Raw genomic sequence first — 56,145 nt, forward strand, 5'->3', positions numbered from 1 at the left:
AGCACGACCTTGCCAAGGTCGGGGTCGCGAGTTCGAGTCTCGTTTCCCGCTCCAAGTTTAAGCAGTGTGGCTCTCGGGCGGCACTGAGTGAAACCAGGGCATGATCTTCGGATCTAACCTCTGGGCACTGAAATACACACCATGTGTTTCAGTTGTGTGTCCCCTTCGTCTAGTGGCCTAGGACACCGCCCTTTCACGGCGGTAACAGGGGTTCGAGTCCCCTAGGGGACGCCATTTGCGGGAATAGCTCAGTTGGTAGAGCACGACCTTGCCAAGGTCGGGGTCGCGAGTTCGAGTCTCGTTTCCCGCTCCATATTCAACAAAAACGCCGATCAGCAATGATCGGCGTTTTTGTTTGTGCGCGTTTTATCGTGCATTCGCCGCTTTGGCCAAGCGCAATGTGGCCTCGCGGATTTCTTCCTGGTTCAGCGATGCGAAGCCCAGGCGCAGCGCATTTTCCGCCTGGTCCATCGGTGAGAACTGTCGGCCGCTGCGGACGACCAGCCCGTGGTCCAATGCGCTTGCTACCATCCGGTCGACGTTTATCTGAGCGTCGAACCGCACCCATAGCGCCAGCCCGCCTTCTGGCTCCCGTACACTGATCCGCTCGCCGAACGCCTCATGCAGGCACGTCTGCAAGGTTTCACGGCGGGCGCGGTATTCCTTCGACACCCGGCGCAGATGTTTCTTGAGTTCGCCGTCGTTGATCAGGTCTGCGAGCATGGTTTGCGCGACTGCATCGGCATCGCCCAGCATCAATGCGGCGTTGCTGTGCAGGGCGTCGACCACCTGCGCGGGAGCCACCACATAACTGCAGCGAAACGTCGAGCCGAGGGCCTTGGATAAGGAGCCGATATAGATCACATGGCGCTGGGCGCGATCGCTTGCCAGGGGCAAGTAGGGCCGCCCATTGAAGTGATACTCGTGGTCGTAATCTTCTTCGATGATGCAGAAGTCGTGCAGCGCCGCCAATGCCAGCAACTGTTGCCGCCGTGCTGCGTGCAGGCTCACGGTGGTGGGGAACTGGTGGTGCGGCGTGAGATAGATCATCCGTACCTGATGTTCGCGGCACAGGCGGTCGATCTGGTCCGTGCGACAGCCTTCTTCGTCGATGTCCACCGTGACCAGTTGCGCGCCCAGCTTGCGGAAGATTTCCCACGCCGGTGGGTAACTCAGGCGCTCCACCAGGACCACGTCGCCGGGTCTGAGCAACAGGCTAGCGGTCAGGTACAGCGACATCTGGGTGCCTTGGGTCAGGCAGATGTTTTCGGCGCTGACCGTCAACCCACGGTTGTTGCGCAGCATCTCGGCCAGGGCGCAGCGCAAATGGTAGCCGGTGCCCTCGCTGCCGTAGCGCAGGGTGTTGGACGCGAAGCTGTTGCGTAGGGCGTTGCGGTAATAGCGGTGCAACACGGCTTGGGGCAGCAAGCGGTGGTCGCTGGTGCCGTTATCGAAAAACAGCGCGTCATGCCGATGATTCAGCGCGGTCACCTGGGCGTTCTGGGTGAAATACGCAGCGGTGGTCTGCGCCAGGATGGGCGGAGCGAAGGACGCTTGCGCGCGACTCGGCAGTTGTTTTGACGTCAACTGCGCATTGACGAACGTTCCGCGCCGCGGCTCGCTGACCAGCCAACCCTTGGTCAAGGCCTCTTCGTAGGCCAGGATCACGGTCTTGCGGTTGACGTCGAGCAACTGCGCCATCTCCCGTGTGCCCGGTAGCAAGGTGCCGGGCGCCAATCGTCCTTCCACGATTGCGGCCACCAGGCCTTCGGCAATCTTGCGGTAGGACGCCTGCCTGGCAGTGTCGTCCAGCTTGAGCAGCGGGCGCCATTTTCGCATCTGGACCATCTGAAGTATCCAAAACTGGAGGTTTTAATGGGCCTAGTCTAACGCAACAATCAAGCCTCACTCACCCCGAGGTTGTTATGAATACACGCCATATCGTCGAACTGTCCCCCTCGGGGAAAACCTTTGAGGCCGGTGACGAACTGTTGCTGGATGCGATGCTCGCCAACGGTTTGTCGGTGCCGTTTTCCTGCCGACGCGGGGCCTGTGGCTCATGCAAGGTGGTGGTCGCAGAAGGGACATACCGGGCCAAATACCTGGCGCCGGATGCACCCGCGCCGTGTTATCCGTTGGCAGCCAATGAGATGCTGTTGTGCCAGAGCCACGCCTGCGGCGACATGCGCCTGGAAATCCCCGGATGGTCGCTGGACACGCCCGTGCGGGTGGTCGAGGCGCAGGTCGTGAGCAAGCGCGCACTGAGCCCCGACATCATTGAACTGGTGATGATGCCGGACAGGCCGCTGGTGGTGCGGGCGGGCCAGTACCTCAAGTTCTGCCTGGTCGATGGCGACTCGCGGTGCTTCTCGATCGCTAACCTGCCGGCCGAAGACGATGGGCGCCTGGTGTTTCAGATTCGTCAGGTAAGCGGTGGGCTGTTTTCCGAGACGCTCCTCAGCGACCTCGATGCCGGTGATCTGTTGCAATTGGAAGGGCCGTTTGGTGCCTGTACCTGGCAGGAAACGGATGACAGCCCTGTCGTCCTGTTCGCCACCGGCACCGGTTATGCGGGCATCAAGCCGATCCTGCTGACAGCGTTGGCGCGCAACGTCGAGGTCACGCTGTACTGGGGAGGGGCGCAACCTGCGGATTTTTATGACCGTGCATTCCTGGCTGACGCGAGCGCCGCGCACCCGGGTTTTTGCTGGCATCCGGTGCTGGCGTCGCAGGGTAGGGTGCAGGAGGTTGCGTTGAGTCACGGGCATGCCTGGGAGCAAGCGCAGGTGTACGCGTGCGGTAACGCCGCAATGATCCGCCAGGCCCGCGAGCAGTGTCTCGACGCGGGCTTGCCGGCGCACCGGTTTGTTGCCGAAGCCTTTGTGCCCAGTGGTTGCTCAGGCGCGCAAACGCCCTTGCCCGCGTTTGACCCGATCTGGGAAAAAGTCGGCCCCCGCTACTCGTTTGACGGCATGCTGGCGGCACGTGACCAATCCATCCGTGCCCTGGCGGCGATTGCGAGCCGCCTCAAGGTTGGCATGACCACCGGCGAAGCCCTCGACATGGCCGCCGAACAGCTGCAGGCCATGGGCGCATCCCACACCTGGCATCCGACCTATATCCGCTTTGGCGACGACACGGTCCGGCCCCCCCGCGAAGGGATTGACCGCCAGCGCAGGCTGCGCACCTCCGATATCGCCGTGGTCGACCTGGGCCCGGTGTGGGACGGCTATGAAGGCGATTATGGCGATACCTTTGTGTTCGGTGATTCGCCGTTGCACCTGGCATGCCGCGCGGCACTGCACGAGGTCTTCGACGAGACCCGCGAAGCCTGGTTGCGCGGCCTCACCGGGCGCGAACTCTATGACTTTGCCGAGCAAAGCGCGGTGTCAAAAGGCTGGAGGCTGGCGCGCAATCTCGCGGGGCATCGCCTTGCGGATTTTCCTCACGCATTGTTCGAGTGCAAGGACCTGGCCGATCTGGAGATCCCACCGAGCGAAATGGCCTGGGTGCTGGAAATCCAGCTGTGCCATCCCACGGAACCGGTCGGTGGTTTTTTCGAGGATATATTGATGCTGCAAGCGTGAAGAGCCCGCCTTTGCGGCGGGCTGCTTTACATCAGCGCTTGGCTCAGAGCTTCGGCAGTTGGCCGATACGGCCCATCATTTCAGTCACGATCTGCAGGTCCAGCAGGAACTGGTCGACGGTCTTGAATTCGTTGTCGGTGTGCCCGGTGTACTTCACTTCCGGACGCGCCAGGCCGAATTGCACGCCGTTGGGCAGTTCATGCACGGAGGTCGCGCCGGCCGATGTGCCGAACGTGTGATCCATGCCCAGGTTTTCGCTGGCCACCGCCAACAGCGCTTTGACCCACTCACCTTCAGGGTTGCGGTACATCGGTTCGGCCACCGAGTAGGTGAAGTCCACCTTGACCTTGGTTTTCTTGTCCCAGGCGCTCAGCTTGTCGGCGATCTCGGCCTTGAGTTTTTCCGGCGACTTGCCCTTCGGCACGCGCAGGTTCACCGCCAGCTTGAAGGCTTTGTCATCCAGGCCGACAAAGGTCAGCGAAGTGGTCAGCGGGCCCATGAACTCATCGGAGAAGCCCACGCCCAGCTTGCCGCCCAAGTAGTCCAGGCCCCAGTTGTCGGATGCATAACGGGCGGCGTCAGTGATGTGGTTGTGCTTGAGGGCGATCTTGCCATCGACGCTGTGAATCAGCTCCAGCATGCGCGCCACTGGGTTGACCCCGGATTCCGGCTCGGACGAGTGCGCGGACACGCCGGTGACGGTCAGTTTGACGTCTTTGCCATCGATCTTGGTGGCCACTTCAAAATCACCACCGTTGCGCTTGGCGTATTCGGTGCCGGCCTTCTGCAGGCTGGCGGCCAATTCGGCAGGCTTGTCGCTGACGAACGTTGCCACCGAGGCCGACGGAATCTGGTTGGTGGCCATGCCACCGGTCATCGCGATGATTTCCGCGCCTTTGCCTTCACCCTTGCGACGCGGGAAGGTAGCCATCACCGTGCCGTAGCCTTTCTCGGCAATCACCACCGGGTAGCCGCCGTCCAGCGCCAGGTTGTACTGCGGTGTCGGGTTCTTTTCGAAGTAATACGGAATCGCGTCGCCGGAAGTTTCTTCGGTGGTGTCCACCAGCAGCTTGAAATTGCGCGCCAGCGGCAGTTTTTCTTCCTTGATCACCTTCATGGCATACATCGCTACCACGATGCCGTTCTTGTCATCCTCGGTGCCACGTCCGTACATGCGGTCGCCGATCAGCGTGACCTTGAACGGATCGAGCTTGGTGCCGTCTTTCAGCACCCAATTTTCCGGCGTCACCGGCACCACATCGGCGTGGGCGTGGATGCCGACCACTTCATCACCGCTGCCTTCCAGGGATATTTCGTACACACGGTTGTCGATGTTGCGAAAGTTCAGGTTAAAGGCCTTGGCCAGGTCCTGGATCTTGCCGGCAATCTTGATGAATTCCGGGTTCTTGTATTGCGGCAGACCGTCGACATTAAAGGTCGGGATTTCCACCAGCTCGCGCAGGGTTTCGGTGGCGGCCTTGCCGTATTTCACACGGGTGTAGATGCCGAGCAGGCGATTGATTTCGTTCTGCTGGTCGGCGCTCAGGGTTTTATTGTCGAGGAAGGCATTGATCGCCGGGCCCACGTCGCTGGTTTTGCCCATATCGCCCTTGGCCAGTGTGCCGAGGAAACCGCGAAAATCGGTGACGGACGTTTCGCTGAAACTCTTGAGAATCGCCGTGCTCTGGTCTGGAGTGATGTTAGCGAACGCGGGGCTGGATAGGGCCGAGAGGCTCGCGGCGAACAGGGTGGCAGCCGCCAATTGCTTGAGTGGGAAGTGCATGGAAAGACGCATTCCTTTGCAGGTAGTGAGTGGGAAGTTTCTGATCAATCTGTCAGAAACATTTCCACACACTACCACTACTCAGGTGCCACTGGTCAATGCTGGCCAGGGTGGGGCTCGGGGTACTCCTCGGTCACGTTCAAGGCTCTAGCGTAGGGCCCATCCCACAATTGCGCATGCAATTCCCCGACACGCTTGGCCATCGCTTCGCTGCGCATCACCACTTCCAGGTTGCGCGAATTATCCAGATACCCGCCCAACCAGTTGCTGGTGCCGATCCAGGCAACCTGGCCGTCGATCTCCATGGTCTTGCTGTGGATCACCCGCGCATACGGGATAAAGCCTTGCTTGGCTTGCGGCAGGGTGACGATCTTGACTTGGACGTTGGGCAACACCGCCAGGCTTTTGAGGTAGGGCAGTTCCAGCGCGTCGGTGTTCCAGTTGGACACCATCAGCTTGATCGACACCCCACGTGCCGCTGCCGCGCGCACGGCGTTGTCGATCACCGCGTAGTACGGACGCGTCTTGTCGGGTCCGTAGGACAGTGGCGCGTAGTCCAACAGTTGCACGCGCACCTCGTGCTTCGCTTCGTTCAGCAGGCGTGGCAGTTCCAACTGTGAGTCGCCCACGCCCGGTGGGTTGTAGCGTTGCGGGCTGGCGACCAGGTAGTTGCCGGTGCGCGGTGGTGCATTGCGTGTGACAGGCAGCGGCACCGGTTGGTTGTCGGTCAAGGCCTGCTGGGCTTTCCAGTCCTGCTCGAAGATCGCTTGCACCTGGCTTACCACGGTCGGGTCGGTGATGCGCAGCCCGGTTTCGTGGATGTGTTCCAGTGAACGCCAATCGAAATTCTGGCTGCCCACGAAGGCCTGCTTGCCGTCCACTACCAAGTATTTGGCGTGGATGATGCCGCCGCTCACGCGCGCGTAGGGCAACACACGAAAGGTCAGGTTGGGGATCGCCCGCAAGCGTTCCAGAGTGGAGGCTTCCGACAACTTGATGCCTTTTTCTTCCAGCAGAAAGCGAATCTTCACACCGCGTTTACCGGCGGCTTCCAGGCGTTCAATCACGCGGTCCATCACCGAGCCCGGATGATCGACGGCGTAGAATTGGCCGATATCGATGCTGCTTTTTGCACCGTCGAACAGTTCGCTCCATACCGGGCCCGGTTGACGCAAGTCGTCGGTACCGAGGGCGGTGTCCACCGGCACGGTGTGCACCAGTTCAAACCCCGGAATCGAAAAGTCCGCCTGGACCAGCGGACTCATGAGCAAGCCTGCCAGGCCTGCAATGCGCAATTTCAAGGAAACGGACATAGGGATTCCCATCGGAAAAGAAAAGCGGGCGCATTGCGCGCCCGCTGTTACGGTTACGCCGTGCGGCTGTGCAGCGGCGTCGGCACCAGGTGCGGCACTTCACTCTGCACGCGGGCGCCGGTGGCGGCGCGGATCAGCAGGATTTTCAGCTGATCGTTGATGCGTTCCAGGCTGTCCTGGAAGAAGTTGTGGAACACCACGCAGAACAGCGCGATGGCGATCCCCAGGCCGGTGGCGAACAAGGCCGTCCCGATACCACCGGAAATCTGCCCTGGATCAGACACACCCGCCGTGGCCAGCGCCTTGAAGGTGTCGATAATGCCGAGGATGGTGCCCAGCAAACCCAACAGCGGGGCGGCGGTGGTGATGGTTTCGATGATCCACAGGCTGCGGGCCAGTGGCGCACGAGTGGTCAGGTATTGGGTTTCGATCACGTCATCCAGGTCCTTGCGCGAACCTTGCGAGGCTTTCTGTGCCAGGACCGGCAACACCATGCTCAGCGGCAGGCTGTCACGGCGGATCAGGCTTTCCGGCAGGTCGCGCTCGCTGTGCACATTGGCGCCCAGCACCTCGGTCAGCGCACGGGCTTGCCTGCGTACATAGGCGAAGTAAATCCCGCGTTCGATGGTGATAAAGATCGCGATGGCCATCGCGGCATACATCACATAAAAGGTGATGTCGTGGAGCAGGTTCATGTCCATGTTCACTTACCTCGCAATTAGAAGTTGGCTTCCAGGGAAACCGTCACGGTGCGTTCCAGGCCTACGATGTAGGCAGGGTCGCCGTCGCGGAAACCGCTGTAGCTGGCCGCGTTGGTCTTGGTGGTGTAGACGCCGTCCAGGTATTTCTTGTCGAACAGGTTGTCGACGTTCAGGCGCAGGGTCGCGTCCTTGACCACCTTTTTGTCCACCGGCAGGTAAATACCCGCGCCGGCGTTGAACACGGTGCGGCCGGAGATGGCTTCGTCGTTGGTCAGGTCGCCGTAGAGCTTGCTGGTGTACTTGCCGCCGAAGGTGCCGTAGAAACGACCGTCGTCGTAGCCGATGTTGGCGGCCAGCATGTTTTTCGGCACGTTGGCGAACTGCTTGCCGCTGGTGGGCAACACGATGGCTTTGCCGGCGTTGTAGACGGTCAGGTCGTCTTGCTGCTCGGCCTTGGTGTAGGTGTAGGAGGTGTAGTAGTTGAAGTGATTCGGCAACAGGCCGCTCCACTCCAGCTCCAGGCCGCTGTTGTTGACGGAGCCGGCGTTGATGTCGGCGAAGTCGCCGTTGATGTCGCGCGACGACACCTGGCGATCCTTGAACTGCATGTAGAACAAAGTGGCGGCTACGGTCATGTCTTCATCGGTGTAACGCCAGCCCAACTCATGGTTCCAGCTGGTTTCCGGCTTGGAGTCGATGGAGCCGACGCCTTTGTCGTACAGCACGTAGTTCTGCGGGATGCGCATGTTGCGCGACAGGCTGTAGAACAACTGGTCGCGTTCGTCCAACTGGTATTTCAGGCCGGCGTTGGGCAGCAACTTGTTGTAGGTCTGGTTACGTTTTTCCGGCTGCTCGGTGAGGCTGCCGTGGTTGGTGCCGTCGCGCTTGACGTTCATGTAGGCCAGGCCCGCGATCAGGGTCCAGTCCGAGTTGATGTACCAGGTGTCCTGGGCCCAGACCTTCTGCGCCGGGGTGATGGTGAAGCGGTCGCGACCCTGGATGGTGTTGCCGTTGGCATCGGCCACGGCGTCGTTGGAATCCGGCCAGGTGTCCACCGGCTTGCCATTGGACTTGAGCGGAATGAACGGCTGGGTCTGGCTTTGGCGTGCGCGTTCGTACCAGTAGCCGACTTGCAGGCTGTGGTCGCCCAGGTCCCAGTTCAGTTTGGTGGTGATGCCCGGACGCCAGGTCTGGGTGCGCGAAGGGCGGTAGTACACACCGCTGTTCGGGGTGCCGTCGGCGTTGTATTGGGCGCCGGTGGGCAGGTTGCCCAGGTCGAATACGCCACCCTGGTTCGAGCCGCGGTTCAGCGCATAGCTGGACGAGCCGACACCGCTGCCGTTACCCCAGTAGTAATACGGGATCACCGACAGCGCGAGGTTGTCCGCCAGTTTGAACTGGGTATTGAGCACGGCGGTGAACGTCTGGAACGGGTTCTGCGCCAGCGCGTAGTAGCTGTTGTACTTGCCGTTGCTGCCCACGGTAGGTGTGGCGGGGTAGGGGTCGTACTTGCGGCCGTTCTGCTGGTACTGGGCCTTGGTCAGTTGGCTGTAGCTGTTGTTGTCCTGCTCGTGGTACTTGAGGATCAGGTTGGCGGTGTTGCCATCGCCGGCGTCGAAGAAGCTGTTCCATTCGACCTTGTCCGCGCGCACGGCGCCCGAACCGCGCCACATCTGGCCTTCGGTATGCGACGCCGACAACCAGTTGCTCAGGCCGTTGATCTCGCCGGTATTGAGACGGGCAAAGGTCTTGCGCGTGGCGTTGCTGCCCATCACCTGTTTGACGAATGCCCCGGTTTCCTTGGTCGGGCGAATGGTCACGATGCCGATGTTGCCGCCGCTGGAACCGATGTGCGGACCGTCGGCTTCCGAGGAACCCTGGGTGACGAAAATCTGCTCAATGTTTTCCGGGTCGCCCAACAGGTTGGAGTACAGCGCGTAGTTGCCCGAGTCGTTGATCGGCATGCCGTCCACCGACATTCCCACCTGGTCGGAGTTGAGCCCGCGCATGGTGAAACGAAAGCCGGACAGGCCAGTGTTGTCTTCGCTGGAAATGTTCAAGCCTGGGGTGTACTTGAGCTTGTCCACGGCGTTGCCGGTGGCGGTCTGTTTATCCAGCGCTTCCTTGGTTACGGTGGAGCGGCCCTTGATGCTTTCCTCCTGCACCATGTAGCCGCCACCTGCCGTGGCTTTGCCCTGAACCCCAATAGTCCCGACGTCGCTGTTGTTGGTGTCGGCCATGACCATTCCCTGGCCCATGCTTGCGGCAACGAGTGCCAGATGAATCCGTGTGAACCTCATCTCTGTCGTCCTGGTGTCGGGTGCTTATTGCACGCTGTAGTTGAAGGTGGCGGTGAAGCGCTGCTCATTGCGGCCCCCGAAGGCTTGCTCGGGGAACGGCTTGACTTGCTTGATGCGACGCAAGCTGTTGGTGGCGGCCCGGTTGAGCAACATGCTCGAGGCCTGGGTTTGCAAGCCGGAGTCGAGAACCCGGCCCTGGCGATCGACCAGCAACCAGACCACCACTTCGCCGGTCGGGCGTTCGAGGGAGGCCTGACGCCCGGTGGGATACTGCTTGTAGGTGTCCAACTCGTTGCGCAGCCCCTTGAGATAGCCGCCTTCCAGTGCTTGGCCATCGACCTTAGGTGGCGCAGGCGGCGCGGGCGTCGGCGCGACCTGTGCCACAGCCGCCGGTGCCGGTTTGGCAGTGACCGGTGGCGGAGCCGGTGCAGGTGTCGGTTGGGCGACTACGGGCTTGGGCACAGGTTTCGGCTTGGGCTCATGCTTGGGTTTGGGCAGCGGTTTTGGCGGCGGTGGCGGCGGGGCTGGCTCGGCCTCTTCATCCTCGATCACCGGCGGTGGCGGCGCTTGTTCCACCACCGGCTCCGGGATCACTTCCGGCTCCGGCTCGACCAACGCCAACTCGACCGCCGATTCGTCATAAACCGGCTCGACCTTCAACGTCTGGGACTGGATACCCACTGCAATCAGGACCAGGGCGATCAGGGCCGGAACGCTGCCCAGCAGCTGACGCGCACGAAACAATACGTACATGATCAGGACTTACGCGTAGCAATGGACACGGAGGTAAAGCCACCCAGGCGCAGGGTGTCCATCACTTCCACCAGGCGCGAAACCTCCACGCCTTTGTCGCTGTTAACGATGATGGTCGACTTGGTGTCGGGCTTTTCCGCCGCTTTCAGCGCCGGCACCAGCGCGTCGACCGTGAGGTCCTTGCCATCCAGTTGCAGTTGGCCTTCCAGGCCCAGTGTCAGGATGAATTTGTTCTGTGGTTTGAGCTGCTGCGAACTGCTGGCGCTGGGCAGTTGCGTCTTCATGCCGAGGGCCGGAATCACGTTCAGGCTCACGAGTACGAAAAACACCAGGAGGAACATCATCACGTCGATCATCGGGATCAGTTCGATGTGCGCCTTGCGTTTTTTCGGTTCGTCCCAGGTTCTCATTCCGCTACCCCGTTATTGAATTAGGGGCGACACGCTAACAACCAAAAATGACCGATTGGTTAACTTTAATTGACGTTTTGAGGGCTCTAGGACGCGTCTTACAGGCGAATCTCAAGACATTTTTGTGACGTAACAGAATTGACATGTGGCAGGAGCACTCTCAAAAACTTTACTTCGAGGGCCCCTGGAAATGAGCCGTGAGCTGCCACAAATATCCACGTCGCGACTGTTAATGCGCGCACTGGAAAACCATCAGGCCGAGACGTTGTGGGGCCTCGCCAACGGTCCGAACATCGCAGATAACACGGCGAGCATTCCCTCGCCTTACACCCTCGAAACGGCGCAGAACTTTATCGAGGGCATGCAGCAAAAATTTCACTCGGCCCACCTGTTGAGCCTGGGCATGCATCGGCGTGACTGCGGTGAACTGATCGGCATCGTCAGCCTGCGCATCAACCCGGCCCACCGCTATGGACATTTGGGCGGGTGGGTAGCGGCGGATGCGCGCAACCAAGGGTATGCAGCAGAGGCGGCGCGTGCGCTGATGGACTACGGTTTTGCCGAACTCGACCTGCACCGTGTGGGCAGCCAGTGTTTCAGTCGCAACAAAGAGTCGGCGCGGGTCATGGAGAAAATCGGCTTGCGGTACGAAGGCTGCATGCGCGGGGCGTTCCTCAAGAACGGCGTGCATGAGGACATGCTGGTGTTCGCCACGGTGCGTGAGGATTGGGAGTTACGGCGGTGAGTGGTGAGGTTGATCATGGCCGGCGCCGGGTGCTTGCCGGGCTGGCCGTCGCCACCACGTTTTCGATCCTCAGTCCGTTTGCGCGCAGCGCCGGAGTGGACTATCCGTTCACCCTTGGCGTGGCGTCCGGAGACCCGTTGCCCGACGGGTTTGTGATCTGGACACGCCTGGCGCCTTTGTTCAATGCCGCGGATGGCCGGGGTGGCTTGAGCCGATCGGTGCCGGTGCGTTGGCGGGTCGCCAGCGATGCCGCCATGAGCCGCGTGGTGCGCCAGGGCGAGGTCATGGCCAGCGAGCGCTGGGGGCATTCAGTGCATGTGGAAGTCGCGGGGCTGGAGGCGGGCCGGCCTTACTGGTATCAGTTCGAAGGGCTTGGGGCACAAAGCCCGGTGGGGCAGTCGCGCACGGCGCCGAACGTGCATGCCATGACGTCGGCGCGCCTTGGGTTTGTCTCGTGTTCCCACTGGGAACGCGGCTATTTCAGTGCCTATCGCCACCTGGCAGAGGAGCAGCCCGACCTGGTGTTTTTTCTCGGCGACTACATCTACGACAGTTCCTACGCGGCGGATTCGGGCAAGATCATTCGCTCCCACGGCAGCGGCAATGCAGTGAGCCTGAGCGACTATCGCAACCGCTATGCCCTGTACAAAACCGATCCGGATCTACAGGCCCTGCACGCCGCCGCACCGAGCGTGGCGACCTGGGATGATCACGAAGTGCAGAACGACTACGCCAACCGCTGGTCCCAGGATCCCAGGGTCCCTGTCGCACAATTTATGCAGCAGCGGGCGGCGGCCTACCAGGCTTACTACGAGCATATGCCGTTGCGTGCCAGCAGCTTGCCGAAGGGGCCGGACATGCGCATTTATCGACGCCTGGACTACGGCCGACTGGCCCGCTTCCACGTGCTGGACGGTCGGCAATATCGTTCCGAACAACCGTGCATTTTGGCCAATGGCAGTCACCAGGGGCATATTGCCGATAACCTCTGTCACGACTTGCGCGACCCTGGCCGAACCCTGCTTGGTTGGCAGCAAGAGGCCTGGTTGGACCAAGGGTTTGCCCAGTCGAAGGCGCAATGGAACATCATCGCCCAGGACCTGCTGGTGGCCCCGTTGACCCAGCGTGACCTGACCAACCACAAACCGGGACGTTGGACCGACGGTTGGGATGGCTACATGGCCAATCGCTCACGGATGCTGGCTTCCATCGAACGTAACCGGGTCAGCAACCCGGTGTTCTGGGGCGGTGATATCCATTCGTTCTGGGTGACGGATCTGCAGGCTGATGGCAACGACCCGGACTCGCAGGTGGTGGCCACGGAATTTGTCGGCACTTCAGTGACGTCCGACGGCCCGCCCTTTGACGCGTTCAGCAAGCTGCTGCCGCTCAACCCGCATGTGAAGTTTTTCGACAGTCGCCAGCGGGGGTATGTGTCGGTGGAGGTGGAAGCACACGAGATGCTCACGAACCTGCGTGTGATTACCGACCCCCACGACCCGGCGGCCACGGTGTCGACCCTCAAGTCATTTGTGGTGGAGTCGGGGCGGGCGGGGGCGATTGAGGTTTAAGCGATTTCGTAGCGCACCGACAGCGCACCCTTTTTCTCCGACAGGGCCAGGATGCTCACCTGGCCCAATTCGCTCAGCGCCTGCACGTGGGTGCCGCCGCAGGCATACGCGGGCAATTCGCCGAAGCCGACTTCGCGGGTGCCGTCTTCCAGGTTCATGTGGCGCGGGTAATCCGCGGCGATCCATTGGTTGACCTGTTGCTGGAGCGCCTCGGCTTCCATGGCTTGCGCCGCTTCGCCACGGATGAAGGTGATCTTGCCTTCGCCGGGCCAGTGATGAGCCTTGATCGGCATCCAGCCCAGGGCCTCGCCTGCGTTGCCGATCAGGTGCCCGGCGGAATGCAATCGGGTGTGTAACGTGCGGCGCTGTTCGTCGACCCGAGCGGTGATCGGACCGGGTTCCAATGGGCGGTCGACATAGTGCACCACGCGGTCGGCTTCCTGGGTGACGCGAAGTACAGTGCTTTCACCGAGCCAGCCGGTATCGAAAGGTTGCCCGCCGCCCTGTGGGTGAAAAATCGTCGACTGCAGGATGACTGCAAACTGCTCCCCGTGAGGTGTGCAACTCAACACCTCAAGCTCGGCAGTCAGGTGGTCGTGGGTAAAAAACAGGCGCTCGGTCATGATCTACATCCGCATCAGGGTTCTGCGGGCAGTATAAATAGTGCGTGGATAGGTGATAATCCATTCAATTATCAATGGACCTGTGCACCATGAGCATCAATCTTCCTTTGCCGCTGCTGGGCGAAATGGCGATTTTCGTCAAAGTGGTGGAAACCGGCAGCTTCTCCGAGGCCGCCCGGCAGCTGGGTGCTTCGCCTTCCTCGGTGAGCCGCAGCATTTCTCGCCTGGAGAAGGCCCTGGCGACGCGCTTGCTGCAGCGCACCACGCGAAAGTTGCGCCTCAGCGAAGGCGGGGAGGAGGTGTTCAAGCGCTGCCAGGAGATGGTCAGCGCGGCGCGCTCGGTGATGGAGATCAGCGGCCAGTTCACCCATGAAGCCGAAGGGCTGGTGCGAGTCAGCGTGCCCAAGGCGGTGGGGCGGTTTGTGGTGCACCCGCATATGCCGGAATTCCTGCGGCGTTATCCCAAGGTGGATGTGCAGTTGATCCTGGAGGATCGCCAGGTGGACATGATCGATGACAATGTCGACCTGAGCATCCGCATCACCGACAGCCCACCGCCGGGGTTGGTGGGTCGGCAGTTGTTGCCCATCGAGCATTTGCTGTGCGCGACGCCGCAGTACTTGGCCGCACACGGTACGCCGGGGCATCCCCATGATCTGCTGGCGCACAGCTGCATCTACCTGGGGGAGACACCCGGTGATTCACGCTGGAAATTCCGCCAGGCTGGCAAGGCCGTGACGGTTGCGGTGCGCGGGCGTTACGCGGCGAACCACACCGGGGTTCGGCTGGATGCGGTGTTGCAGCATGTGGGTATCGCCAGCTTGCCGTATTTCACGGCGCGCCACGCGTTGGAGGAGGGGCGGTTGGTACAGGTGTTGCCGGCGTGGGACTTTATTGCGTCCTACCATGGCGAGGCGTGGTTGCTGCATTCGCCCACGCGGTATCTGCCGCCGAAGTTACGGGTATTTATCGATTATCTGGTGGCGTGCATGGCGAAGGAGCCGACGTTGCGTCGGCCCATTCCAGGTCGCTGATCAGTGCTTGCTCTGGTCGTCCGGCATGGCCAGTAGCTGCTTTTCCTGGTTCCAGTCGAACGGTTCGTCGTTCTGTTCGGCTTCGAAGCGACGTTCTTCCAGCGCCTGGTACAGGTCCAGTTCTTCGTCGGGCATGAAGTGCAGGCAGTCACCGCCAAAGAACCACAGCAGGTCGCGCGGCACCAAGTGGGCAATCTGCGGGTAACGCAGGATGACCTGGCTCATCAGGTCCTGGCCCAGGTACTGGCTTTCGATCGGGTCGATCGGCAGCAGGGCGCGCAATTCGTCGAAGCGCTCCAGGAACAGTGAATGGCTTTCCTCGGGCACCTGTTCGGCTTCGCCGACGGCAACCAGGATGCTGCGCAGGTGGTCGAGCAAGACGAGATGATCGGCAACGACGTTGGACACGAGATAAGTCCTCTAAAGCAAAAACGGGCGCGAGAGTATATAGCTCTCGCGCCCGTATTTATATGACCACTGGGATCAGCGGACTTTACCCTCAGCCTGGGTCAGCTCTTCCTTGCTGAAATCGTCCACGTCGATCACCTTGCGCCGTGCCGCTTCCGCCTCACGCAAGGTGTGCGCTTCGGCCGGCTGCAACACGCCTGCGTGCAGCGCGGCGTCGATGGCGTGTTCCCCGGCAGTCGGCTTGACCTGCCCGCTCTTGAGTGCCATGTGCAGTTTCTTCTGCAGCGGATGGCTGGCGCCGAGCAGGTCGTAGGCATGTTGCAAGGCGCCTACCGGATCTTCCGCCGATTGCGGTCGGTAGCAGCCGGCCAGCAACTCTTCCAGGGTCGGGTCGCCCTTGGCACGGCCGATCACCGCAGCCACTTCGGCATCCAGCGCATCCGACGGCCCGGTATGGCGACGGCCGAACGGGAACACGATCACCCGCAGCAGGCAGCCCAGCACCTTGTTCGGGAAATTGCTCAGCAGTTCATCCAGCGCACGTTCAGATTCGCCGAGGCTTTCTTCCATGGCCCAGGCAAACAGCGGTTCCAGGTGATCCGGCGAATCCAGGTCGTGATAACGCTTGAGTGCGGCCGACGCCAGGTACATATGGCTCAGTACATCACCCAGGCGTGCCGACAAGCGTTCGCGACGCTTCAACTCGCCACCCAGCAGCATCATGCTCAGGTCAGCCAGCAGCGCGAATGCGGCAGCCTGGCGGTTGAGTGCACGGAAGTAGCCCTGGCTCAAACGATTGCCCGGCGCCTTCTCGAAATGCCCCACCCCGAGGTTCAACACCAAGGTACTGGCGGCGTTGCTCACGGCAAAACCGATGTGTTGCATCAACAGCCCATCGAACTCCTTCAATGCCTGGTCATGGTCGTCGCGACCGGCCAGGGCCATTTCCTTGAGCACGAACGGATGGCAGCGGATCGCGCCCTGGCCGAAGATCATCAGGTTGCGCGACAGGATATTCGCGCCTTCTACGGTGATGAAGATCGGCGCGCCTTGCCAGTTGCGGCCCAGGTAGTTGTTCGGGCCCATGATGATGCCCTTGCCACCGTGCACGTCCATGGCGTGGCTGATGCACTCGCGGCCGCGTTCGGTGAGGTGGTACTTGAGGATCGCCGACAGCACCGAGGGTTTTTCCCCCAGGTCGACGGCATTGGCGGTGAGCATGCGTGCGCTGTCCATCAGCCAGGCGTTGCCGCCGATACGCGCAAGGGCTTCCTGGATACCCTCGAAGGCCGACAGCGGCACATTGAATTGCTCGCGCACCTGGGCGTATTGGCCGGTCACCAGGCTGGTGAACTTGGCCGCGCCGGTACCCACGGCGGGCAGGGAGATCGAACGGCCCACCGAGAGGCAGTTCATCAACATCATCCAGCCTTTGCCGAGCATTTCCTGGCCACCGATCAGGAATTCCAGGGGGATGAACACATCCTTGCCGGCGTTGGGGCCGTTCATGAAGGCGGCGCCCAAAGGCAGGTGGCGACGGCCGATTTCCACGCCGGGGGTGTCGGTGGGGATCAGCGCCAGGCTGATGCCCAAGTCTTCCTCTTCACCCAGCAGATGGTCCGGGTCGTGGGCCTTGAAGGCCAGGCCGAGCAAGGTCGCAACCGGGCCGAGGGTAATGTAGCGTTTTTCCCAGTTCAGGCGCAGGCCGAGTGTTTCCTTGCCTTCCCATTCACCTTTGCAGATCACGCCAGTGTCCGGCATCGCGCCCGCGTCGGAGCCGGCCAGTGGGCCAGTCAATGCGAAGCAGGGGATGTCATCGCCACGGGCCAGGCGCGGCAGGTAGTGGTTGCGCTGTTCTTCGGTGCCGTAGTGCAGCAGCAGTTCGGCCGGGCCGAGAGAGTTGGGCACCATCACGGTCGATGCCAGGTCACCGCTGCGGGTGGCGAGCTTCATCGCGACCTGGGAGTGGGCATAGGCGGAGAAGCCCTTGCCGCCATATTCCTTGGGAATGATCAGGGCGAAGAAACCGTGGGTCTTGATGTGTTCCCAGGCCGCGGGCGGCAGGTCCATGGCCTGGCCGATTTCCCAGTCGCTGACCATGGCACAGAGTTCTTCGGTGGGGCCATCGATAAACGCCTGTTCTTCTTCGGTCAGTTGCGCCTTGGGGTAGGCCAGCAACTTGTCCCAGTCCGGGCGACCGCTGAACAGTTCGCCGTCCCACCAGACGGTGCCGGCGTCGATGGCATCGCGCTCGGTCTCGGACATCGGCGGCAGGACTTTCTGGAACCAGCTGAACAGTGGCTTGGTGAAGTATTGGCGGCGCAGGTCGGGCAGCAGCAGGGGAGCGGCCACCAAGGCGATCAACACCCAGAAGATCAGCAGCAGCCAACCCGGTGCATGGCTCCAGGCGCCCATCGCCAGCAGGTAGACGGCGACCACGCCCAGGGCGGGCAGGGGCGCGACGCGGCGGTGTGCGAGGTAGGCAATGCCGACCACCAGCACCAGTATCCACAACAACAGCATATTCAATCCTCCGTGAAAACAGGGGCGAAACCACCAGGGAGCTTAGTCGGCATCCGAACAAGCGGGGTGATCAGGGTGTAACGAGATTTGGCCGATTCGTCGTTATCTCCAAGACAGGCCTGTGGTTAGACTCCAGGCTTCCTTCGGAGATAAAGCTCATGGATACCTACCTGAGTCCCAGCCGCTTCATCGATAGTGACCACCCTGCGGTGGTGGAGTTCGCCGAAAAACACCGTGGAACCCGTAGGGATTTTAGTGACCAGGCAGTCAGCCTCTATTACGCCGTGCGTGAGGCGATTCGCTATAACCCCTATACCTTCAGCCGCGATCCAGACACATTAAATGCCAGCTTCGCCCTGTCCACCGGCGAAAGCTATTGCGTGCCCAAAGCCACCTTGCTCGCCGCCTGTGCCCGCCACTGCGGCATTCCGGCGCGCATCGGCCTGGCGGATGTGCGCAATCATTTGTCGACGCCACGCCTGATCGCGTTGCTCAGGAGTGATGTATTTGCCATGCACGGTTATACCGAGCTTTACCTCAACGATCGTTGGGTCAAGGCCACGCCGGCGTTCAACCAGCAACTGTGCGATGTGTTCGATGTACCGCCGTTGGATTTCGACGGCCTCCACGACAGCGTCTTCCACGCGTTCAATCGCCAAGGCCAGCGATCGATGGAGTACGTGGTGGACCACGGGCAATTTCCTGACGTGCCCGAGGCCTTCTTCTTCGCCCACATCCAAGCGTGTTACCCCCATCTGTTTGCCGAGGATATGCCGCCGTTACTGGGCGACATGCAGAGCGATTTGAGCCGCGTGTGAACCGGCGTATGCTGCTGCCTTCATCTAGCCATGTTCATCAACAACAAAGGCGCGGTCATGCTGAAAATCTGGGGTCGTAAAAATTCATCAAACGTCAGGAAGGCACTGTGGTGCGCCGAGGAACTCGGCCTGGACTATGAAGCAATTGATGCGGGCGGGGCTTTTGGTGTGGTCGACACGCCGCAATACCGGGCGTTGAACCCCAACGGCCGGGTGCCGATGATCGAAGACGGTGACTTCGTGCTGTGGGAGTCCAACACCATCGTGCGCTACCTCTGCGCCAAGCAGGCTTGCCGCTGGTATCCGACAGACGTGAAAGCCCGCGCCAACGCGGAAAAATGGATGGACTGGACCACGTCGACCTTTGCCGAACCGTTCAAGATCGTGTTCTGGGGCGTGCTGCGCACCCCGGCGGAAAAACAGAACTGGGACACCATCCACGCCGGTCGCCAGGCCTGTATCGATGTGCTCAAAACCGTTGATGAAGCGCTTGCTACACAGCCGTATCTGTCGGGCAACGAGATCGGCATGGGCGATATCCCGTTGGGCAGCTTTATCTACGCCTGGTTCGAAATGCCCATCGAACGGCCCGCAATGCCCCATCTAGAGGCCTGGTATGCGCGCCTGCAGCAGCGTCCGGCTTACCGCAAAGCGGTCATGACCGCGTTGACTTAATACTGACTATTAATACAGGTGACTGTACTTGTGCGGCGCGGGCAAGCACCATGCTTGTCATGCGCCGCCGTTGAACTACCTGGGCTGCGCCCTCATCTACTCTTTCTATTCCCTTCTTTGGTGCGTAATCCGATATGAGTTCCGCTCTGTCCATCCGGCAGCTAACCAAAACCTACGGCAACGGTTTCCAGGCCCTGAGTGGTATCGATCTGGACGTTGCCGAAGGTGACTTCTTCGCCTTGCTCGGCCCCAATGGCGCCGGCAAATCCACCACCATCGGTATCCTCTCGACCCTGGTCAACAAGACCAGCGGCACGGTGAATATCTTCGGCCATGACCTGGACAAATCCCCGGCGGCGCTCAAGCGTTCCATCGGCGTGGTGCCCCAGGAATTCAACTTCAACCAGTTCGAAAAGACCTTCGACATCGTCGTGACCCAGGCCGGCTACTACGGCATCCCGGCGAAAGTCGCCAAGGAACGCGCCGAGCAGTACCTGACCCAACTGGGCCTGTGGGACAAGCGCGATGTGCCGTCGCGTTCGCTGTCCGGCGGCATGAAACGCCGGCTGATGATCGCCCGCGCATTGGTGCACGAGCCGCGTCTACTGATCCTCGACGAGCCTACTGCCGGCGTGGACATCGAACTGCGTCGCTCGATGTGGACTTTTCTCACCGAGCTGAACGAGAAGGGCATCACCATCATCCTCACCACCCACTATCTGGAAGAGGCTGAGCAGCTGTGCCGCAACATCGGCATCATCGACCACGGCACCATCGTCGAAAACACCAGCATGCGAAACCTGCTGGGTCAGTTGCATGTGGAAACCTTTTTGCTCGATCTGAAAAACAACTTGTCGGCGCCGCCGCAACTGCTCGGCTACCCGAGCCGCCTGGTGGACAGCCACACCCTGGAAGTGCAGGTGGACAAGGCCATGGGCATCACCGCGTTGTTCACGCAGTTGGCAACCCAGAACATCGAAGTGCTGAGCCTGCGTAACAAAACCAATCGCCTTGAGGAGTTGTTCGTGTCCCTGGTGGAGAAAAATCTGGCGAAGGTGGCGGTATGAGTTCCGAACTGCAACCCAACCTCGTCGCGCTGCAAACCATCGTCTATCGCGAAGTGAAGCGCTTTACCCGGATCTGGCCGCAGACCCTGCTGCCGCCGGCGATCACCATGGTCCTGTACTTCGTGATCTTCGGTAACCTGATCGGCCGCCAGATTGGTGACATGGGTGGCTTCACTTACATGGAGTACATCGTGCCGGGCCTGATCATGATGTCGGTGATCACCAACTCCTACGGTAACGTGGTCTCCAGTTTCTTCGGCAGTAAGTTCCAGCGCTCCATCGAAGAACTGATGGTGTCGCCGGTGTCGCCCCATACCATCCTGATCGGCTACACCCTCGGCGGTGTGCTGCGTGGGTTGATGGTGGGCGTGATCGTCACCCTGTTGTCGCTGTTCTTCACCCACCTGCAGGTGCATCACCTCGGGGTCACCATTCTGGTGGTGGTACTGACGGCGACGATCTTCTCGCTGCTGGGTTTCATCAACGCCGTGTTTGCACGCAACTTCGATGATATTTCGATTATTCCGACCTTCGTGCTGACGCCGCTGACCTACCTGGGCGGGGTGTTCTACTCCATCAGCTTGCTGCCGCCGTTCTGGCAGACCGTGTCGTTGGCCAACCCGGTGCTGCACATGGTCAACGCCTTCCGCTACGGCATCCTGGGGGTGTCGGACATCAAGATCAGCGTGGCGATCACGTTCATGTTGGTGGCGACCGTTGTGCTGTATATCGGTTGCGCGAAGTTACTGGTGAGCGGACGCGGGATGCGCACGTAAGCGCTGACCTGAACGCGGTCAAAAATGTGGGAGCGGGCTTGCTCGCGAAGGCGGTATGTCAGTTACAGAATGTACTGACTGATCCACCACCTTCGCGAGCAAGCCCGCTCCCACATTGGTTTTGTGTAAGGGCTTCAGACCTTCAGTGCCAGTTCGATCAGCCTATGCAGCTCTTCAACCGTCAGCGGCGTGGTCGAGAATAGAATACGAAACACCGTTGGCGCCGCCAGCAGATTGATCAGGTGATCCACGCTCGGCGGGCTGCTGTCCGGATAGCGATCGACAATCGCCTGAAACTGCCCGCTCAGGATGCTCACGCAATAGCCTGGCGTCTGGCTGCACTGCACATCCCGCATCATGTTCCGTCCAGGCTCCGAACTCATCTCATCCAGATACTGCTCGGCCCAGGCCTGCAGGTCACCGCGCAGGCTGCCGGTATTCGCCGGCTCGCTGTCCGGGCGCATCCGCGCCAACGCCACATCCGCCAGTAGCACAGAAAGATCGCCCCAACGCCGGTAGATGGTCGAGGGCGTAACCCCCGCGCGCGCAGCGATCATCGGCACAGTGACGCTGGAGCGCTCATGGGCTTCCAGCAGTTCACGCACGGCTGAATGGACGGATTCTTGTACCCGGGCACTACGGCCCCCCGGGCGGAGGCCTTCTTTTATCGCCATGATTGTGACCTTAACACAAAGAATTTGCTTTAAGCCTGGCCTGGTAGCACACTGCACAAAAGCAAAATATTAGCTTTAGCGGAGCGTGCGTATGTCCAACCCGATTTCTCAGCGTTCCAGCCTGGTGTTCCTCGCGATCACCTTGCTGACGTTTCTCGCCGCCTCCAGTGCGCCGACGCCGTTGTATCACCTGTATCAGGAGGGCCTGCATTTTTCCGCAGGCATGCTCACGCTGATCTTTGGCGTCTATGCGCTGAGTCTCCTGGTGGCGCTTCTGACTGTTGGCTCACTGTCGGACCATCTGGGGCGCAAGCCGGTGATTTTTACCGCGTTGATCTTGAACATGCTGGCGATGCTGCTGTTTATCAATGAAGGCAGCGTGGCCTGGTTGATTGCCGCGCGTACGCTGCAGGGCTTTGCTACGGGCATGGCCACTGCCGTACTGGGCGCGGCACTGCTGGACACGGATCGCCAGCAAGGCCCACTGGTCAACAGCGTAGCGCCGTTGCTGGGCATGGCCTGCGGTGCGATGGGCAGCAGTCTGCTGGTGGAGTTCGCGCCGCTGCCGACCCAGTTGATCTACTGCACGCTGCTCGTGCTGATGCTGCTGCAGGCCGTTTACGTATGGCGCCTGCCGGAAAGCGTCAGCCGTATCCCTGGCGCACTGGCTTCGCTGCGCCCGACCTTGCACGTACCGCCCCAAGCGCGCCGGGCCTTGTGGTTGTCGCTGCCGGTGGATGTGGCGGTGTGGGCGATGGGCGGGTTCTACCTGTCCCTGGCGCCGTCACTGGTACGAACCGCCACCGGTTCGACCTCCAACCTGATCGGTGGCGGCCTGGTGGCGGTGTTGACCGTGAGCGGCGCATTGATGATCTTCACGCTGCGCAATCGCCCAGCCGACAAAGTGCTGCGCCTGGGGGCCGGCTTGCTGGCAGTGGGTGTGGCGCTGATCCTCACGGCCGTGCACAGCGCCAGCGTGCTGCTGTTTTTCATCGCCACCCTGATCGCCGGCAGCGGTTTTGGTGCGGGCTTCCTCGGTGCCCTGCGCAGTGTGGTGCCACTGGCCTTGCCCCATGAGCGCGCGGGTTTGATGTCGGCGTTCTATGTGCTGAGTTACCTGGCGTTCTGCCTGCCGTCTTTGCTGGCGGGCAACCTGATTCGCCGCTTTGGTCTGATCGTCACCACTGACGGCTACGGCGCGGTACTCATCCTGCTGGCCCTCGGCGCACTGGTCGGCCTGCTGTTGCAGGATTCGGCGCGCGCCAGGGCGACGACAGGCGGCTGATGAGTAATAATCGCCTTCCGCATCGCCTGATTGAGATTCAAGCATGAAGATCATCCGCAGCAAGGACTTCACCGGCAGCCGGGCCTGGGAGGCGCTGGACATCGCCAACATGAACGGCATCACCACGCGCCTGCACTGGACCGACCAGCCGTACCGCTGGCACGTCAATGACGGCGAAGAAGTGTTTGTGGTGCTGGATGGCCGGGTGCAGATGCACTATCGCGACAATGGCTTCGAGCAGGTGGCGGAGCTGGCCGTCGGCGACATCTTCTACGCCAGTGTCGGCACCGAGCACGTGGCACATCCCCAAGGCCCGGCGCGCATCCTGGTGATCGAAAGCGAAGGCAGCGTTTGACCCCTATATTGGTAAAGTAGATAACAGATAGAGATATTACCCGTTATATAGATATTCGATCAGGTTCTACCATGGTCTCAACCTCATGCGAGGAAGAGGATTGCCATCATGACCTGCTCGAATACCTTCAGCTACAAACCCTTCAGTCACTTGACCCGTCCACGGGAAGTGATCCGCCAATTCACCCCCAACTGGTTTGCTGCCACCATGGGCACCGGCGTGCTGGCGCTGGCCTTGGCCCAATTGCCGGCCGATGTGCCTGGCTTGCACGCGATTGCCGAAGCGCTGTGGTTTTTCACCATCGGCTTGTTTGTGCTGTTCAGCGTGTTGTACGCGGCCCGTTGGGTGATGTTTTTCGATGAGGCGCGGCGGATATTCGGGCACTCTACGGTGTCGATGTTCTTCGGCACCATCCCCATGGGGCTCGCGACCATTCTCAACGGCCTGCTGTTGTTCGGCCTGCCGCGGTGGGGCAGCGACGTGATCCCCCTGGCTGAAGCGCTATGGTGGCTGGATGTCGCCATGGCCCTGGCCTGCGGCGTGCTGATCCCGTTCATGATGTTCACCCGCCAGGAACACAGCATCGACCAGATGACGGCCGTCTGGCTGCTACCCGTGGTGGCCGCCGAAGTCGCCGCCGCCAGCGGTGGGCTGCTGGCACCGCACATCGCGGACGCCCATTCACAGCTGGTGATGCTGGTGACCAGCTACGTGCTGTGGGCGTTTTCCCTGCCGGTGGCGTTCAGCATCCTCACTATCCTGATGTTGCGCATGGCCCTGCATAAGCTGCCTCACGCCAATATGGCCGCGTCGAGCTGGCTGGCGTTGGGGCCCATCGGCACCGGTGCCTTGGGTATGTTGCTGCTGGGGGGCGATGCGCCGGCGATCTTCGCGGCCAATGGTTTACCGGGCGTCGGTGAGATGGCCAACGGTCTCGGCGTGGTCGCGGGGATTACGCTGTGGGGCTTCGGCCTGTGGTGGATGCTGATCGCGGTATTGATCACCCTGCGTTACCTGCGCGCTGGTATTCCGTTCAATCTGGGGTGGTGGGGCTTCACCTTTCCGTTGGGGGTCTACGCCCTGGCCACGTTGAAGCTGGCGAGCCTGTTGCACCTGGGTTTCTTCAGCGTATTCGGCAGTGTGCTGGTGGTCGCGTTGGCGCTGATGTGGTTGATCGTGGCCAAGCGCACGGTGCAGGGTGCTTATAAAGGTGAGCTTTTTGTTTCGCCGTGCATTGCAGGACTAGCGAATAAGTAAGCCGGATTAGGTAAAGTCGTGGCCTGAATGTTTCTACAAAAAAACAGGCCACGCAGGAACACGGACGATGAGCCACCCCTCGCAATTCACTTTGCTGCGCACACGGCGTTTCCTGCCGTTTTTCATCACCCAGTTGCTGGGCGCGTTCAATGACAACATCTTCAAGCAATCGCTGATCCTCGCCATTCTCTACAAGCTCACCATCGACGGTGACCGCTCTATCTGGGTCAACCTCTGCGCCTTGCTCTTTATCCTGCCGTTCTTCCTGTTCTCGGCGCTGGCCGGGCAGTTTGGCGAGAAATTCAACAAAGACGCCTTGATTCGCGCGATCAAGATTGGCGAGATCGTGATCATGGCCGTGGGGGCGACGGGCTTCCTCACCAACCACTTGGAAATGATGCTGCTGGCGCTGTTTGCCATGGGCACCCACTCGGCGCTGTTCGGGCCGGTGAAGTACTCGATCATGCCCCAGGCTTTGCACGATGATGAATTGGTGGGCGGTAATGGCCTGGTGGAGATGGGCACGTTCCTGGCGATCCTGGCCGGCACCATTGGCGCCGGGATCATGATGTCGTCCACCCATTACGCGCCGGTGGTGTCAGTGGCGATCGTCGGCGTGGCGGTGCTGGGCTATCTGGCCAGCCGCAGTATCCCAAGGGCAGCGGCGTCGACCCCTGGGTTGCGTCTGAACTGGAACATTTTCAGCGAATCCTGGGCCACCTTGCGTTTGGGCCTGGGGCAGACGCCCGCGGTTTCGCGTTCGATCGTCGGTAACTCGTGGTTCTGGTTTGTCGGCGCGATCTACCTCACGCAAATTCCCGCCTACGCCAAGGAATGGTTGTACGGTGACGAAACCGTGGTGACGCTGATCCTCACCGTATTTTCGGTGGGCATCGCGCTCGGCTCGATGCTCTGCGAAAAACTCTCCGGGCGTAAGGTAGAAATCGGCCTGGTGCCGTTCGGTTCATTCGGCCTGACGGTGTTTGGCCTGCTGCTGTGGTGGCACTCCGGCGGCTTCCCGCAGAACGTGCAGGCCAACGACTGGCTCGCCGTGCTCAGCTACGGCCAGGCCTGGTGGGTGTTGTTCGATATCCTTGGCCTGGGCGTGTTTGGCGGCTTCTATATCGTGCCACTGTACGCACTGATCCAGTCGCGTACCGCCGAGAACGAGCGCGCGCGGGTGATCGCGGCCAACAACATCCTCAACGCACTGTTCATGGTGGTCTCGGCCATCGTGTCGATCCTGCTGCTGAGCGTGGCCAAGCTGTCGATCCCCGAGCTGTTCCTGGTGGTGTCGCTGCTCAACATCGCGGTCAACACCTACATCTTCAAGATCGTTCCCGAGTTCACCATGCGTTTCATGATCTGGCTGCTCAGCCATTCCATGTACCGGGTGGAGCATCGCAACCTGGAGGCGATCCCGGATGAAGGCGCGGCGTTACTGGTGTGCAACCACGTGTCGTTTGTCGATGCACTGCTGATCGGCGGCGCGGTACGTCGGCCGATTCGCTTTGTCATGTACTACAAGATCTACCGTTTGCCGGTGCTGAACTTCATCTTCCGCACCGCCGGGGCGATTCCGATTGCCGGCCGTCACGAAGACATCCAGATCTACGAAAAGGCCTTCACACGCATTGCGCAGTACCTGAAGGAAGGCGAGTTGGTGTGCATCTTTCCCGAGGGCAAGCTGACCGCCGATGGCGAGATGAACGAGTTTCGCGGTGGTGTGACGCGGATTCTGGAAGAGACGGCGGTGCCGGTGATTCCGATGGCGTTGCAGGGGTTGTGGGGGAGTTTCTTCAGCCGCGATCCGAACAAGGGCTTCTTCCATCGCATCTGGTCGCGGGTGGTGTTGGTGGCCGGTGAGCCGGTGGCGGTAGAGGCCGCGACGCCTGCGCAGTTGCAGGAACGGGTGGGGGTGTTGCGGGGGAGTGTCAGGTAGTTGTGGGCTGGGTTACTGGCCTCTTCGCAGGCAAGCCCGCTCCCACACCAGGCCGCGTTGTTCTAGCGAACGCGGTCTGGTGTGGGAGCGGCGGTTCGACAGCGGTAATGGATCAGGTGCTGATCTTGAGCCCAATGAGCCCGCAAATGATCAGCGCCACGCTGGCCAACCGGAACAACGCCATGGACTCCCCAAACAGGATGATCCCGGCAATCACGGTGCCCACGGCACCTACGCCGGTCCAGATGGCGTAGGCCGTGCCCAGCGGCAATTCTTTCATGGCCAGGCCCAGCAGGCCGAGGCTGACGGCCATGGCGGCAATCGTCAACGCAGTCGGCAGCGGTTTGCTGAAACCGTCGGTGTACTTCAGGCCGACGGCCCAGCCGACTTCAAACAGACCCGCGAAAAACAGAATGATCCAGGACATGATGACCTCCTAACGTTAGGTGGGGTCGTCCCCGGATTAGGCGCTGGAAGCGTCGCGGGGTCGTCCCCGCGAAGCTCGGTAGAGTGCCGAAAAGTGCTCGGCTGATCAAGTTTGCGGGGTGTTCTCCAGCACGCGGCGGTCTTCCTTTTCGCTCATGCGGCGGAAGTAGGTGGACAGCAACGCCCCGGAAATATTGTGCCAGACGCTGAACAGTGCACTCGGCACCGCCGCCAATGGCGAAAAATGGGCGCTGGCCAAGGCGGCGCCCAGTCCTGAGTTCTGCATGCCGACTTCGAGCGCCAGCGACTTGCGCTGTGCCAGAGGCAACTGGAACACGCGGCCGGTGAAGTAACCCAGCAGGTAACCGAAGCTGTTGTGCAACATCACCACCGCCATGATCAACAGGCCCGACTCGGCAATCTTCGCCTGACTCGCCGCAACCACCGCCGCGACGATGATCACAATGCTCACCACCGACACCAGCGGCAACACATCCACTGCATGGCGCACCCGCTCACCGAGCACGCGTTGCGCCAGTACACCGAGCACGATCGGCAGCAGCACCACTTGCAGGATCGACCAGAACAACTCCATGAACGACACCGGCAGCCAGGCCGACGCCAGCAGCCAGATCAGCGCCGGGGTGAGGAGCGGGGCGAGGAGGGTGGTGACGGCGGCGATGGCGACCGACAACGCCAGGTCGCCACGGGCCAACCAAGTCATCACGTTGGACGAAGTCCCGCTCGGGCAGCAACCGACCAGGATCACGCCGACGGCGATTTCCGGCGGCAGGTGGAAGGCCTGGCACAGCAACCAGGCCATGCCGGGCATGATGACAAAGTGCGCGACCACGCCCAAGGCCACGCGCCACGGATGGCGGGCGACTTCGGCGAAGTCATCAATCTTGAGGGTCAGCCCCATGCCGAACATCACCAGGCCCAGCAACGGAACGATGGCGTTTTTCAGGCCGATGAACCAGCTGGGTTCGAAGAAGGCGACGACGGCGAAAACCAACACCCAGTAGGCGAAGGTATTACCGACGAAGCGGCTCAAGGCGGCGAGTGCGCGCATGGGGGTGTCCTTGTTGTCAGTTAGGTTCGGTAATGCTGATGTCTGCCTGGGAACCCAATCAAATGTGGGAGCGGGCTTGCTCGCGAATGCGGTGTGTCAGTCGCTGAATATGTTGACTGATCCACCGCATTCGCGAGCAAGCCCGCTCCCACAGGTTGATCTTCACAAGGCGTTAGATGCCCTGTGGGGTCTCTTCACCGCCGAGTGCTTCGACCAGCGCGGGGATGAAGTCCCCAAACGTCAGCATCATCAGGGTAAAACTCGCATCCAGTTGGCCCAGGGCTTCGTCGCCGCCGTCCTGTTCCGCCTGGTCCTGCAGCAGGTCTTCGAACTTCAGGCGCTTGACGGTCATCTTGTCGTCGAGCATGAAGGACAGCTTGTCCTGCCAGGCCAGGGACAGTTGGGTCACGACTTTGCCGGTGGTCAGGTGGAGTTGGATCTCTTCGCCGGTCAGGTCCTGGCGCTTGCAGCGCACGATCCCGCCGTCTTCGTGGGTGTCACGCAGCTCGCATTCGTCAAGGACGAAGAAGTCATCGGCCGGCTTTTGGGTGGTGACCCAATCGGTCATGATCGCGGTTGGCGCGGTTTTAACCGTGAGTGGACGAACCGGCAGGGTGCCGATCACTTCACGCAGGGTCGACAGCAGGTCTTCGGCGCGTTTCGGGCTGGCCGAGTTGACCAGGATCAGGCCCTGTTTCGGCGCAATGGCGGCGAAGGTCGACGAGCGACGGATAAAGGCGCGTGGCAGGAAGGCCTGGATGATTTCATCCTTGATCTGGTCGCGTTCCTTTTTATAGACCTTGCGCATCTGCTCGGCTTCGATCTCTTCGACCTTTTCCTTGAGTGCATCACGCACCACGCTGCCCGGCAGGATACGTTCTTCCTTGCGCGCGGCGATCAGCAGGAAGTCACCGCTGACGTGAACCAGGGGAGCGTCTTCACCTTTACCAAAAGGCGCGACGAAACCATAAGTGGTCAATTCCTGGCTTGCGCAAGGGCGCGCCAGTTTGGTGGCCATGGCCGCTTCCAACGCCTCGGCATCAACAGGCAGATCTTGGGTCAGGCGATAGATAAGCAGGTTCTTGAACCACATGGGGTGAGTCTCTCCTTTATACAAAGGGGGGCATTATTCTCTTGATAACGTCCCAGGCCAACCCTGCCTAAGCCATTGGAAGCTATCAAAAAAAAGATTTCAGAAAGTGCTTGCCAGACTTAAGGTCGCTCCGTAGAATGCGCGCCACACCGAAACGAAGGGTGATTAGCTCAGCTGGGAGAGCGTCTGCCTTACAAGCAGAATGTCGGCGGTTCGATCCCGTCATCACCCACCATTCGCTTCAAGTGTTACGCGCAGCGGTAGTTCAGTCGGTTAGAATACCGGCCTGTCACGCCGGGGGTCGCGGGTTCGAGTCCCGTCCGCTGCGCCATATTCGGTAACCTGGAACGCTGAACGCCAGGTCACCACAAGAAGCCCGCTCAATGAGCGGGCTTTTTGCTGTCTGGGGTTTGCAAAAAGCCAAAAAACGCCGCCGATCATTTCCGATGACCGGCGGCGTTTTTATTGGGCGATTAGACATCCCCGCGTGTAGTCACCCTGAAGGTGCGCGGTTCACCCATAGAATCGGCGTGGCTCAAGCATTATCGAGAATGGTATCTCATTGGGCGGCCAGGCAGCGGGTAAGCGCAACAGACTCGCATTTGACGACGTAGAAGCCCGTTTTTGCTGGGGTTTCTCGTAGCTGAGAAAATATTTCAAATAAATTGCATTTAAATCAAGACATTGCGGATTTTTGGTGTATGATGCCGCCCACACCGAAAGTGAAGGGTGATTAGCTCAGCTGGGAGAGCGTCTGCCTTACAAGCAGAATGTCGGCGGTTCGATCCCGTCATCACCCACCATTCGCTTCAAGTGTTACGCGCAGCGGTAGTTCAGTCGGTTAGAATACCGGCCTGTCACGCCGGGGGTCGCGGGTTCGAGTCCCGTCCGCTGCGCCATATTCGGTAACCTGGAACACTGAACGCCAGGTCACCATAAGAAGCCCGCTCATCGAGCGGGCTTTTTTTCGTCTGCGTTTTATCCTCTCCGCGCTCTGCCATTGTGCACTGCCTATTCGCCCTGAACTGTGTGGGTGCGCCATGACGTGGGGGAATACCCCCATGCACATTGGTTGATTGCGCCCTCGGCCGCTTAACCGTTTATCTATAGCCACGCGAAGACTTCCAGGCGAGTGACCGGCAGCAGGATGCTGCGGGGGCTCGCTCTCCAACATAAAAATAGTCTGCAAGGGGAACGGCTCTCTATGAAATATCCACTGCGTCCGTTGGTGTTCTGGCCAACGTTCCTGATCCTGCTGGCGGCGGTGATCGCCAGCTACATCGATCTGAATGCATTCCTTGCGGTCAGCAAACAGCTCAACAACCTGATCCTGAAAAACTTCTCATGGCTGTTCAGTGCCGGCTCGTTTGCCATGGTGGTGCTGACCGCGATCGTCTACTTCTCCGCGCTGGGCAAGGTGCGAATCGGCGGCGAAGACGCCCAGCCGTTGCTGAGCAAATGGCGCTGGTTCATGGTGGCGCTGTGCACCACCCTCGCGGTGGGCGTGCTGTTCTGGACCACGGCCGAACCGCTCTATCATCTGTATGGCCCGCCCACCAGCCTGCCGATCGAGGCGGGTAGTTCGGCGGCGAAGACCTTTGCCATGTCGACGATGTTCCTGCACTGGACCATCACCCCCTACGCCATCTACCTGGTGCCCTCGCTGGTGTTTGCGTTGGTGTTCTACAACCGACGCAGCAATTTCTCCATCGGCGCCATGCTTGAACCGTTGCTCGGTGAAGCGCGGGTCAAGCGCTATGCAGGGCTGATCGACACCCTGGCGATGTTCGCCCTGGTGGCCGGCATGGCCTCGTCCCTGGGTACCGGCGCGCTGACCTTGGCCGGGGGCCTGGCTCAGTACATCGGCGGTGAAACCACACCGTTGCGCCTGGCTATCATCATCGCGATCATCGTTATTACCTTTGTCGCCTCGGCCGCCAGCGGCCTGCAGAAAGGGATCGTGATGCTGTCCTCGTTCAATACTTGGATCATGCTCGCCCTGGGGCTGTTCGTGCTGTTGTGCGGGCCGACCCTGTACATGTTCAGCCTTGGCGTCGAGTCCCTCGGCGTGTACCTCGACACCTTCTTCAGCCGCAGCCTGTTCACCGGCGCCGCCAGTGGCGACACCTGGCCACACAGTTGGACGGTGTTCTACTGGTCGGTGTGGTTTGCCTGGGCGCCGGTCAGTGCGTTGTTCCTCGGCAAGATCGGGCGTGGCTACACGGTGCGTGAATTCATCCACATCAACATGCTCTACCCGGCGTTGTTCACGGCGGTGTGGATCTGCATCTTTTCCGGCACCAGTCTGTACTTCGATGCGCTGGGCGACGGCAGCCTCAACCGTGTGCTGAACGAGCAGGGCGTGGAACACGTGCTGTACCAGATGTTCCAGCAGTTGCCGGCCAGCGGTCTGATGATCGCGTTCCTGCTGTTCGTGGCGTTCATCTCCTTTGTCACCGCCGCCGACTCCAGCACCGATGTGATCGCCAACCTGTGCAGCAAAGGCGTGACCGCCGATTCCGACCTGGATGGCAACCCAGCGTTGAAGATCGTCTGGGGCGTGATCATCGGCTCGGTATCGTGGGTGATGGTCTCATTCGTCGGCATCGACGGGGTGAAGATGCTCTCCAACCTCGGCGGTCTGCCGGGGATGCTCCTGGTGTTGCTGGCCAGCACCTCACTGATCTTCTGGTTGAAAAATCCCGCATTGCTGGATGTGAAACGCCATCAGCGGACCCCCGCAACGGAACTGCACAGCGCCAGCCCGGCGCCGGATTTCGCCCGCTGATCGATTGAACCGCTGTTGGAGTTACTGATGGAAATCGTCACTGAATTTGCTTACACCGTGCGCGAAATCGAGCACTGCCTGATCCCCTTGAAGGACGGCACCCAGCTGGCCGCACGCATCTGGTTGCCGGAAGTCGCCGGCCTGCAGACCTTTCCGGCGATCCTGGAATACCTGCCGTACCGCAAGCGCGACGGCACCGCCGTGCGCGATGCGCTGACCCACCCGTGGATGGCGGGGCAGGGCTATGTGTGTGTGCGGGTGGATATGCGCGGCAACGGTGAGTCCCAAGGCTTGATGGCCGATGAGTACCTGCTGCAGGAACAGGAAGACGCCCTTGAAGTGATCGACTGGCTGTGCCGGCAACCCTGGTGCGACGGCAATGTCGGCATGATGGGCATCTCCTGGGGCGGCTTCAATGGCTTGCAAGTCGCGGCGCGCCAGCCCGAGGCATTGAAGGCGATCATCACCTTGTGCTCCACCGATGACCGTTATGCCGACGACATCCACTACAAGGGCGGCAACCTGTTGATGGAAAACTTCGGCTGGGCCGCCACCATGCTCAACTTCAGCGCAGCGGTGCCTGATCCCTTGCTGGTCGGCGACGACTGGAAAGACCTCTGGCACCAACGCCTGGACGCCATGCCGCTGCTCGCCGAAACCTGGCTGCAACACCAGACCCGCGATGACTACTGGCGCCACGGCTCGGTGTGCGAGGACTACGCGAAGATCAAGGCGGCCGTGTATGCGGTGGGCGGCTGGGGCGATGCCTATCGCAACACCGTTTCGCGCCTGATGCAAAACCTGCCCGGCCCGAAGAAGGCCATGATCGGACCGTGGATTCACAAGTACCCGCATTTTGCCGTGCCCAACCCGGCCATCGGCTTCCTGCAAGAAGCCAAGCGCTGGTGGGATCACTGGCTCAAGGGCATCGATAACGGGGTGATGGATGACGCATCCTGCACCTTTTACTTACAGGATATTCTGCCGCCGAAGGGCAGTTATGCCGAGCGGCCGGGGATCTGGGTGCAGACGTCGGGCTGGCCCGACTCGCAAGTGCAATGGACGGATTTCAGCCTGGGCGAACATGGCCTGAGTACGGGTGCACAACCTTTGGCGGCGCCGCGCAGCATTTGTTCGCCGCTGACCACCGGCCTGCACCAGGGCGAGTACTGCGCTATCTGGTTTGGCCCCGATGGCCCGACGGATCAACGTCGCGATGACCTCCAGTCGCTGTGCTTCGACTCGCAGCCGCTGACCGAGCCGCTGTCGTTGCTCGGCGATGCACGGCTTAAGTTGCGTCTGGCAAGTGACACATCCTGTGGTCAATTGGTCGCCAGGCTGAATGCGATAGCGCCGGATGGGCAGGTCACGCAAATCAGCTACGGCGTGCTTAATCTCACACTGCGTGAGGACTTTTCCCAGGTAACGCCTGTCGTCCCAGGTCAACCGATGGATGTGCAGTTGAGCCTCGACCACATCGGCATGCGCCTGCCTGCCGGCTACCGTTTGCGCCTGGCGCTCAGCACGGCGAGTTTCCCGTTGCTGTGGCCGAGCCGCGAGCTGACCACTTTGACGTTGCTGCCAGGCCTGCAAAGCCTGCAACTGCCGGTGTTTACTGGCGAGGCGGTGGAGTGCCCGTTCGAAGCGCCGCAGTCGGCTACACCGGTAGCGATGGAAGTCTTACGCGGTGCCGCGCCGAAACGCACACTGATCGAAGACGTGGGCAGTGGCGAAGTCTGTGTGAAAATTGAAGACGACCTGGGTTCGGTGCGTTTTACCGACCATGGCTTGTCAGTGGACCAGCGTTGCACCGAGCAATACCGCACCTTGCCCTGGGATCCGCTGTCGACGCGGGCCGACATCGAATGGCACTACTGTGTCGGCCGCGACCAGTGGGCCGTGGAGGTGGAAAGCCACCTGAGCGTGCACGCGGATGCCGAGTGGTTCTACATCGAAGCGGAGCAGACCGCCTGGGAAAATGGCCAACTGGAACATCGTCGACAATGGAGTAAGCGCGTGGCCAGGGTCGCACTGTAAGCAGGCAAGTGGCAGGATGCCTGTCAACGTGATCTCTGCGGGCCTGGGGTAACCTGGGCCCGTCATTGCCAATGGACTTGCTCATGTCGCGCCGAAATGTCGATCTTCCGCCCCTCAACTGCCTGCAGACGTTCGAAGCGGCCGCACGCCATTTGAGCTTTACCCAGGCGGCCCATGAACTGAATCTGACCCAAAGCGCGGTTAGCCGCCAGGTCAAACGCCTCGAAGAAGACTTGGCCCGCCCGCTGTTTTATCGGCTGGCCCAAGGCTTGAGCCTGACCCCTGCCGGGGTACGTTACTTCCGTACCGTCCAACGCCTGTTGCGCGAGCTTGATCGTGAGTCCGCCGAGTTGCGCAGGCGCGGTGCCGATCGCCAGTTGACCCTGGCCAGCACGCCCACTATCAGCTCTATCTGGCTTGCCGGTCTGTTGCCGCAGTTCCAGCGCGACCATCCGGACCTGGATATCCGCATCCTGTGCAGCGAAAGCCCCAGCCACTTGGATGTCAGCGAATATGACCTTGGTTTGTTCTATCACTTGGATGAACTGGCCGCGCCCCACGGCCTTGAGCTGTCACCGGTGTTCGACAGCGAGCAGGTCATCACCGTGTGCAGTCCCGGCTACCTTGAGCGCCACGGCCCAATTCGCGACCTGCACCACTTGTTGCACGCTCACACCTTGCTGATCGTCGAGGACCACCACCACGATTGGCTGACCTGGGCCGACTGGTTCGCCGACGCCGGTGCCGACTACTACTCTCCGCGCCATGCGTTGCGCACCAACAGCTATCAATTGTTGATGCAATCGGCGGTGATGGGGCACGGCGTCGCCCTGGGGTGGAAGCGCTTGCTGGAGACTGACCTTGAGTCCGGACGCCTGCAAATGGCCTTGCCCCACAGCATGCACAGTCGCGGCCGCCTGCACCTGATGCAGCCGCATCATCGCAATCCGCCCGCGGCGGTGCGCAGTTTTCGTCAATGGTTGCAGGCACGTACCGCAGAGGCTGGACTCGCTGACTGAGTGTCAGTGCTGGCCGGTATTTTTCTTTTTGGTCTGGCGCGTCGCCAAGTGTTCGAAGCAAAAAGAAGCGGTGCCGAACACGGCGATCAGGGTGAGTACGATCATGCCGAGGGTTGAGCTTTCCACGGTGACTTCCTACGGGTGATGGGGTAGGTGCTCACGGTAGAGGCAGGGGTGATAAGGGCTCAATAGACCCGACGCAATCCTTACGCCGTCGGGCCTGATGTTATGCATTCTTTACGGGGCGTTGCGGCTGTGGCGGTAATCGCTGACCGCTTCGTACACCGCCTTGCGCAAGCGGTTGATACCGCCGATAGGGCGGTGTTCCGCTACACCAAACCAGGGGTTGAACGATTGGTTGTCGCACGCCAGGTTCTGCTCGGGTGTATCGAAATCCTGCGCCGGGATGCGCACCTTGGCCACCGTTTCATAGGGCGCATCGCTCTCCTTCCATTCGATGCTGGTGTCTTCGATGGGCATGAAAGTCTGCGGGTTCTGCCGCTGGATCTGCAGCACGAAACACGCAGGTATGCGGTCGGTGGACAACTGCTGGCTCAAGGCGCTGCGCAGGAAGTTCGGCAAGTCCTGGTTTTGCTTGGGCAGTTGATATTCCGGGCAGCTGAGCGGGTCGGGCGCGACGCGGAACTTGGCGTTGGCCGCCCCGAACTTGTAGGGCGAGACCGAAAAGTACGTCGTTTGCGTCGGGCTGGCCGGTGCGGGGGCCAGGGTCGCCAGGGCGATAAACAGGTGGCGCACCTGCCAGGTCCGCGGGTCTGCCTTGGGGAAGAACGCCAGGACTTTCTTGCCGTCCGCTTGTGCGCCGATGTTCTGCGCATACTCCGCTACATCGCTGACAAAGAAGTTCGGGTGGCTGAACATCACGAAGTCCTGTTCCGTGCGTGCCTGTTGATCGGCCAGCAGTTGTTTGCCCGGCACGTCCAGCAGCTTGAGTGCCATGCCCCGCGCATCCCGGATGCTGTCGAACTGTGGGTAGGCGTTGCCGTTGGACAGTCGCATCATCGCCTGCCAGGTCTTGCCCGGCTCGGCGAACACGCCCTGGCGCAGCGCCGGGTCGAGATCGGCCAACACGCTGAATTCGGCCTTGACGCAACCATGGGCCTTGGCATGGGCATCGCGCAGGTAGCGCGTGCCTTCGCGGTGCTGGTCAACGATGCGCACGGCCGTCTGGATAATGCCTTGGGTCATCGCTGCTTCGCCCGGCGGAATCTGCTCATTCGGCGACACCGGGCCGCTGTGTTGCCAGGCGTACCAGGCGGTAGCGGCCAGCCAGCCGAGCAGGCCGAGGCCCACCAGCCACAGCAGGGTCTTGCCCAGAAACGCGCCGATGCGCAGCCATAGGCGGGCGAGCAGGGAAGGTCGGTCGTAGGGGGATCGAATCATCATGGCAGTTGTTGCTCCAGCGGGCCGCCCAGTACTTTGAGGTATTCCAGCAGCGCCCAGCGTTCCTGCGGTAGCAGGCCACGGCCGATCACGCCATTGCCACGACTGCCGGCACGGAATTCGTGACCGCTGTTGTGGTTGCCGGTGATTTTGGTGTCGAACAGAAAGGCATTCTTGAACGCACCGGTCTCAAAGCCGAGGTGGCGCGGGTCGTAGTTGAAGGTGCCTTTATAGAAGGTGGTGCTGCGCTCGTCCTGGGGCGAGAGCAACTGATAGATCGTCGGCACCGAACCGTTATGCAGGAACGGCGGTGTCGCCCAGACGCCTGCCAATGGCCGCGCCTTATAAGCTCGCAGTTCACGCACGCCAATGGGCAGGCCGTAGCCGTCCAGGCGCGGGCGCTCGTCCGGGGTCACGCCGGCGGCGCGGTAGGCATGTTCTTCGACGAAAGCGGTGACGTAGGCGAGGCCCTTGGCCACGGACATTTTTTTCAGGTCCAGTGGCTCGGTCGGCGTGGGGTGCAGTTCGACGTTGAGTTTGGCCAGTTCCGCCAGGTCCCATTGCAGGGCGCTGAGGTCGTAGCGCTGATCGGCGATGTTGCTGGCAGTGCCGGGGTCGGTGCCGATGTAGGCCACTGGCAGCATTTTCAGCTGTTGCACAGGACGGCCGTTTTCCTGGGTGACGCTGGGCACATGGCAGCCGGCGCAGTTTTCGGCGAACAATGCGCGGCCTTGGGCGGCGAGCGGCTTATCGATGGTGCCGAACAGATTCTCGGGCCAGGTCGGGGCCTTGAGGCGTTGCAGGGTTTCTTCGATCAGGTTGAGGTCGCGCACCCTTACGCTGGAAGGGTAGCGCGCATCGCCCTGGAGCGGTTGGCCGGCGTCGTCGAAAAAGGTCAGGGTCGCGCCGACACCCAGCGCTTCGCCGATGTTGCGTGCCATGGGCTGTTGGGCCGAGCCGTTCCATTGCACCCAGTCGAAGGTCCAGATATCCCACAACTGCGGGTAGTCCACCGGCGCATTGGCGACGCGATAGTTGTCGGGAGAAATGGCGTCGCCAAAGCTGGCGTTGGCAATGCGGCCAAAGGCGTCCGTGCGGCCGGGACCTTCTTCAGTGGGGTAGAGGCCACGGTGGGTATCGTTCCAGGCCACCTTGAGGAATTTGTTCAGCGACTGCTTGAAGTCTTGGCGCAGTTGTTTGTGCTCGGCGTCGTAGCGATCTTTCAGCACCTGGCGGGCAAAGCGTTCGAACTTCCATGGGTTGTAATAGGTGGCCGCCAGGCTCGCGACCAGGGCCTGGCCGAAACTGCCGCCGCGCAAGGTCGGCACGCTGGAGGGCAGCACGTGCTGGGCGGAACCGCCGTCGATCCGCAGGGCTTGGTTTTTGTAATGCAGTTCGCCGGTGTGGCAGGCGGCGCAGGTGATATCCAGGTACTCGACGTTGCTGCCGGCGTTTTTGTGCCGGGCGAAACCCACGGGCAGGTTGCCGGGGTTTTGCGCCGTGGGCAGTTGCTTGGGGTCGACCAGGAAACCGAAGCGGGCCAAATACGCTGGCGTGGCAAAGCGCTGCTCGGAAAACGGCAATTCCAGGGCAGTGAACCAGTCGTAGTGCAGGCCTTTTACCTGGGTGCCCTGGGGCGTGAAGTAGTAGGTCTGGCGGTCGGCGGCACTCCATTGGTCCTGGTAGTGCACCTGCTCCACGGGCACGTAGTCCGGCAGCTTGGGGTTGATGGTGTAATAAAGCACCACGGCCAGGATCAGGCCCAGTGCTATTAATATCAGGAGTAAAACACGGGAAAAAATGCGCAAGATGGCTATCCTTGTCTCGGCCTTGTCGAGGTGTCGCGTTGTTATGCCACTACGCCACAAGGGCGGCAAGTGGCCATGAGCCTGGTAGCAGGCGGCCCCACGATCCTTCGCGGGGCCCCATCATGAATGAAAATGCTTTTAAACACGTGAACTTATCAGAAGTTTCCTGCTCACATGCCGGTAGCCATTGGTCGTGGCCGCCTGATAAGCTCGCGACTTTATTCGAATGCCCTATTGGCGCATGAACAAGGAAATAGCATGAAACAGCATCGGTTGGCGGCGGCGGTGGCCCTGGTTAGCCTGGTACTTGCGGGTTGTGATTCGCAGACCAGCGTAGAGCTGAAAACCCCGGCGCAGAAAGCTTCCTACGGCATCGGCCTGAACATGGGCAAAAGCCTTGCCCAAGAAGGCATGGATGACCTGGATTCCAAAGCAGTAGCCCAAGGCATCGAAGATGCTGTCGGCAAAAAAGAGCAGAAGCTCAAAGACGACGAGCTGGTTGAAGCGTTTGCCGCACTGCAAAAGCGTGCTGAAGAACGCATGACCAAGATGAGCGAAGAGTCGGCAGCCGCCGGCAAGAAATTCCTCGAAGACAACGCCAAGAAAGACGGCGTCGTCACTACCGCTTCCGGTCTGCAGTACAAGATCATCAAGAAAGCCGATGGCGCACAGCCTAAGCCGACTGACGTGGTGACTGTGCACTACACCGGTAAACTCACCAACGGCACCACCTTTGACAGCTCCGTGGATCGCGGTAGCCCGATTGACCTGCCGGTCAGCGGCGTGATCCCAGGTTGGGTCGAAGGCCTGCAACTGATGCACGTCGGCGAGAAGGTCGAGCTGTACATCCCTTCGGACCTGGCCTACGGCGCACAAAGCCCAAGCCCAGCGATCCCAGCCAACTCCGTGCTGGTATTCGACCTGGAGCTGCTGGCCATCAAGGATCCAGCCAAAGCAGAAGCACCTGCAGCACCAGCCGCCAAGAAGTAATCGGCGCCTGAACATACAACGCCCCGTCTAGACGGGGCGTTGTTGTTTCTGGGGGGCATCGTTCTAAATGGGGGAGCTGCGCAGATCCAAACGAACGTCTGTGGCAGGTAACAGTCTGATATAAGACTCGAGTACGGGTAGCCGCACATCAACGCCAAGTCAATGAAATCTTGGGTTTTTTTTCAGTGCGCAAAAAATGCCCGATCTGACTGAAAGCCTTGTAACACGTGGCTTTCAGCGCGGAAAATAGGCTCTGTTCACAAGGTTATCCACAATTTGTGTGGATAACCTTTTATGTCGCCTGGAACTGGAGTGACAGATGAAACCACCCTTCAATTTCACCCGTTTCCTGCCCATGGCCGCGCGTCTCCTAGGGCGTGGACGTTTGCCGACGTTACTGTTCGCGGTGGCGGCCAAGGGCTCCAGCCAGGGCAATCGCCTGGGCAAACTCAAGGATGACTTCAAGTTGCTCCAGGCGCTGTGCCTGGCCTACTGGCGCGGCGAGTACCGGGCGATCAGCCCCAAGGCGCTGATCTCGGTGGTGGCGGGGTTGATGTACTTCCTCAGCCCGATTGATGCCATTCCGGACTTTATCCCCATGTTCGGCATGCTCGACGACATTGCCGTGCTGGCATGGGTCATGAAGACCCTGGAAGGCGAACTGAGCGCCTTTCGTGCCTGGCGTGACGCCCAGCGCCCGGAAAAGCTCGCCGTGGTTGAGCGACTGCCTGCGACGCCCGCGCTGCTGGCCAAGGAAAACCCGCAAAAAAACGGATGACACGGTATATCCCCCTGCGACCTTTGTGGCTGTTAGGATTACACTCCTAAGGAAAGAGCTTACTCAGTAAGTGTTGTTATCCTACGGGGCGGTCATGGATATTCAGATAATTTCACGCAATGGCGAACCCGAATACGCGGTGTTGCCATGGGATCAGTACCAGGCGCTGCTAAAAGCTGCCGGTCAGCAACAACCGACGTTACCTCCTCTCTCATCGACTGCCCAAGCCGCCCCTGACCAGGACCTGCGCCCGCTTGCAGACCTGCGCGGCTTGCGTGAGACCAAGGGCCTGGCGATCGAAACCCTGGCACGCACTGTGGGGATCAGCCCCTCATATCTTGGATTGATTGAAAGTGGTGAACGCCAGCCGGATGCCGCGATCCGCCGCAGCCTGGCCTGGGAATTGGGCGTTGCAGGTTGGAGGGATGAATCTTGAGCCTACGTATCAGCCGTCAACACTGGGATGGATTACTCAACGAACTGGACCAGGCTCGCCGCCAGCGCCATCTGCTGACCTACCGCGCGCTGCTGGAGCGCCTGCAATTTCCCACGCCCGCCATGCAAACCCTGGCTGCCGCTTTGGAGCACCTGGCGGCGCTGGACGCCAAGGCCGAGCAGCCGTTGCGCAGCTCGCTGGTGATCAGCCAGGGCGCCAGTCGCCTGCCGCGTACCGGTTTTTTTGAATGTGTGGAGCGCCTGGGGCGTTTCAGTGGGCCGTCCGATGGCGTGGCCGCCGCGTCCTGGCACGCCTCCGAAGTGGTGCGGGTGTTCGAATACGAGTACCCGGAATCCGCCGAGGCTTAAAGCGCCTGGGGTAGTGCGTCCATGCTGTCGATCACATGGATGCTATAGCCGGCCATATCCTTGGCATGGTGCTTGGCTTGCGATGCCAGCTCCGCCAACTGGCTGGCATCGAGTTGTCCACAGGCCTGTGGATACAAATGCACCACGCCGATGGACAGTGACAGCAGCGCAAACTCCTGGCGTACGCCCTGGCGGTTGAGCGCCACGAAACAACCGGCCTCCAGGTGTTCGGCGCGGTAGAAACGTCGGCATTGGGTGTGGAAGTCATCCAGCAGCTGATTAAGGCGTTTACGCCAATCCTGCGGGCCCAGCACCAGCAAAAAGTCATCGCCGCCGATATGCCCGACAAAGTCGCGGCTGGGGTCGACGCGGTCGTTCAAGCACTGCGCCAGGCACAACAAGACCTCATCCCCACGCCCATAGCCGTAGATATCGTTAAACGGCTTGAAGCTGTCGATATCCACATAGCAGATCACCGATTCGCGCTGTTGCTGCAACAGGCGCGTCAGGCATTGCTGGATCGGCACATTGCCCGGCAGTAGGGTCAGCGGATTGGCGTAGCGCGCTTGCTGGATCTTCAACTCGGTGATCAGCTTGAGCACATCGATCACCCGGCCCAGGCCCAGATAATCACCATTGAGCGTGATGATAAAGTCTTCTTCGATGCGTTGCCGTGCACGGCTGGTGAGCAAACGGCTGACCTGCTGCAGAGACTGGCTCAGCTCCACCGCCAGGAAGTCGGTGCTCATCAAGCGGCTGATGGGTTTGCGCGCAAACAGGTCGGTGGCGAAGGGTTTCAGCAGCGCATCCGACAGCGAATGCCGGTGGACGATACCGATCGGGTGCCCGCGCCCATCCAGCACCGCCAGGGAATTGAGGTTGGCTTGGCGCCGGAACGCTTCCAGCACCTGGGCGGTGGCGGTGTCCTGATCCACCGCCGGTTGTTCGTTGAGCAAGGCGCTGAGGTCGCTGCCTTCGTCGTTCAGCGCCACGTTGGCGCTGTCAGGCTTGGGCAGCATCAGGCGTGCTTCCTGCGGCGGTTGCTCCTGCGGACGGCAGAGCAGGTAGCCTTGAACCAGGTCCACCCCCATCTCGGTCAGTACCGCCAACTCTTCAGGCAGCTCGATACCTTCGGCAATCACTTGGGCACGCGACGCCCTGGCGATTTGCAGGATGGAGCCGACAAATTCCCGCTTAAGCGCATCCTGATGGATGCCGTCGATGAAGTGTCGGTCGATCTTCACGTAATCCGGGCGCAACTCCGACCATAGACGCAGGCTGGAATAGCCGGCACCTAGGTCATCCAAGGCGATCGAGAAACCCATGTTGCGGTAGTGGTGCAGCGCCGTTTGCAGCAGGTCGATATCGTTGGTGGGGGTTTGCTCGGTGAGTTCGATCACCACTTGGCTCGGTGGAATGCCGAAGTCATGCAGCAGTTGCAGGGTGCGCCCCGGCTGATGCGCGGTTTCCATCAGGGATTGCGGCGAAACGTTGAGAAACAGCTTGCCCGGCAGCTTCTGTTCACTGAAGCGGCGGCACGCGCTTTCGCGGCAGGCGATCTCCAGTTCACTGAGCCGTCCGGCCTGGCTGGCCACGGAGAACAGGGCGACGGGGGAGTGCAGCGGGCTGTTGGACGGCCCACGACTGAGGGCTTCATAGCCGAGAATGCGTCGGTCAGAGAGGCTGATGATCGGTTGGAACAGGCTGTGCAAACTGCCTTGAGCCAGGATAGAGCCCAATGCATTCAGCTGTTCGGTCATGGTCATGGCGATCTCGATCGAAAAAAAAGGACCGCAGGCTGGCAGCCTGCGGTCCTTCATTTCACGACAGAATGATGTCTATATGATGACACTCCAGGGAGCCATCACATTAAATCGCCATCATTTACTGCTTGGCCACCTGTTTGGTGATCTTCAGGTAATCCAGCAGGATCCGGCCCGTCTCGGCCAGGTAGGCGTCGTCTTCCGGCTTGGTTTTTTCGGCTTCGGTCGGCAGCGCGTCTTCGTCTTCTTTCTTCAGTTCCTTGAGTGGATCTTCACCCTTGGCCTTGCGGCGGATGTTTTCCAGTGCAAGTTGCTTGTTTTCGATGTCGGCGTGCTGCGCGCGGCGATCCACTTCATTGAGGCTGACGGTTTTTTCTTCCATCAGCTTCTTGGCCAGGGCCAGCTTGTCGCGGATGAACACGAACTCGGCATCCTTGGCGGAGCGGGTGTCGTGGTCGGCCTTCAACTGCGCCAGGAATGGCTTGAACGGGTCCGAGGCCGGCTTGATCGCAGGGCGGATGGTGTCCCATGGCATGGCTTCCGGCAGAGCGCTCTCGCCGATTTCCTTGGTGTCGATGATCGACGGGAAATCGATGTCCGGCAGTACGCCCTGGTGCTGGGTGCTCTGCCCGGAAACCCGGTAGAACTTGGCCAGTGTCAGTTTCAGCTCGCCATGGTTAAGCGGCTGGATGGTCTGCACGGTGCCTTTGCCGAAGGTCTGGCCGCCGATGATCATCGCGCGGTGATAGTCCTGCATGGCGCCGGCGAAAATCTCCGAAGCCGAGGCCGACAGGCGGTTGACCAGCAACGCCATAGGGCCTTTGTAGAAGGCGCCTGGGTTCTCGTCTTCCAGCACGTCGACACGGCCGTCAGCGTTGCGCACCAACACAGTCGGGCCCTTGTCGATGAACAGGCTGGTCAGTTCGGTGGCTTCCTGCAGTGAACCGCCGCCGTTGTTGCGCAGGTCGATGACCACGCCGTCGACTTTTTCCTTCTGCAGTTCTGTCAGGATTTTCTTAACGTCGCGGGTGGTGGACTTGTAGTCCGGATCGCCAGCGCGGAAGGCCTTGAAGTCCAGGTAGAACGCCGGGATTTCAATCACGCCCAGCTTGTAGTCCTTGCCATCCTGCTTGAGGTTGAGGACTTTCTTCTGCACGGCCTGGTCTTCGAGCTTCACCGCTTCACGGGTGATGGACACGATCTTGCTGGTCTGGTCGTTTGGCGCATTGGTGTGCGGAATCACTTCCAGGCGCACCACGCTGCCTTTCGGCCCACGGATCAGCTTGACCACTTCGTCCAGGCGCCAGCCGACCACGTCGACCATCTCTTTGTCGCCCTGGGCAACACCGATGATCTTGTCGGCCGGAGCGACCTGCTTGGTCTTGTCCGCCGGACCTGCCGGCACCAGGCGCACGATCTTGACCTGGTCGTTGTCGCTTTGCAGGACGGCACCGATGCCTTCCAGCGACAGACTCATGTTGATATCGAAATTTTCTGCGTTATCTGGCGACAGATAATTGGTGTGCGGGTCGTAGGACATCGCGAAGGTGTTGATGTAGGCCTGGAAGATATCTTCGGCACGGGTCTGGTCCAGACGTGCGAGCTGATTCTTGTAGCGCTTGGTCAACAGCTCCTGGATGGCCTTCGGCTCTTTGCCGGCGATCTTCAGGCGCAGCACTTCGTCCTTGACGCGTTTGCGCCACAGATCGTCGAGGGCGGCGGTGCTGGTCAGCCAAGGCGCGTCCTTGCGGTCCACCAGAAGGGTTTCCTTCTGGGTGAAGTCGAGCTTGTCGACGCCTTTGTCCAACTGGCCCAAGGCGAAGTCCAGACGCGCTTTGACGCGGTCCAGGTAGCGCTTGTAGATGGTAAAGGCGGGTTGCAGGTCGCCGCTCTTGAGGAAGTCGTCGAACTGCGTCTTCCACTTGTCGAACTCGGCAATATCGCTGGCCAGGAAGTAACTGCGCGACGGATCCAGCAGCTTGAGGTAGCTGTCATAGATGATCACCGAGCGCGCGTCGTCCAGCGGCGGCTTGCTGTAGTGATGACGCTTGAGCAACTCGACGACGTTAAGGCTGGCAATCACCTCATCGCGATCCGGCTGAAGGTTGTCCCAGCTGTTGGCTGCGAACGTATTGGTCGACATCGACGCGAAGCCGAGACCAATGAAAAGAGCGAGGGCGGTGCTGGGGAACAAATGCTTCATGCTGATTCGACGCGGGGGCAATTGATAACGCATATTAGGCCGTCTTTGAGGGAGCCGGTTCCATATGGTCCGGTCGCATAATGCAAAAAGCCCGGCGATACAGCTACGGGCTCAGTCCAGACTCACTATGGAGGCACTGTGAAAGCATTGCAAGGCGTTGACGGTCATGTGGAGTGGTTGGACGAACCCAGTCCTACCTGCGATGTAGGGCAAGTTCGCATTCGCGTGGCGGCAGCGGGCCTCAATCGCGCCGATTTGTTACAGCGCGCGGGGCTCTATCCGCCGCCATCGGGCGCCAGCCACGTATTGGGCCTGGAGTGTTCCGGGGTGATCAGCGAAGTGGGGGCGGGCTCATCCTGGCAAGTGGGCGACCGGGTGTGCGCACTGCTCGCCGGTGGCGGCATGGCCGAAGAAGTGGTGGTGGATGCGCGCCACGTACTGCCTGCGCCGGAAGGCTTGTCGCTGATCGAAGCGGCAGCGCTGCCTGAGGTGTACAGCACGGCGTGGCTCAATTTGTTCCAGTTGGCGGGCCTCAAGCCCGGCGAGAAGGTGCTGCTGCATGCCGGCGCCAGTGGCGTTGGCTCTGCCGCAATCCAGCTGTGCAAGGCGTTTGGCAGCCCGTGCTGGGTCAGCGTTGGCTCGGCGGACCGCCTGACTTATTGCGAGGAACTGGGTGCCCAAGGCGGCGTGGTGCGCACCGACGGGATCGAAGGGCTGCGGGATTTCGGGCCGTTCGATGTGATCCTCGACCCGGTGGGTGGCAGCTATGCGGCGCTCGACCTCAAGTTGCTGGCCCTCGATGGGCGCTGGGTATTGATCGGCTTGATGGGCGGTCGCGACGCGCAGCTGGATCTGGCCCAGGTGCTGGGCAAGCGGATTCAGCTATTGGGTTCGACCCTGCGCAGCCGCAGTGATCAGTTCAAGGCTGATCTGTTCAGTGACTTGAGCCAGCATGTGTGGCCGTTGTTTGTTGAAGGGCGGTTGAGCCCACAGCTGGCCAAGACTTTCCCGATCAAGGATGCCGAAGCGGCGTTCGCCGAGTTGGCGACTAACCAGATTTCCGGGAAATTGGTGTTGGTGATTGACGAAACCCTGGTCTGACCTGGATTGAAATGCAGTCAATGTGGGAGCGGGCTTGCCCGCGAAGGCGGTGTATCAGTGAAGAATATTTCATCTGACACATCGCCTTCGCGAGCAAGCCCGCTCCCACATGTTGATCGCATTTCAATTTCTGAAGGGGCTGTGTCAGGTCCAGTGATGGATCGGCCAGCCGGCCGTTTCGGCATGCTCGCGCAATACCGGGTCGGGGTTCACCACTTGCGGGTAGTCCACCTTGAGCAACAACGGCAAATCATTGCGCGAGTCCGAATAAAAGTACGCGCCTTCCAGCGATTCGCCTGCCTGCTCAAGCCACTCAAGCAGCCGCGTGATCTTGCCCTCGCGATACGTCAGCACATCGACCGTACGCCCGCTGTACACACCATGGCTGACGTCAAGGTTGATCCCCAACACTTCATCAATGCCGATCCGCGCCGCAATCGGCGTGACCAGGTGCGTGCCTGAGGCGGAGATCACCAGGATCCGGTCGCCATTGGCACGGTGGCGGGCGATGGTTTTGGTGGCGTCGCTGTAGATCAGCGGCTCGATCACGTCTTCGACCCAGGGCTCCACCAAGTGCTCGATTTCTTCCGGCGTGCGGCCGATCATCGGCTCCAGGCTGAAGTCCATGAACTCTTCCATCCGCAGCTTGCCTTGGCTGTAGGCGTCCATCAGCTCGTTGTTCTTGCGCATGAACGACTCAGGGTCGACCCAGCCCAGCCGGCCCATCTGCTCACTCCAGAGGGTGGCGCAGTCGCCATGGATGAGGGTGTCGTCCAGATCAAAAATTACCAATGCCATCCGTCATGCTCTCTCAAATGAAACGTTGCATCAGGCTACTTCACACAGGGCACTGGGGTCGATGGAAAGTGCCAGGCGTTGCCCGTCCGGATGCAGGTCATCGGCCGAACGGTTGAGCACATCTACCACCAGTTCTACACCGCGTGCTTCGATGCGGTAGCGAATCACGTTGCCCAGCAGGCTGTGGCTGCGCACCAGCGCATCCAGTTCGCCGGTGCGGCTCAGCTCAATGGCCTCCGGGCGAATGGCGATACGGCTGCTGATCGGGCGTTGCAACAGTTGGGTGGCCTTGTCGGCGTCGAGCAGGTTGTAGTTACCGATGAACCCGGCGGCGAATACATCCACCGGCGCGGTGTAGAGCGTTTCGGCATCGCCGCTTTGCACGATCTTGCCTTGGTTCATCAGGAAGATCCGGTCGGACATGGTCAGCGCTTCTTCCTGGTCGTGGGTCACGAAGATGGTGGTCAGCCCCAGTTCGCGTTGGATCTGGCGGATCTGTTCACGCAGGTGCTTGCGAATCCGCGCATCCAGCGCCGACAGCGGCTCATCCAGCAGCAACAGGCGCGGACGGGTGACCAGCGAGCGGGCCAGGGCCACGCGCTGGCATTGGCCACCGGACATCTGGTGCGGGTAGCGGCCGGCGAGGTCCTTGAGTTCGACCAATTGCAGCACTTCCTGCACGCGTTTGTGACTGTCATCGGCGTTGACTTTTTGCATGCGCAGGCCGAAGGCGACGTTCTGTTCCACGGTCATGTTGGGAAACAGCGCGTAGCTCTGGAACACCATGCCGATATGGCGTTTCTGCGGGCTCAGCGGGACGATGTCCTGGCCATCCAGCAGAATTTTCCCACTGTCCACTGACGTCAGGCCGGCGATGCAGCGCAGCAGCGTGGACTTGCCGCACCCGGACGGGCCGAGCAGGGTGACGAACTCGCCCTTGGCGACTTCGCAGTTGATGTCACTGAACACCGGGGTGCCGGCGTAGCTTTTTTGCAGGTGTTGGACGCTGACGAAGCTCATTGGCTTTTGTCCTTGTTCAAGATGTTGGCGGCCCAGGTCAGCACCAGCACAAAGAAGAAATAGGAAATCACGACGGCACTGGTGAAGTGACCGCTGCTGTTGCGCATGTTGTTCAGGTACACCTGTAATGTTTCGTAGCGGGTGCCCACCAGGATATTGGCGAACACGAACTCACCGAACAGGAACGAGAACGACAGCAGCAACGCCACCATCAAGCCTTTGCGCAGGTTCGGCAGCACCACCAGGATCGCCGCTTGCCAGGTGCTGGCGCCGAGCAGTTGTGACGCGTCCATCAGGTCGCGCAGGTTAATGGCTTGCAGGTTGTTGGTGATCGCCCGGTACATGAACGGCAGTGCGACGGTGAAGTAGCAGCCGATCAAAATCCACGGCGTGCCCACCATCGCCATCGGCCCGGAGCCATACAGTTGCAGCAAGCCCACCGACGACACCACGGGCGGCACCGCGAAGGGCAGCAGGATGAGGATGTTCATCAGCGCATCGAGCTTGGGGAAGTGGTAATGCACCACGAACAGCAGCGGCAGAATCAACACCACCGACAGGATCAGCGCGCCCACACACACCAGCAATGATTGCCCGAAGGCCATCAAGAAGCGTGGGTCGCTCCACAGCTGCACGTACCATTTCACGGTAAAACCGGCAGGCAGAATGGTTGCTGACCAACTGCTGGCAATGGAGTAGACAAAGGTGCCCACCAGCGGCAACACCAGGATCGCAAATAACAACCACACCACTACCCGATGGTAGAGGGAGGCCGGGCCGGCTTCAGTGCGAGACATGGTAGCTCCTCTTGAGCAGCAGTTGATGGACCACGGTGACTACGGTCATCAGCGCCACCAGCACCACGGCCAGGGCGCTGGCCAGGTACGGGTCGAGGGACACATCGCCGGACACCAGCCCCGCAATGCGGATCGGCAGCACGTTGAAGTTGCCGGTGGTCAAGGCGTAGACCGTGGCATAGGCGCCGAGGGCATTGGCCAGCAGAATCACGAAAGTGCCCAGTAGGGCAGGGGTGAGCACCGGCAGGCCGATATGCCGCCAGAACTGCCAGCCATTCGCGCCCAGCAGGGACGCCGACTCACGCCAGTCTTCGCGCAGCGCATCGAAAGCCGGGTACAGCAGCAGCACGCCCAGCGGAATCTGGAAGTAGGTATAGAGGATGATCAACCCGGTTTTGGAATACAGGTTGAAGTCCTGAATGATCCCCGCCTGCTTGAGCATGATGGTGATGCTGCCGTTGAAGCCCAGCAGGATGATGAATGCGAACGCCAGTGGCACGCCGGCGAAGTTGCTGGTCATGTTGGCGAAGGCGGTGACGAAATTGCGCAGCGGCGAATCCACCCGGCGCAACGAGTAGCTGCCCAGCGTGGCAATGATGATCCCGAAGATGCTGGAGTAGAAGCTGATCTCCAGGCTGAACTGGATGGCTTGCAGGTAGAACTTCGAGCTTAAGATCCGCGTGAAGTTTTCCAGGCCCCAGCCAGCCTCTTCGGTTTGCAGGCTGTTGATCAGCACCCACACCAGCGGGGCGATTTCGAACACGATAAAGAACAGCGCGAAGGGCACCAGGCACAGCAGTGCCAGCCATTTACCACGGATCATTTCAGCAGCTCCCGGCATGCAGGTTTGTCGTGGGGCACGCCCAGCAACTCGCAGACGGTGCCGCACAGCTCGGTCTGTTTTGGCGTCGCGTTGGGGTCCAGGCTGAAGGCATCGCCAAGGACAAACAGCGGCACTTCACGCTCTTCTGGCAGCAGGCCGTTGTGGGAACGATCGTTGTTCATGCCATGGTCGGCGGTCACCAGCACCTGGTAGCCCGCATCGAGCCAGGCTTGCAGGTAGTCAGCCAGGATGATGTCGGCCGCCCGTGCGCTGTTGCGGTATTGCGGCGTATCGAGGCCGTGCTTGTGGCCGGCGTCGTCGATGTTCATCGGGTGCACCACCAGGAAGTTCGGCGCGTGCTTGAGGCGCAGGCTTTCGGCGTCGGCAAACAGGTGGGAATCCGGGTAGTGGTCATTCCAGTAGAAATGCCCGTGCTGGATCGCCAGTGCCTTGTCGTCGGTATGACGGTCGCGGGCGGCAAGGAAGGGCGTGCGGTTGTACAACTCGCTGACCCAGTGGTAAGCCGCCGCTGCCGTGGTCAGGCCGGCGTCGGTGGCGTAATGGAAAATGCTGCGCTGGTTGGACAGGCGCGAGACGTTGTTGTGGACGATGCCGCTCTGGATCGGAGGCACGCCGGTGAGTACGCATTCATACAGCGGTCGGGACAGGGCGGGCAGTTCACATTCCAGTTTGTAGAGGGCTGCGCGTCCTGCGCCGACATAGGCCTGCAAGTGCCCCATGGCGTGTCGGGCCACCTCAAAGTTCAGGCCGTCGAGCACGACAAGGATGACATTGTGCTTCATGGGGGGAGGCGCTCCGCAACAGTAGACTTGACTCAATTTCTCTGACACAAACGGGTCAAATTGTGGGAGCTGGCTTGCCTGCGATGGCGGTGCATCAGTCGACACAGAGGTTGAATGTCAGACCGCTATCGCAGGCAAGCCAGCTCCCACACTAACTGCATTTCAGGCTGGGAGCCTGATTACTTCATCTCTACGATGACCTGCTCGTTCCACAACTGCGGCAGCTTCTTGGACGTCGCTTCCCAGGCTTCGGCATCCTTGATCGGCTGCGGGTTGGCCTTGGTGTACTGCTCGCCCGGGATCAGGTTCTTGGCGATGTCGGCCGGCAGTTTCAGGTCGGTTTCAGCGCGGATCGGACGCGCATTGCCTTTCGCCAGGTTGAGCTGGCCGGCGTCGCTGAAGATGTATTCGCGGGTCAGCTTGGCGGCGTTCGGGTGTTTGGCGTATTTGTTGATGATGGTGGTGTAGCCGGATTTCACCGAGCCATCCGATGGGATCAGCACCACGTAGTCATCCGGGTTGGCCATCTTGGCCTTGTAGCTCAGGCCGTTGAAGTCCCAGACGATACCCACTTCGACTTCGCCTTTTTCCATGGTGGCAATGGTCGGGTTGGACAGGCCGAGACGACCTTGCTGGGCAATCTTGGTGAAGAATTGCAGGCCTGGGGCGATGTTCTTCTCGTCGCCCTTGTTGGCGATGGCGGCAGCGAGTACGGCGTTGGAGGCCTGGGCCGCGGTGCTCACGTCACCAACGGAGACCTTGTATTTGCCGGTCTGCAGGTCAGCCCAACTGGTAGGAACCTCGGAACCGTGCAGCAGCTTTTTGTTGACGATAAACGCGATGGTGCCGGTATAGGCCAGGGCCCAGTGACCGTCTTTGTCCTTAGCCCAATCCGGCACCTGGGCCCAGGTGGACGGTTTGTATGGCTGGGTGACTTCCTGCTTCACCGCAATCGGTCCGAACGCCGCGCCCACGTCGCCGATATCGGCGCTGGCGTTGTCTTTCTCGGCCTTGAACTTGGCAATCTCCTGGGCCGAGCTCATGTCGGTGTCGATGTGCTTGAGGCCGTAGGTCTTGGCCAGGTCTTCCCAGGTGCCCTTCCAGTTGGCCCAGTCATCGGGCATGCCGACACTGTTTACAGCGCCTTCTGCCTTAGCGGCAGCTTCCAGGGTTTTTAGATCGGTATCAGCGGCCATGGCGGCGGTGCACATGGCAATGGTCGAGCCTAACAGTGATGCCAGGAAAAGCTGTTTCATCCGAAGCTCCTTTGGGCGTTTTCAACGCGGCGGTTTTTTCTGCGGTGTTGTTGGTCTAGGTCAGAGCAATACCTGAGCCAATCTAGACGCGATGGATGACAGTTTCATGTCGATGTCGTTTTTAAAGCCTCGATGTCGCTCAGCGCAGACTTAGCGTAGACCATGCTCAAGTGCCCGTAGTGACTGGACTTGGCCGATGTATTGCAGGGTGTGCTGCTAGGGATGCACACGGACTGTCATCTGTCGGTCATCTGTAATGCCTAGGCTGGCACGCAACCGTGCAAGCCCATTTACGGAGCGGTTTGTGCACCTTGTCGGTGCTGGTCTAGTCCAGATAGGTAACGTTGATGCGTGATGAGGCAATCAAAGCGGTGACATCCATCGGCCTGGCGCTGCAAGAGCAGATCGACCACGGCCTGTTGCCACCTGCCAGCAAATTGCCCGCCGAACGCAAGCTCAGCGAGTTGTTTGGTACCACCCGGATTACGGTGCGGGAAGCCTTGTTACAACTGGAGGCCCAGGGCCAGATCTATCGCGAGGAGCGGCGCGGCTGGTTTGTCTCGCCGCCACGGCTGGCCTACAACCTGATGCAACGTAGCCACTTTCACGCGATGGTCAGCGACCAGGGGCGGGTGGCGTCCACGGAAGTGATTTCCGCGCGGCTCCAACCGGCCTCGGCGGCGGTGTGTGCGTGGTTGCAGTTACCGGCGCTGTCCAGCGTGATCCAGATCTGCCGGGGCCGGCGGATTGACGGGCGCTTGGTGCTGTATGTAGAGCACTACCTGAACCCGCAGTATTTTCCGGGGATCCTGGCGTGTGATTTGAATCAGTCGATGACTGAGCTGTACGCGCGAAAGTACGACCTGCACTACGGTCGAGTGCGCTTTGAAATCGTGCCGACATCACTGCCGGTGGAAGCCGCCGCTGCATTGCGTGTGTCGGTGGGCAGCCCGGGCTTGCGTATCGCCCGGGTCAATTATGACCAGCACCAGCGTTTGATCGACTGCGACCTGGAGTTCTGGCGGCATGATGCCATCCACGTTGGCGTGGATGTTGTGTAGCCACCGGACTGAATGACACACCACAAACCCACAGTTGAATCGAGCCATAGGCATGACCGATCGGTGGGTTGTCAGGGTGTGAGCGCGTCGATCAACTGACCCACATTGGTCTCCAACTCTGTCACCGGCTCCGCACCGTCCACATTCAACACCAGCAGTTTCGAGCCCCCGGCGCTAACCGCCGCCTTGACCGCCTCACTCGGCTGACGATGATGCAGCACCACCGCCACCTCGTTGTCCTTCAACTCGGCACTCAGCTTCTGCAACGCCTCAGGTGTCCAGTCAGCGTCGGGCCGCGCATCGGTACTGAGCACTTCCAGGTTCAAACTGCTGACCAGGTACGCGAAGTGGTCACTCAGGCTGACCACGCTCAGGTTGTCCGCCTTGGCCAGTCGCGCTTCGCTGTCGGCGGTGAGCTTGAGCAGGCGCTGCTTGAGGGCGGCGAGGTTGGCATCGATCTTCGGCTTGGCAGTAGGGGCCAGGCGGCTCAGGTCGGCGGCCAGCACATCGGCCATGCGCCCCATGTTGTTGCTCGACTGCCAGGGCTGGCTGTTCAAGCCGTCGGTGACACCCGGCTGCACCGCAATGCCCGGCAAACCGCCGTCCACCGGGCGTGCAGCGTCGACTTCGACGATGCGGATGTTGCTGCGCCGCGCCACCGGGTAGAGCGGGTCATCAGCCCACAACGAGCGCAGGCCGATGGCGGCGTCGGCGTCCAGTGCCAATGTGTTCAGGGCCGGGGCGCCACGGCCGGTGAAGTAGGACACTTGCCGCGAACCGGGCAGGTTGGCCGGGGCGGCGCGCTCAAGCTGTACGTCGGTGCCTTTTAATAGCACCTCAGCCAGGCCGTAGGTGATCGCAAGCGAAGCAAGCACTTTGACCGGCTTTGCCGCGTGGGCGGCCGATTTGGCCGTTTCAGCCGCCATCAGTGGCGTGGTGAACAAACAAGCGATGGCCAGGGCCAGAGGATGAAGAACGGAGCGCATTATCCAAGATTCCCTTTGAGGCTGGGCACAGTGCCGCGCGCGATGGCGGCCAAGGCGAAGGCGATACCGGCGACCAGGATGATGGCGGCGCCGGACGGCACGGGCAGGTCGAAGATGATCGGCAGCAGGATCCCGCACAGGGTGCTGACGGTGGCAATGGCGACCGAAACCCAGAAGAAACCCTTGAGCGACTGGCTCAACAAACGCGCCGCGGCTGCCGGAATCACCAGCAGTGCACCCACCAGGATCGCGCCGATGACCTTGACCGCCGCGACGGTGATCAGCGTCACCAGGATCACGAACAGGTAGTCCAGGGTTTTCACGGCGACGCCGCGCACCGCCGCCAGTTGCGGATTGAAGCTGGCCAACATGATGCGGTTGTACAGCGGCAGCGCCAGGGCCATCACCAGCGAACCGACAACCGCCAGTACCAGCAGGTCGTTGCCGTTGACCGTCAACACCGAGCCAAACAGCACGTTCTCGAGGATGTGCACGTTGATCTTGCCCGCCAGGATCAGCAACAGGCTCGCACCCAGCGCCAGGGACACCGACAGGAACACGCCGATCAACGTATCCGGCGCCAGGCCGGTGCGATTGCGCAGGTAGTTGAGCAGGATGCCGAACAGCAGGCAGTAGCCGAACAACGCGCCATACGGGCCGGTATAGGGCTCACCCAGCAGGATGCCTACGGCCACGCCCGTCAGCGCGGCGTGGCCGACCGCTTCGGAGAAAAACGCGAAGCGCTTGACCACCACCAGCGTGCCCAGGCCGCCCAGCACCGGGCCGATCAGCAGACCGGCGAGCAGGGCGTTGACCACAAAACCGTAGGCCAGCGCCTCCGGCAGGTAACCGGAAGAGGCCCAGCCCTGGACCATCAAGCGAAAGGCTTCATAACTCATTGCGCCGGGCTCCGAGGGTGGGTGGAGAACAGGGTGAGCAGACGATCCGGGGTCAGGGCCTCCTTGGGTGTGGCGTCGAACAGCACGCGGCGGTTCAGGCCGGTGACGCGATCAGCCAGACGGCCTACGGCCTCCAGGTCATGCTCGATCCACAGCACCGTGATCCCGGCCAGGCGCCAGTCATTGAGCAGGCGCTCGAAGACCTGGATACCGGCTTCGTCGAGGGCCGACATGGGTTCATCCAGTACCAGCAATTGCGGCGCCGGGATCAGGCCCTGGGCCAGCAACACGCGCTGGCGTTCACCGCCGGACAGCGCGCCCATGCGCCGCTTGCGTTTGTCCTGCATGCCAACGCGCTCCAGCGCGTCCCCAATCGCGCCGGCGTAATGCTTGGACAAACCAAGAAATGCAGGGCGCCGTTGGCACATAGCCGCCATGAAATCATCCACGGTCATCGGCAAACCACGGTCGAATTCCAGGGCCTGGGGCACATAACCGATGGTGCCGGGCGCGGCCGGCCAGTGCAGGCTCAAGCGGCCCTGGTGAGGCGTTTGCCCGAGCAGCGTCTTGATCAGCGAACTTTTGCCGCCACCGTTGGGGCCGACCAGTGCATGGATACTGCCCGGCCGTACCTGGAAACGCACGTCATCAAGGATCACGGTGCGACCCAGGGTCAGCGATACCTTGTCGAATTCAAGCGTCGGACCGACGCTGACCGCACTCAACTGTTCCGCCGCCGTCATGCCCCCGACTCCTGAATCGCCCGCACCACGGTATTGAGGTTGCCGGTCATCTCCACTTCGTACTTCTCGGCGCTGTATTCGCCGTAGGAAATATGTGACAGCGGGTACAGCTTGACGCCCGACTCGCGCTGGATGGTGTCGACGTAGGTGGACGGGAAATCCATCTCCGAGAAGATCACCTTTACGTCCAGGGCGCGCAGTTCATCGATGGTTTTTTTCAGCTGGCTCGGGCTGGGTTCGATGCCGTGGGCGGGTTCGACCACGGCGGTGACTTCCAGGCCGAATTCGCGCAGCAGGTAGTCATAGGCTGCGTGCACAGTCGCCACGCGCAGGTCCGGGTTGGGGGCGCTGGTCAGCTTGGCCAGGGCATCGGCGCGCATCTGGCGCAGACGCTTGCCGTAGGCACGGGCATTCTGGGTGTAGGTCTTGGCGTTGTCCGGGTCGAGCTTGCCCAGTTCGCGGGCGATGTTATTGACCTGGGCAATCGACGCACTGATCGACAGGAAGGTATGCGGGTTGACCACCTTGCCGGCACCGCGCGCGGCGTTACCGGTGGCGGCCAGCAGCGGCACGTTGGCGTTGGCCTCGATCACCGGGATGTCCGGACGTTCGCTGGTGGCAATCATGCGGTCGGCGAAATCATCGTGGCCGACGCCGTTGAGCACAATCACGTCCAGGGTGCCGATACGTTTGATGTCTTCGGCGCGCGGCTCGTAGGCATGCGGGTTGAAACCGGCCGGAATCAGCGGTACCACCTCGGCCTTGTCGCCGACGATATTGGCCACATAGCTGTAATAAGGATGCAGGGTGATGCCGATTCGCAGGCGTTTGTTCGCCTCGGCGTTGGCGAGCGGGGCGAGTATCAGGCTGAACAGGCCAACCAGCAACAGGCGCAACAGGGGAGATGAAATGGACATGGGCAATCGGTCTTCTCGTTCAGTGACGGTGCTGGCGGGTGACGCCGGCATCGAATTGCGCAACCACTTGCTGCCAGCCGGCTGCGATCAGCGCCTGGTCAGTGAGGTCGGAGGGAGCGGCGAGGTGGGCTTGGCGATTGAGCCAGATATCCGGCTCGG

General features: G+C 60.8%; 51 protein-coding genes and 6 tRNA genes (1 of these 57 only partly in view). 27 read left to right on the plus strand and 30 right to left on the minus strand.

Annotation, left to right across the window (positions count from 1 at the left end):
• The first annotated feature begins 158 nt into the window (after positions 1-158).
• Positions 159-234 (plus strand) — tRNA-Glu (locus AC4PS7_RS28225).
• Between the two features lie 3 nt (positions 235-237).
• Positions 238-313, plus strand: a tRNA-Gly gene (locus AC4PS7_RS28230).
• Positions 314-366: 53 nt separating this feature from the next.
• On the opposite strand, the gene pdxR is transcribed toward AC4PS7_RS28230, so the two are convergent.
• On the minus strand, positions 367-1,848 hold the full coding sequence (gene pdxR, locus AC4PS7_RS28235) for a MocR-like pyridoxine biosynthesis transcription factor PdxR (protein ID WP_021492125.1): 1,482 nt from the start codon (positions 1,846-1,848) through the stop codon (positions 367-369).
• 77 nt (positions 1,849-1,925) lie between these two features.
• Between pdxR and AC4PS7_RS28240 the strand changes: the two genes are divergently transcribed.
• Positions 1,926-3,587, plus strand: a complete 1,662-nt coding sequence (locus tag AC4PS7_RS28240; RefSeq protein ID WP_305378233.1) for a M24 family metallopeptidase — start codon at positions 1,926-1,928, stop codon at positions 3,585-3,587.
• Between the two features lie 43 nt (positions 3,588-3,630).
• Here AC4PS7_RS28240 and AC4PS7_RS28245 read toward each other — a convergent pair whose 3' ends face one another.
• The 6 genes from AC4PS7_RS28245 to AC4PS7_RS28270 form a co-directional block, all read right to left on the minus strand.
• Positions 3,631-5,370 (minus strand): dipeptidase, encoded by a 1,740-nt coding sequence (locus tag AC4PS7_RS28245; protein ID WP_485621540.1) that lies wholly within the window; start codon positions 5,368-5,370, stop codon positions 3,631-3,633.
• A gap of 95 nt (positions 5,371-5,465) precedes the next feature.
• The gene (locus AC4PS7_RS28250; protein WP_010211664.1) at positions 5,466-6,683 is read right to left on the minus strand and encodes a phospholipase D-like domain-containing protein; all 1,218 of its coding nucleotides are present in this window, start codon (positions 6,681-6,683) and stop codon (positions 5,466-5,468) included.
• 53 nt (positions 6,684-6,736) lie between these two features.
• Entirely contained in the window at positions 6,737-7,384 is a 648-nt protein-coding gene (locus AC4PS7_RS28255) for a MotA/TolQ/ExbB proton channel family protein (RefSeq protein WP_029529194.1), read from the minus strand.
• Between the two features lie 17 nt (positions 7,385-7,401).
• Positions 7,402-9,684 (minus strand): TonB-dependent receptor, encoded by a 2,283-nt coding sequence (locus AC4PS7_RS28260; RefSeq protein WP_021492120.1) that lies wholly within the window; start codon positions 9,682-9,684, stop codon positions 7,402-7,404.
• A 24-nt stretch (positions 9,685-9,708) separates the two neighbouring features.
• Positions 9,709-10,437, minus strand: a complete 729-nt coding sequence (locus AC4PS7_RS28265; protein ID WP_010211659.1) for an energy transducer TonB family protein — start codon at positions 10,435-10,437, stop codon at positions 9,709-9,711.
• Between the two features lie 2 nt (positions 10,438-10,439).
• Positions 10,440-10,847 (minus strand): ExbD/TolR family protein, encoded by a 408-nt coding sequence (locus AC4PS7_RS28270; RefSeq protein ID WP_005786670.1) that lies wholly within the window; start codon positions 10,845-10,847, stop codon positions 10,440-10,442.
• 190 nt (positions 10,848-11,037) lie between these two features.
• On the opposite strand from AC4PS7_RS28270, the gene AC4PS7_RS28275 reads away from it, so the two are divergent.
• Together AC4PS7_RS28275 and AC4PS7_RS28280 are read left to right on the plus strand one after the other, a co-directional pair.
• Complete coding sequence (locus tag AC4PS7_RS28275; RefSeq protein ID WP_029529193.1) at positions 11,038-11,592, plus strand: GNAT family N-acetyltransferase; 555 nt, start codon at positions 11,038-11,040, stop codon at positions 11,590-11,592.
• Complete coding sequence (locus AC4PS7_RS28280) at positions 11,589-13,163, plus strand: alkaline phosphatase D family protein (RefSeq protein ID WP_492179867.1); 1,575 nt, start codon at positions 11,589-11,591, stop codon at positions 13,161-13,163. The genes AC4PS7_RS28275 and AC4PS7_RS28280 overlap by 4 nt, the downstream gene beginning before the upstream one ends.
• Here AC4PS7_RS28280 and AC4PS7_RS28285 read toward each other — a convergent pair.
• Positions 13,160-13,786 carry a serine-tRNA(Ala) deacylase AlaX gene (locus AC4PS7_RS28285; protein WP_021492118.1) on the minus strand — a complete coding sequence of 209 codons (627 nt, stop codon included), beginning with the start codon at positions 13,784-13,786 and terminating at the stop codon, positions 13,160-13,162. The genes AC4PS7_RS28280 and AC4PS7_RS28285 overlap by 4 nt on opposite strands.
• 89 nt (positions 13,787-13,875) lie before the next feature.
• On the opposite strand from AC4PS7_RS28285, the gene AC4PS7_RS28290 reads away from it, so the two are divergent.
• Positions 13,876-14,820 carry a LysR family transcriptional regulator gene (locus tag AC4PS7_RS28290; protein WP_010211654.1) on the plus strand — a complete coding sequence of 315 codons (945 nt, stop codon included), beginning with the start codon at positions 13,876-13,878 and terminating at the stop codon, positions 14,818-14,820.
• Here the strand turns inward: AC4PS7_RS28290 and AC4PS7_RS28295 are convergent, their stop codons facing one another.
• Entirely contained in the window at positions 14,821-15,228 is a 408-nt protein-coding gene (locus AC4PS7_RS28295) for a PA2817 family protein (protein ID WP_010211653.1), read from the minus strand.
• 75 nt (positions 15,229-15,303) lie between these two features.
• A complete protein-coding gene (locus AC4PS7_RS28300) occupies positions 15,304-17,751 on the minus strand; it encodes an acyl-CoA dehydrogenase (protein WP_205517972.1) in 2,448 nt (815 codons plus the stop codon).
• Positions 17,752-17,909: 158 nt separating this feature from the next.
• Between AC4PS7_RS28300 and AC4PS7_RS28305 the strand changes: the two genes are divergently transcribed.
• The 4 genes from AC4PS7_RS28305 (at position 17,910) to AC4PS7_RS28320 (ending at position 21,087) form a co-directional block, all read left to right on the plus strand.
• A complete protein-coding gene (locus AC4PS7_RS28305; RefSeq protein ID WP_198581533.1) occupies positions 17,910-18,569 on the plus strand; it encodes a transglutaminase-like domain-containing protein in 660 nt (219 codons plus the stop codon).
• 57 nt (positions 18,570-18,626) lie between these two features.
• Positions 18,627-19,244, plus strand: a complete 618-nt coding sequence (locus tag AC4PS7_RS28310; protein ID WP_010211650.1) for a glutathione S-transferase family protein — start codon at positions 18,627-18,629, stop codon at positions 19,242-19,244.
• Between the two features lie 134 nt (positions 19,245-19,378).
• Positions 19,379-20,311 (plus strand): ABC transporter ATP-binding protein, encoded by a 933-nt coding sequence (locus AC4PS7_RS28315; protein WP_010211649.1) that lies wholly within the window; start codon positions 19,379-19,381, stop codon positions 20,309-20,311.
• Positions 20,308-21,087, plus strand: coding sequence for an ABC transporter permease (locus tag AC4PS7_RS28320; RefSeq protein WP_010211648.1), 780 nt, complete (start codon positions 20,308-20,310; stop codon positions 21,085-21,087). The genes AC4PS7_RS28315 and AC4PS7_RS28320 overlap by 4 nt, the downstream gene beginning before the upstream one ends.
• 134 nt (positions 21,088-21,221) lie before the next feature.
• On the opposite strand, the gene AC4PS7_RS28325 is transcribed toward AC4PS7_RS28320, so the two are convergent.
• Entirely contained in the window at positions 21,222-21,761 is a 540-nt protein-coding gene (locus AC4PS7_RS28325) for a TetR/AcrR family transcriptional regulator (protein ID WP_021492115.1), read from the minus strand.
• Positions 21,762-21,852: 91 nt separating this feature from the next.
• On the opposite strand from AC4PS7_RS28325, the gene AC4PS7_RS28330 reads away from it, so the two are divergent.
• From AC4PS7_RS28330 to AC4PS7_RS28345, 4 genes are all read left to right on the plus strand, one after another.
• Positions 21,853-23,046 carry an MFS transporter gene (locus AC4PS7_RS28330; RefSeq protein ID WP_492179868.1) on the plus strand — a complete coding sequence of 398 codons (1,194 nt, stop codon included), beginning with the start codon at positions 21,853-21,855 and terminating at the stop codon, positions 23,044-23,046.
• A gap of 43 nt (positions 23,047-23,089) precedes the next feature.
• Positions 23,090-23,401, plus strand: a complete 312-nt coding sequence (locus AC4PS7_RS28335; RefSeq protein ID WP_010211643.1) for a cupin domain-containing protein — start codon at positions 23,090-23,092, stop codon at positions 23,399-23,401.
• A gap of 108 nt (positions 23,402-23,509) precedes the next feature.
• The gene (locus tag AC4PS7_RS28340; protein WP_042572443.1) at positions 23,510-24,658 is read left to right on the plus strand and encodes a TDT family transporter; all 1,149 of its coding nucleotides are present in this window, start codon (positions 23,510-23,512) and stop codon (positions 24,656-24,658) included.
• A gap of 67 nt (positions 24,659-24,725) precedes the next feature.
• Entirely contained in the window at positions 24,726-26,600 is a 1,875-nt protein-coding gene (locus AC4PS7_RS28345; RefSeq protein WP_045792354.1) for an MFS transporter, read from the plus strand.
• Between the two features lie 112 nt (positions 26,601-26,712).
• Here AC4PS7_RS28345 and sugE read toward each other — a convergent pair whose 3' ends face one another.
• The 3 genes from sugE to rdgC all read right to left on the minus strand — a co-directional run bounded on the left by sugE (position 26,713) and on the right by rdgC (position 29,191).
• Complete coding sequence (gene sugE / locus AC4PS7_RS28350; protein ID WP_010211634.1) at positions 26,713-27,027, minus strand: quaternary ammonium compound efflux SMR transporter SugE; 315 nt, start codon at positions 27,025-27,027, stop codon at positions 26,713-26,715.
• A 105-nt stretch (positions 27,028-27,132) separates the two neighbouring features.
• Positions 27,133-28,098 carry a bile acid:sodium symporter family protein gene (locus AC4PS7_RS28355; protein ID WP_198730029.1) on the minus strand — a complete coding sequence of 322 codons (966 nt, stop codon included), beginning with the start codon at positions 28,096-28,098 and terminating at the stop codon, positions 27,133-27,135.
• A 172-nt stretch (positions 28,099-28,270) separates the two neighbouring features.
• The gene (gene rdgC, locus AC4PS7_RS28360) at positions 28,271-29,191 is read right to left on the minus strand and encodes a recombination-associated protein RdgC (protein WP_010211632.1); all 921 of its coding nucleotides are present in this window, start codon (positions 29,189-29,191) and stop codon (positions 28,271-28,273) included.
• A gap of 159 nt (positions 29,192-29,350) precedes the next feature.
• Between rdgC and AC4PS7_RS28365 the strand changes: the two genes are divergently transcribed.
• The 7 genes from AC4PS7_RS28365 to AC4PS7_RS28395 all read left to right on the plus strand — a co-directional run bounded on the left by AC4PS7_RS28365 (position 29,351) and on the right by AC4PS7_RS28395 (position 35,035).
• Positions 29,351-29,426: transfer RNA gene (locus AC4PS7_RS28365), tRNA-Val, on the plus strand.
• A gap of 19 nt (positions 29,427-29,445) precedes the next feature.
• Positions 29,446-29,522: transfer RNA gene (locus tag AC4PS7_RS28370), tRNA-Asp, on the plus strand.
• 396 nt (positions 29,523-29,918) lie between these two features.
• Positions 29,919-29,994, plus strand: a tRNA-Val gene (locus AC4PS7_RS28375).
• Positions 29,995-30,013: 19 nt separating this feature from the next.
• Positions 30,014-30,090: transfer RNA gene (locus tag AC4PS7_RS28380), tRNA-Asp, on the plus strand.
• Between the two features lie 305 nt (positions 30,091-30,395).
• Complete coding sequence (locus AC4PS7_RS28385) at positions 30,396-31,979, plus strand: BCCT family transporter (RefSeq protein ID WP_010211631.1); 1,584 nt, start codon at positions 30,396-30,398, stop codon at positions 31,977-31,979.
• 27 nt (positions 31,980-32,006) lie between these two features.
• Positions 32,007-34,016: a CocE/NonD family hydrolase gene (locus AC4PS7_RS28390; RefSeq protein ID WP_198581537.1), complete on the plus strand. Its 2,010-nt coding sequence runs from the start codon at positions 32,007-32,009 to the stop codon at positions 34,014-34,016.
• Positions 34,017-34,099: 83 nt separating this feature from the next.
• On the plus strand, positions 34,100-35,035 hold the full coding sequence (locus AC4PS7_RS28395) for a LysR substrate-binding domain-containing protein (protein WP_010211627.1): 936 nt from the start codon (positions 34,100-34,102) through the stop codon (positions 35,033-35,035).
• A 3-nt stretch (positions 35,036-35,038) separates the two neighbouring features.
• Here the strand turns inward: AC4PS7_RS28395 and AC4PS7_RS28400 are convergent, their stop codons facing one another.
• The 3 genes from AC4PS7_RS28400 to AC4PS7_RS28410 form a co-directional block, all read right to left on the minus strand.
• Positions 35,039-35,161 (minus strand): hypothetical protein, encoded by a 123-nt coding sequence (locus AC4PS7_RS28400; RefSeq protein WP_010211625.1) that lies wholly within the window; start codon positions 35,159-35,161, stop codon positions 35,039-35,041.
• A gap of 111 nt (positions 35,162-35,272) precedes the next feature.
• Positions 35,273-36,439: a catalase family protein gene (locus tag AC4PS7_RS28405; RefSeq protein ID WP_492179869.1), complete on the minus strand. Its 1,167-nt coding sequence runs from the start codon at positions 36,437-36,439 to the stop codon at positions 35,273-35,275.
• Positions 36,436-38,244: a di-heme-cytochrome C peroxidase gene (locus AC4PS7_RS28410; protein WP_137206509.1), complete on the minus strand. Its 1,809-nt coding sequence runs from the start codon at positions 38,242-38,244 to the stop codon at positions 36,436-36,438. The genes AC4PS7_RS28405 and AC4PS7_RS28410 overlap by 4 nt, the downstream gene beginning before the upstream one ends.
• A 258-nt stretch (positions 38,245-38,502) precedes the next feature.
• Here AC4PS7_RS28410 and bamJ point away from each other — a divergent pair, with 258 nt between their 5' ends.
• From bamJ to AC4PS7_RS28430, 4 genes are all read left to right on the plus strand, one after another.
• The gene (gene bamJ / locus AC4PS7_RS28415; protein ID WP_010211620.1) at positions 38,503-39,234 is read left to right on the plus strand and encodes a BamJ family beta-barrel-assembly machinery protein; all 732 of its coding nucleotides are present in this window, start codon (positions 38,503-38,505) and stop codon (positions 39,232-39,234) included.
• 319 nt (positions 39,235-39,553) lie between these two features.
• A complete protein-coding gene (locus tag AC4PS7_RS28420) occupies positions 39,554-40,012 on the plus strand; it encodes a YkvA family protein (protein ID WP_010211619.1) in 459 nt (152 codons plus the stop codon).
• A 94-nt stretch (positions 40,013-40,106) separates the two neighbouring features.
• A complete protein-coding gene (locus AC4PS7_RS28425) occupies positions 40,107-40,448 on the plus strand; it encodes a helix-turn-helix domain-containing protein (protein ID WP_492179870.1) in 342 nt (113 codons plus the stop codon).
• Positions 40,445-40,816 carry a hypothetical protein gene (locus tag AC4PS7_RS28430; RefSeq protein WP_005786715.1) on the plus strand — a complete coding sequence of 124 codons (372 nt, stop codon included), beginning with the start codon at positions 40,445-40,447 and terminating at the stop codon, positions 40,814-40,816. The genes AC4PS7_RS28425 and AC4PS7_RS28430 overlap by 4 nt, the downstream gene beginning before the upstream one ends.
• Here the strand turns inward: AC4PS7_RS28430 and AC4PS7_RS28435 are convergent.
• Both AC4PS7_RS28435 and AC4PS7_RS28440 read right to left on the minus strand, forming a co-directional pair.
• The gene (locus AC4PS7_RS28435) at positions 40,813-42,582 is read right to left on the minus strand and encodes a bifunctional diguanylate cyclase/phosphodiesterase (RefSeq protein WP_042571656.1); all 1,770 of its coding nucleotides are present in this window, start codon (positions 42,580-42,582) and stop codon (positions 40,813-40,815) included. The genes AC4PS7_RS28430 and AC4PS7_RS28435 overlap by 4 nt on opposite strands.
• A 118-nt stretch (positions 42,583-42,700) precedes the next feature.
• On the minus strand, positions 42,701-44,782 hold the full coding sequence (locus AC4PS7_RS28440) for a carboxy terminal-processing peptidase (RefSeq protein ID WP_175439673.1): 2,082 nt from the start codon (positions 44,780-44,782) through the stop codon (positions 42,701-42,703).
• A 138-nt stretch (positions 44,783-44,920) separates the two neighbouring features.
• Here AC4PS7_RS28440 and AC4PS7_RS28445 point away from each other — a divergent pair, with 138 nt between their 5' ends.
• Positions 44,921-45,883, plus strand: coding sequence for a zinc-binding dehydrogenase (locus AC4PS7_RS28445; protein ID WP_021492108.1), 963 nt, complete (start codon positions 44,921-44,923; stop codon positions 45,881-45,883).
• A gap of 144 nt (positions 45,884-46,027) precedes the next feature.
• On the opposite strand, the gene AC4PS7_RS28450 is transcribed toward AC4PS7_RS28445, so the two are convergent.
• From AC4PS7_RS28450 to AC4PS7_RS28475, 6 genes are all read right to left on the minus strand, one after another.
• On the minus strand, positions 46,028-46,681 hold the full coding sequence (locus tag AC4PS7_RS28450; RefSeq protein ID WP_010211613.1) for an HAD family hydrolase: 654 nt from the start codon (positions 46,679-46,681) through the stop codon (positions 46,028-46,030).
• A gap of 30 nt (positions 46,682-46,711) precedes the next feature.
• Entirely contained in the window at positions 46,712-47,701 is a 990-nt protein-coding gene (locus AC4PS7_RS28455) for an ABC transporter ATP-binding protein (RefSeq protein ID WP_021492106.1), read from the minus strand.
• Positions 47,698-48,498: an ABC transporter permease gene (locus AC4PS7_RS28460; protein ID WP_045792349.1), complete on the minus strand. Its 801-nt coding sequence runs from the start codon at positions 48,496-48,498 to the stop codon at positions 47,698-47,700. Before AC4PS7_RS28460 ends, AC4PS7_RS28455 begins: the two co-directional genes overlap by 4 nt.
• Positions 48,485-49,321 (minus strand): ABC transporter permease, encoded by an 837-nt coding sequence (locus AC4PS7_RS28465; RefSeq protein ID WP_021492104.1) that lies wholly within the window; start codon positions 49,319-49,321, stop codon positions 48,485-48,487. Before AC4PS7_RS28465 ends, AC4PS7_RS28460 begins: the two co-directional genes overlap by 14 nt.
• The gene (locus AC4PS7_RS28470) at positions 49,318-50,124 is read right to left on the minus strand and encodes an alkaline phosphatase family protein (protein WP_010211609.1); all 807 of its coding nucleotides are present in this window, start codon (positions 50,122-50,124) and stop codon (positions 49,318-49,320) included. The genes AC4PS7_RS28465 and AC4PS7_RS28470 overlap by 4 nt, the downstream gene beginning before the upstream one ends.
• A 179-nt stretch (positions 50,125-50,303) precedes the next feature.
• Positions 50,304-51,380: an ABC transporter substrate-binding protein gene (locus AC4PS7_RS28475; RefSeq protein ID WP_010211608.1), complete on the minus strand. Its 1,077-nt coding sequence runs from the start codon at positions 51,378-51,380 to the stop codon at positions 50,304-50,306.
• Between the two features lie 347 nt (positions 51,381-51,727).
• Here AC4PS7_RS28475 and AC4PS7_RS28480 point away from each other — a divergent pair, with 347 nt between their 5' ends.
• The gene (locus AC4PS7_RS28480) at positions 51,728-52,441 is read left to right on the plus strand and encodes a UTRA domain-containing protein (protein ID WP_010211607.1); all 714 of its coding nucleotides are present in this window, start codon (positions 51,728-51,730) and stop codon (positions 52,439-52,441) included.
• A gap of 71 nt (positions 52,442-52,512) precedes the next feature.
• Here the strand turns inward: AC4PS7_RS28480 and AC4PS7_RS28485 are convergent, their stop codons facing one another.
• The 5 genes in view from AC4PS7_RS28485 to AC4PS7_RS28505 are tightly spaced (at most 19 nt apart) and all read right to left on the minus strand, a layout consistent with a single transcriptional unit that may run on beyond the window.
• Positions 52,513-53,427: a metal ABC transporter substrate-binding protein gene (locus tag AC4PS7_RS28485; RefSeq protein ID WP_183701523.1), complete on the minus strand. Its 915-nt coding sequence runs from the start codon at positions 53,425-53,427 to the stop codon at positions 52,513-52,515.
• Positions 53,427-54,326, minus strand: coding sequence for a metal ABC transporter permease (locus AC4PS7_RS28490; protein ID WP_010211603.1), 900 nt, complete (start codon positions 54,324-54,326; stop codon positions 53,427-53,429). Before AC4PS7_RS28490 ends, AC4PS7_RS28485 begins: the two co-directional genes overlap by 1 nt.
• Positions 54,323-55,069, minus strand: a complete 747-nt coding sequence (locus tag AC4PS7_RS28495; RefSeq protein ID WP_042571652.1) for a metal ABC transporter ATP-binding protein — start codon at positions 55,067-55,069, stop codon at positions 54,323-54,325. The genes AC4PS7_RS28490 and AC4PS7_RS28495 overlap by 4 nt, the downstream gene beginning before the upstream one ends.
• Positions 55,066-55,986, minus strand: a complete 921-nt coding sequence (locus tag AC4PS7_RS28500; RefSeq protein WP_010211601.1) for a metal ABC transporter substrate-binding protein — start codon at positions 55,984-55,986, stop codon at positions 55,066-55,068. Before AC4PS7_RS28500 ends, AC4PS7_RS28495 begins: the two co-directional genes overlap by 4 nt.
• A 19-nt stretch (positions 55,987-56,005) precedes the next feature.
• Positions 56,006-56,145: the end of a DUF6162 family protein gene (locus AC4PS7_RS28505; RefSeq protein WP_010211600.1), read on the minus strand. 421 nt of this gene lie beyond the right edge of the window; only the last 140 of its 561 coding nucleotides appear in the window; the start codon falls outside the window, past its right edge; it ends in the stop codon at positions 56,006-56,008.

Source organism: Pseudomonas sp. DW-iso3 (assembly GCF_058725305.1).

Coding starts and splice junctions, on each gene's coding strand:
- pdxR (WP_021492125.1), bottom strand. CDS start 1,848: ATGGTCCAGATGCGAAAATGGCGCCCGCTGCTCAAGCTGGACGACACT.
- AC4PS7_RS28240 (WP_305378233.1), top strand. CDS start 1,926: ATGAATACACGCCATATCGTCGAACTGTCCCCCTCGGGGAAAACCTTT.
- AC4PS7_RS28245 (WP_485621540.1), bottom strand. CDS start 5,370: ATGCACTTCCCACTCAAGCAATTGGCGGCTGCCACCCTGTTCGCCGCG.
- AC4PS7_RS28250 (WP_010211664.1), bottom strand. CDS start 6,683: ATGTCCGTTTCCTTGAAATTGCGCATTGCAGGCCTGGCAGGCTTGCTC.
- AC4PS7_RS28255 (WP_029529194.1), bottom strand. CDS start 7,384: ATGGACATGAACCTGCTCCACGACATCACCTTTTATGTGATGTATGCC.
- AC4PS7_RS28260 (WP_021492120.1), bottom strand. CDS start 9,684: ATGAGGTTCACACGGATTCATCTGGCACTCGTTGCCGCAAGCATGGGC.
- AC4PS7_RS28265 (WP_010211659.1), bottom strand. CDS start 10,437: ATGTACGTATTGTTTCGTGCGCGTCAGCTGCTGGGCAGCGTTCCGGCC.
- AC4PS7_RS28270 (WP_005786670.1), bottom strand. CDS start 10,847: ATGAGAACCTGGGACGAACCGAAAAAACGCAAGGCGCACATCGAACTG.
- AC4PS7_RS28275 (WP_029529193.1), top strand. CDS start 11,038: ATGAGCCGTGAGCTGCCACAAATATCCACGTCGCGACTGTTAATGCGC.
- AC4PS7_RS28285 (WP_021492118.1), bottom strand. CDS start 13,786: ATGACCGAGCGCCTGTTTTTTACCCACGACCACCTGACTGCCGAGCTT.
- AC4PS7_RS28290 (WP_010211654.1), top strand. CDS start 13,876: ATGAGCATCAATCTTCCTTTGCCGCTGCTGGGCGAAATGGCGATTTTC.
- AC4PS7_RS28300 (WP_205517972.1), bottom strand. CDS start 17,751: ATGCTGTTGTTGTGGATACTGGTGCTGGTGGTCGGCATTGCCTACCTC.
- AC4PS7_RS28305 (WP_198581533.1), top strand. CDS start 17,910: ATGGATACCTACCTGAGTCCCAGCCGCTTCATCGATAGTGACCACCCT.
- AC4PS7_RS28310 (WP_010211650.1), top strand. CDS start 18,627: ATGCTGAAAATCTGGGGTCGTAAAAATTCATCAAACGTCAGGAAGGCA.
- AC4PS7_RS28315 (WP_010211649.1), top strand. CDS start 19,379: ATGAGTTCCGCTCTGTCCATCCGGCAGCTAACCAAAACCTACGGCAAC.
- AC4PS7_RS28320 (WP_010211648.1), top strand. CDS start 20,308: ATGAGTTCCGAACTGCAACCCAACCTCGTCGCGCTGCAAACCATCGTC.
- AC4PS7_RS28325 (WP_021492115.1), bottom strand. CDS start 21,761: ATGGCGATAAAAGAAGGCCTCCGCCCGGGGGGCCGTAGTGCCCGGGTA.
- AC4PS7_RS28330 (WP_492179868.1), top strand. CDS start 21,853: ATGTCCAACCCGATTTCTCAGCGTTCCAGCCTGGTGTTCCTCGCGATC.
- AC4PS7_RS28335 (WP_010211643.1), top strand. CDS start 23,090: ATGAAGATCATCCGCAGCAAGGACTTCACCGGCAGCCGGGCCTGGGAG.
- AC4PS7_RS28340 (WP_042572443.1), top strand. CDS start 23,510: ATGACCTGCTCGAATACCTTCAGCTACAAACCCTTCAGTCACTTGACC.
- AC4PS7_RS28345 (WP_045792354.1), top strand. CDS start 24,726: ATGAGCCACCCCTCGCAATTCACTTTGCTGCGCACACGGCGTTTCCTG.
- sugE (WP_010211634.1), bottom strand. CDS start 27,027: ATGTCCTGGATCATTCTGTTTTTCGCGGGTCTGTTTGAAGTCGGCTGG.
- AC4PS7_RS28355 (WP_198730029.1), bottom strand. CDS start 28,098: ATGCGCGCACTCGCCGCCTTGAGCCGCTTCGTCGGTAATACCTTCGCC.
- rdgC (WP_010211632.1), bottom strand. CDS start 29,191: ATGTGGTTCAAGAACCTGCTTATCTATCGCCTGACCCAAGATCTGCCT.
- AC4PS7_RS28385 (WP_010211631.1), top strand. CDS start 30,396: ATGAAATATCCACTGCGTCCGTTGGTGTTCTGGCCAACGTTCCTGATC.
- AC4PS7_RS28390 (WP_198581537.1), top strand. CDS start 32,007: ATGGAAATCGTCACTGAATTTGCTTACACCGTGCGCGAAATCGAGCAC.
- AC4PS7_RS28395 (WP_010211627.1), top strand. CDS start 34,100: ATGTCGCGCCGAAATGTCGATCTTCCGCCCCTCAACTGCCTGCAGACG.
- AC4PS7_RS28405 (WP_492179869.1), bottom strand. CDS start 36,439: ATGATGATTCGATCCCCCTACGACCGACCTTCCCTGCTCGCCCGCCTA.
- bamJ (WP_010211620.1), top strand. CDS start 38,503: ATGAAACAGCATCGGTTGGCGGCGGCGGTGGCCCTGGTTAGCCTGGTA.
- AC4PS7_RS28420 (WP_010211619.1), top strand. CDS start 39,554: ATGAAACCACCCTTCAATTTCACCCGTTTCCTGCCCATGGCCGCGCGT.
- AC4PS7_RS28425 (WP_492179870.1), top strand. CDS start 40,107: ATGGATATTCAGATAATTTCACGCAATGGCGAACCCGAATACGCGGTG.
- AC4PS7_RS28435 (WP_042571656.1), bottom strand. CDS start 42,582: ATGACCATGACCGAACAGCTGAATGCATTGGGCTCTATCCTGGCTCAA.
- AC4PS7_RS28440 (WP_175439673.1), bottom strand. CDS start 44,782: ATGAAGCATTTGTTCCCCAGCACCGCCCTCGCTCTTTTCATTGGTCTC.
- AC4PS7_RS28450 (WP_010211613.1), bottom strand. CDS start 46,681: ATGGCATTGGTAATTTTTGATCTGGACGACACCCTCATCCATGGCGAC.
- AC4PS7_RS28455 (WP_021492106.1), bottom strand. CDS start 47,701: ATGAGCTTCGTCAGCGTCCAACACCTGCAAAAAAGCTACGCCGGCACC.
- AC4PS7_RS28460 (WP_045792349.1), bottom strand. CDS start 48,498: ATGTCTCGCACTGAAGCCGGCCCGGCCTCCCTCTACCATCGGGTAGTG.
- AC4PS7_RS28465 (WP_021492104.1), bottom strand. CDS start 49,321: ATGATCCGTGGTAAATGGCTGGCACTGCTGTGCCTGGTGCCCTTCGCG.
- AC4PS7_RS28470 (WP_010211609.1), bottom strand. CDS start 50,124: ATGAAGCACAATGTCATCCTTGTCGTGCTCGACGGCCTGAACTTTGAG.
- AC4PS7_RS28475 (WP_010211608.1), bottom strand. CDS start 51,380: ATGAAACAGCTTTTCCTGGCATCACTGTTAGGCTCGACCATTGCCATG.
- AC4PS7_RS28480 (WP_010211607.1), top strand. CDS start 51,728: ATGCGTGATGAGGCAATCAAAGCGGTGACATCCATCGGCCTGGCGCTG.
- AC4PS7_RS28485 (WP_183701523.1), bottom strand. CDS start 53,427: ATGCGCTCCGTTCTTCATCCTCTGGCCCTGGCCATCGCTTGTTTGTTC.
- AC4PS7_RS28490 (WP_010211603.1), bottom strand. CDS start 54,326: ATGAGTTATGAAGCCTTTCGCTTGATGGTCCAGGGCTGGGCCTCTTCC.
- AC4PS7_RS28495 (WP_042571652.1), bottom strand. CDS start 55,069: ATGACGGCGGCGGAACAGTTGAGTGCGGTCAGCGTCGGTCCGACGCTT.
- AC4PS7_RS28500 (WP_010211601.1), bottom strand. CDS start 55,986: ATGTCCATTTCATCTCCCCTGTTGCGCCTGTTGCTGGTTGGCCTGTTC.